At 52.4% G+C, this 57,105-nt stretch carries 60 protein-coding genes and 1 pseudogene (2 of these 61 running past the window's edge); all 61 read right to left on the bottom strand.

Going from position 1 to position 57,105, the window contains the following annotated elements; genetic code table 11:
- Positions 1-1,222 carry the 5' portion of a DNA translocase FtsK gene (locus ACTTK7_RS02075; RefSeq protein WP_462865383.1) on the bottom strand. 1,157 nt of this gene lie to the left of the window's left edge, so the window shows 1,222 of its 2,379 coding nt (coding positions 1-1,222); its start codon is at positions 1,220-1,222; the stop codon falls past the left edge of the window.
- Between the two features lie 109 nt (positions 1,223-1,331).
- Positions 1,332-2,996, bottom strand: a complete 1,665-nt coding sequence (locus ACTTK7_RS02070; protein WP_462865382.1) for a ribonuclease J — start codon at positions 2,994-2,996, stop codon at positions 1,332-1,334.
- A 255-nt stretch (positions 2,997-3,251) separates the two neighbouring features.
- Entirely contained in the window at positions 3,252-4,124 is an 873-nt protein-coding gene (gene dapA / locus ACTTK7_RS02065; protein WP_462865381.1) for a 4-hydroxy-tetrahydrodipicolinate synthase, read from the bottom strand.
- Between the two features lie 64 nt (positions 4,125-4,188).
- Positions 4,189-5,433 carry an aspartate kinase gene (gene dapG, locus ACTTK7_RS02060; RefSeq protein ID WP_462865380.1) on the bottom strand — a complete coding sequence of 415 codons (1,245 nt, stop codon included), beginning with the start codon at positions 5,431-5,433 and terminating at the stop codon, positions 4,189-4,191.
- A gap of 20 nt (positions 5,434-5,453) precedes the next feature.
- A complete protein-coding gene (asd, locus tag ACTTK7_RS02055) occupies positions 5,454-6,500 on the bottom strand; it encodes an aspartate-semialdehyde dehydrogenase (protein WP_462865378.1) in 1,047 nt (348 codons plus the stop codon).
- A gap of 98 nt (positions 6,501-6,598) precedes the next feature.
- On the bottom strand, positions 6,599-7,876 hold the full coding sequence (locus ACTTK7_RS02050; protein ID WP_462865377.1) for a M16 family metallopeptidase: 1,278 nt from the start codon (positions 7,874-7,876) through the stop codon (positions 6,599-6,601).
- A gap of 85 nt (positions 7,877-7,961) precedes the next feature.
- Positions 7,962-10,064 (bottom strand): polyribonucleotide nucleotidyltransferase, encoded by a 2,103-nt coding sequence (locus ACTTK7_RS02045; protein ID WP_462865376.1) that lies wholly within the window; start codon positions 10,062-10,064, stop codon positions 7,962-7,964.
- A 261-nt stretch (positions 10,065-10,325) separates the two neighbouring features.
- Complete coding sequence (gene rpsO, locus ACTTK7_RS02040) at positions 10,326-10,595, bottom strand: 30S ribosomal protein S15 (protein WP_022792814.1); 270 nt, start codon at positions 10,593-10,595, stop codon at positions 10,326-10,328.
- 136 nt (positions 10,596-10,731) lie between these two features.
- On the bottom strand, positions 10,732-11,688 hold the full coding sequence (ribF, locus tag ACTTK7_RS02035) for a riboflavin biosynthesis protein RibF (protein ID WP_462865374.1): 957 nt from the start codon (positions 11,686-11,688) through the stop codon (positions 10,732-10,734).
- A gap of 35 nt (positions 11,689-11,723) precedes the next feature.
- On the bottom strand, positions 11,724-12,626 hold the full coding sequence (truB, locus tag ACTTK7_RS02030; RefSeq protein ID WP_462865373.1) for a tRNA pseudouridine(55) synthase TruB: 903 nt from the start codon (positions 12,624-12,626) through the stop codon (positions 11,724-11,726).
- A gap of 100 nt (positions 12,627-12,726) precedes the next feature.
- A complete protein-coding gene (rbfA, locus tag ACTTK7_RS02025; RefSeq protein WP_079476203.1) occupies positions 12,727-13,077 on the bottom strand; it encodes a 30S ribosome-binding factor RbfA in 351 nt (116 codons plus the stop codon).
- 11 nt (positions 13,078-13,088) lie between these two features.
- Positions 13,089-13,364: a DUF503 domain-containing protein gene (locus tag ACTTK7_RS02020; protein WP_462865371.1), complete on the bottom strand. Its 276-nt coding sequence runs from the start codon at positions 13,362-13,364 to the stop codon at positions 13,089-13,091.
- A pseudogene (gene infB, locus ACTTK7_RS02015) lies at positions 13,361-15,118 on the bottom strand (translation initiation factor IF-2); the annotation flags it as partial. The pseudogene infB and the gene ACTTK7_RS02020, both read right to left, overlap by 4 nt.
- A gap of 180 nt (positions 15,119-15,298) precedes the next feature.
- Positions 15,299-15,610, bottom strand: a complete 312-nt coding sequence (locus tag ACTTK7_RS02010; RefSeq protein ID WP_462865370.1) for a L7Ae/L30e/S12e/Gadd45 family ribosomal protein — start codon at positions 15,608-15,610, stop codon at positions 15,299-15,301.
- Positions 15,607-15,876, bottom strand: coding sequence for an RNase P modulator RnpM (gene rnpM / locus ACTTK7_RS02005; protein WP_462865368.1), 270 nt, complete (start codon positions 15,874-15,876; stop codon positions 15,607-15,609). The genes ACTTK7_RS02010 and rnpM overlap by 4 nt, the downstream gene beginning before the upstream one ends.
- A gap of 18 nt (positions 15,877-15,894) precedes the next feature.
- Positions 15,895-17,010 (bottom strand): transcription termination factor NusA, encoded by a 1,116-nt coding sequence (gene nusA / locus ACTTK7_RS02000; protein WP_462865367.1) that lies wholly within the window; start codon positions 17,008-17,010, stop codon positions 15,895-15,897.
- A 40-nt stretch (positions 17,011-17,050) separates the two neighbouring features.
- Complete coding sequence (gene rimP, locus ACTTK7_RS01995; RefSeq protein WP_462865365.1) at positions 17,051-17,521, bottom strand: ribosome maturation factor RimP; 471 nt, start codon at positions 17,519-17,521, stop codon at positions 17,051-17,053.
- Positions 17,522-17,710: 189 nt separating this feature from the next.
- Positions 17,711-22,006, bottom strand: a complete 4,296-nt coding sequence (locus ACTTK7_RS01990) for a PolC-type DNA polymerase III (protein WP_462865364.1) — start codon at positions 22,004-22,006, stop codon at positions 17,711-17,713.
- 107 nt (positions 22,007-22,113) lie between these two features.
- Positions 22,114-23,826: a proline--tRNA ligase gene (locus ACTTK7_RS01985; protein WP_462865363.1), complete on the bottom strand. Its 1,713-nt coding sequence runs from the start codon at positions 23,824-23,826 to the stop codon at positions 22,114-22,116.
- Between the two features lie 102 nt (positions 23,827-23,928).
- The gene (gene rseP, locus ACTTK7_RS01980) at positions 23,929-25,197 is read right to left on the bottom strand and encodes an RIP metalloprotease RseP (RefSeq protein ID WP_462865361.1); all 1,269 of its coding nucleotides are present in this window, start codon (positions 25,195-25,197) and stop codon (positions 23,929-23,931) included.
- Positions 25,198-25,257: 60 nt separating this feature from the next.
- Positions 25,258-26,403 carry a 1-deoxy-D-xylulose-5-phosphate reductoisomerase gene (locus ACTTK7_RS01975; protein ID WP_462865360.1) on the bottom strand — a complete coding sequence of 382 codons (1,146 nt, stop codon included), beginning with the start codon at positions 26,401-26,403 and terminating at the stop codon, positions 25,258-25,260.
- Between the two features lie 40 nt (positions 26,404-26,443).
- Positions 26,444-27,244 (bottom strand): phosphatidate cytidylyltransferase, encoded by an 801-nt coding sequence (locus ACTTK7_RS01970; RefSeq protein ID WP_462865358.1) that lies wholly within the window; start codon positions 27,242-27,244, stop codon positions 26,444-26,446.
- A gap of 21 nt (positions 27,245-27,265) precedes the next feature.
- The gene (locus ACTTK7_RS01965; protein ID WP_051143836.1) at positions 27,266-28,027 is read right to left on the bottom strand and encodes an isoprenyl transferase; all 762 of its coding nucleotides are present in this window, start codon (positions 28,025-28,027) and stop codon (positions 27,266-27,268) included.
- 227 nt (positions 28,028-28,254) lie between these two features.
- Positions 28,255-28,812 (bottom strand): ribosome recycling factor, encoded by a 558-nt coding sequence (gene frr, locus ACTTK7_RS01960; RefSeq protein WP_322524692.1) that lies wholly within the window; start codon positions 28,810-28,812, stop codon positions 28,255-28,257.
- The gene (gene pyrH / locus ACTTK7_RS01955) at positions 28,799-29,533 is read right to left on the bottom strand and encodes a UMP kinase (RefSeq protein WP_091610312.1); all 735 of its coding nucleotides are present in this window, start codon (positions 29,531-29,533) and stop codon (positions 28,799-28,801) included. Before pyrH ends, frr begins: the two co-directional genes overlap by 14 nt.
- A 123-nt stretch (positions 29,534-29,656) precedes the next feature.
- Positions 29,657-30,538: a translation elongation factor Ts gene (gene tsf / locus ACTTK7_RS01950; RefSeq protein ID WP_462865356.1), complete on the bottom strand. Its 882-nt coding sequence runs from the start codon at positions 30,536-30,538 to the stop codon at positions 29,657-29,659.
- A gap of 132 nt (positions 30,539-30,670) precedes the next feature.
- Entirely contained in the window at positions 30,671-31,459 is a 789-nt protein-coding gene (gene rpsB, locus ACTTK7_RS01945; protein ID WP_462865354.1) for a 30S ribosomal protein S2, read from the bottom strand.
- 155 nt (positions 31,460-31,614) lie between these two features.
- Positions 31,615-31,989, bottom strand: coding sequence for a DUF6115 domain-containing protein (locus tag ACTTK7_RS01940; RefSeq protein WP_462865353.1), 375 nt, complete (start codon positions 31,987-31,989; stop codon positions 31,615-31,617).
- Between the two features lie 15 nt (positions 31,990-32,004).
- Positions 32,005-32,778: a FliA/WhiG family RNA polymerase sigma factor gene (locus tag ACTTK7_RS01935; protein WP_462865351.1), complete on the bottom strand. Its 774-nt coding sequence runs from the start codon at positions 32,776-32,778 to the stop codon at positions 32,005-32,007.
- A gap of 15 nt (positions 32,779-32,793) precedes the next feature.
- The gene (locus tag ACTTK7_RS01930; RefSeq protein ID WP_462865350.1) at positions 32,794-33,297 is read right to left on the bottom strand and encodes a chemotaxis protein CheD; all 504 of its coding nucleotides are present in this window, start codon (positions 33,295-33,297) and stop codon (positions 32,794-32,796) included.
- Positions 33,294-33,794, bottom strand: coding sequence for a chemotaxis protein CheC (locus ACTTK7_RS01925; protein ID WP_462865416.1), 501 nt, complete (start codon positions 33,792-33,794; stop codon positions 33,294-33,296). The genes ACTTK7_RS01930 and ACTTK7_RS01925 overlap by 4 nt, the downstream gene beginning before the upstream one ends.
- A 21-nt stretch (positions 33,795-33,815) precedes the next feature.
- Complete coding sequence (locus tag ACTTK7_RS01920; RefSeq protein WP_462865348.1) at positions 33,816-33,923, bottom strand: chemotaxis protein CheC; 108 nt, start codon at positions 33,921-33,923, stop codon at positions 33,816-33,818.
- Positions 33,920-34,549: a CheB methylesterase domain-containing protein gene (locus tag ACTTK7_RS01915; protein WP_462865347.1), complete on the bottom strand. Its 630-nt coding sequence runs from the start codon at positions 34,547-34,549 to the stop codon at positions 33,920-33,922. Before ACTTK7_RS01915 ends, ACTTK7_RS01920 begins: the two co-directional genes overlap by 4 nt.
- Before the next feature lie 16 nt (positions 34,550-34,565).
- Complete coding sequence (locus tag ACTTK7_RS01910) at positions 34,566-35,444, bottom strand: MinD/ParA family protein (protein WP_462865345.1); 879 nt, start codon at positions 35,442-35,444, stop codon at positions 34,566-34,568.
- Positions 35,434-36,510 carry a flagellar biosynthesis protein FlhF gene (locus tag ACTTK7_RS01905; RefSeq protein WP_462865344.1) on the bottom strand — a complete coding sequence of 359 codons (1,077 nt, stop codon included), beginning with the start codon at positions 36,508-36,510 and terminating at the stop codon, positions 35,434-35,436. Before ACTTK7_RS01905 ends, ACTTK7_RS01910 begins: the two co-directional genes overlap by 11 nt.
- Entirely contained in the window at positions 36,507-38,540 is a 2,034-nt protein-coding gene (gene flhA, locus ACTTK7_RS01900; protein WP_462865342.1) for a flagellar biosynthesis protein FlhA, read from the bottom strand. Before flhA ends, ACTTK7_RS01905 begins: the two co-directional genes overlap by 4 nt.
- A 15-nt stretch (positions 38,541-38,555) precedes the next feature.
- Positions 38,556-39,638, bottom strand: a complete 1,083-nt coding sequence (gene flhB / locus ACTTK7_RS01895; protein ID WP_462865340.1) for a flagellar biosynthesis protein FlhB — start codon at positions 39,636-39,638, stop codon at positions 38,556-38,558.
- Positions 39,635-40,417 (bottom strand): flagellar biosynthetic protein FliR, encoded by a 783-nt coding sequence (gene fliR / locus ACTTK7_RS01890; protein ID WP_462865338.1) that lies wholly within the window; start codon positions 40,415-40,417, stop codon positions 39,635-39,637. Before fliR ends, flhB begins: the two co-directional genes overlap by 4 nt.
- A gap of 7 nt (positions 40,418-40,424) precedes the next feature.
- Positions 40,425-40,694 carry a flagellar biosynthesis protein FliQ gene (gene fliQ / locus ACTTK7_RS01885; RefSeq protein ID WP_022792784.1) on the bottom strand — a complete coding sequence of 90 codons (270 nt, stop codon included), beginning with the start codon at positions 40,692-40,694 and terminating at the stop codon, positions 40,425-40,427.
- Positions 40,695-40,719: 25 nt separating this feature from the next.
- Positions 40,720-41,406, bottom strand: a complete 687-nt coding sequence (fliP, locus tag ACTTK7_RS01880; protein ID WP_462865337.1) for a flagellar type III secretion system pore protein FliP — start codon at positions 41,404-41,406, stop codon at positions 40,720-40,722.
- A complete protein-coding gene (locus ACTTK7_RS01875) occupies positions 41,406-42,026 on the bottom strand; it encodes a flagellar biosynthetic protein FliO (protein ID WP_462865335.1) in 621 nt (206 codons plus the stop codon). The genes fliP and ACTTK7_RS01875 overlap by 1 nt, the downstream gene beginning before the upstream one ends.
- Positions 42,027-42,048: 22 nt before the next feature.
- Positions 42,049-42,411 (bottom strand): response regulator, encoded by a 363-nt coding sequence (locus tag ACTTK7_RS01870; RefSeq protein ID WP_462865333.1) that lies wholly within the window; start codon positions 42,409-42,411, stop codon positions 42,049-42,051.
- 22 nt (positions 42,412-42,433) lie between these two features.
- Positions 42,434-43,600: a flagellar motor switch phosphatase FliY gene (gene fliY, locus ACTTK7_RS01865; RefSeq protein WP_462865332.1), complete on the bottom strand. Its 1,167-nt coding sequence runs from the start codon at positions 43,598-43,600 to the stop codon at positions 42,434-42,436.
- Positions 43,593-44,588 (bottom strand): flagellar motor switch protein FliM, encoded by a 996-nt coding sequence (fliM, locus tag ACTTK7_RS01860; protein ID WP_462865330.1) that lies wholly within the window; start codon positions 44,586-44,588, stop codon positions 43,593-43,595. The genes fliY and fliM overlap by 8 nt, the downstream gene beginning before the upstream one ends.
- A gap of 43 nt (positions 44,589-44,631) precedes the next feature.
- A complete protein-coding gene (locus ACTTK7_RS01855) occupies positions 44,632-45,060 on the bottom strand; it encodes a flagellar basal body-associated FliL family protein (protein ID WP_462865328.1) in 429 nt (142 codons plus the stop codon).
- A gap of 30 nt (positions 45,061-45,090) precedes the next feature.
- Positions 45,091-45,300, bottom strand: coding sequence for a flagellar FlbD family protein (locus tag ACTTK7_RS01850; protein ID WP_322524674.1), 210 nt, complete (start codon positions 45,298-45,300; stop codon positions 45,091-45,093).
- Positions 45,301-45,353: 53 nt separating this feature from the next.
- Positions 45,354-46,151, bottom strand: a complete 798-nt coding sequence (flgG, locus tag ACTTK7_RS01845) for a flagellar basal body rod protein FlgG (protein WP_462865326.1) — start codon at positions 46,149-46,151, stop codon at positions 45,354-45,356.
- 73 nt (positions 46,152-46,224) lie between these two features.
- Positions 46,225-46,605 (bottom strand): TIGR02530 family flagellar biosynthesis protein, encoded by a 381-nt coding sequence (locus ACTTK7_RS01840; RefSeq protein WP_462865324.1) that lies wholly within the window; start codon positions 46,603-46,605, stop codon positions 46,225-46,227.
- A gap of 18 nt (positions 46,606-46,623) precedes the next feature.
- On the bottom strand, positions 46,624-47,100 hold the full coding sequence (locus tag ACTTK7_RS01835) for a flagellar hook capping FlgD N-terminal domain-containing protein (RefSeq protein ID WP_462865415.1): 477 nt from the start codon (positions 47,098-47,100) through the stop codon (positions 46,624-46,626).
- 22 nt (positions 47,101-47,122) lie between these two features.
- Positions 47,123-48,919: a flagellar hook-length control protein FliK gene (locus tag ACTTK7_RS01830; RefSeq protein WP_462865322.1), complete on the bottom strand. Its 1,797-nt coding sequence runs from the start codon at positions 48,917-48,919 to the stop codon at positions 47,123-47,125.
- Positions 48,920-48,935: 16 nt separating this feature from the next.
- The gene (locus tag ACTTK7_RS01825) at positions 48,936-49,490 is read right to left on the bottom strand and encodes a MotE family protein (RefSeq protein WP_462865320.1); all 555 of its coding nucleotides are present in this window, start codon (positions 49,488-49,490) and stop codon (positions 48,936-48,938) included.
- Complete coding sequence (fliJ, locus tag ACTTK7_RS01820) at positions 49,483-49,941, bottom strand: flagellar export protein FliJ (protein ID WP_462865319.1); 459 nt, start codon at positions 49,939-49,941, stop codon at positions 49,483-49,485. Before fliJ ends, ACTTK7_RS01825 begins: the two co-directional genes overlap by 8 nt.
- Positions 49,941-51,257 (bottom strand): flagellar protein export ATPase FliI, encoded by a 1,317-nt coding sequence (fliI, locus tag ACTTK7_RS01815; protein ID WP_462865317.1) that lies wholly within the window; start codon positions 51,255-51,257, stop codon positions 49,941-49,943. The genes fliJ and fliI overlap by 1 nt, the downstream gene beginning before the upstream one ends.
- On the bottom strand, positions 51,254-51,997 hold the full coding sequence (fliH, locus tag ACTTK7_RS01810; RefSeq protein ID WP_462865316.1) for a flagellar assembly protein FliH: 744 nt from the start codon (positions 51,995-51,997) through the stop codon (positions 51,254-51,256). The genes fliI and fliH overlap by 4 nt, the downstream gene beginning before the upstream one ends.
- Positions 51,990-53,003, bottom strand: a complete 1,014-nt coding sequence (fliG, locus tag ACTTK7_RS01805; RefSeq protein ID WP_322524665.1) for a flagellar motor switch protein FliG — start codon at positions 53,001-53,003, stop codon at positions 51,990-51,992. The genes fliH and fliG overlap by 8 nt, the downstream gene beginning before the upstream one ends.
- A gap of 15 nt (positions 53,004-53,018) precedes the next feature.
- Positions 53,019-54,611 (bottom strand): flagellar basal-body MS-ring/collar protein FliF, encoded by a 1,593-nt coding sequence (fliF, locus tag ACTTK7_RS01800; protein ID WP_462865314.1) that lies wholly within the window; start codon positions 54,609-54,611, stop codon positions 53,019-53,021.
- 29 nt (positions 54,612-54,640) lie between these two features.
- The gene (gene fliE, locus ACTTK7_RS01795) at positions 54,641-54,925 is read right to left on the bottom strand and encodes a flagellar hook-basal body complex protein FliE (protein WP_462865312.1); all 285 of its coding nucleotides are present in this window, start codon (positions 54,923-54,925) and stop codon (positions 54,641-54,643) included.
- Between the two features lie 20 nt (positions 54,926-54,945).
- On the bottom strand, positions 54,946-55,392 hold the full coding sequence (gene flgC / locus ACTTK7_RS01790; RefSeq protein ID WP_298784326.1) for a flagellar basal body rod protein FlgC: 447 nt from the start codon (positions 55,390-55,392) through the stop codon (positions 54,946-54,948).
- Between the two features lie 2 nt (positions 55,393-55,394).
- On the bottom strand, positions 55,395-55,790 hold the full coding sequence (flgB, locus tag ACTTK7_RS01785) for a flagellar basal body rod protein FlgB (protein WP_462865310.1): 396 nt from the start codon (positions 55,788-55,790) through the stop codon (positions 55,395-55,397).
- A 296-nt stretch (positions 55,791-56,086) separates the two neighbouring features.
- Positions 56,087-56,869 carry a GTP-sensing pleiotropic transcriptional regulator CodY gene (gene codY / locus ACTTK7_RS01780; protein ID WP_322524660.1) on the bottom strand — a complete coding sequence of 261 codons (783 nt, stop codon included), beginning with the start codon at positions 56,867-56,869 and terminating at the stop codon, positions 56,087-56,089.
- Between the two features lie 23 nt (positions 56,870-56,892).
- A protein-coding gene (gene hslU / locus ACTTK7_RS01775) for an ATP-dependent protease ATPase subunit HslU (protein WP_462865309.1) crosses the window boundary here: on the bottom strand, positions 56,893-57,105 show its end. 1,200 nt of this gene lie beyond the right edge of the window; the window shows 213 of its 1,413 coding nt (coding positions 1,201-1,413); the start codon falls outside the window, past its right edge; it ends in the stop codon at positions 56,893-56,895.

The following is a 57,105-nucleotide window of genomic DNA, read 5'->3' as shown; positions in this document are numbered from 1 at the left end:
CGACGGCGGACTTGCCGGGAATCGGCGCTTCAATCCGGATGTCCCGGGCCGCGAGGGCGAGCGCGATATCATCGGAGAGGTTCACAATTTTGCTGACCTTCACCCCGACGGCCGGCTGGATTTCATATTTGGTTACCGCAGGCCCTAAATGCACCTCCGAGACGTTCGCCTTCACCCCGAAGCTCTGCAGCGTTTCTTCCAGTTTTTTGGCATTGGCCGAAATCTGCGAGCGTTCCTGCTGCTGGTTCTGATTTTTCGGAGCCGACAGCATCGTAAGCGCCGGCAGCTGATAATTTTTGTTTTCCGTCTCCCCCTCGGTCACGCTCAGCATATCCGAGCGGTCCACGTCAGGCTCCGGTTCGGGCGGCTCCACTGTTTCCGGCGCCGCCGTTTCTTTTTTGCGGGCAGGCTCCTCCGGCGCCGGCGTTTCCTTGGCCGCCGGCGGCTCCTGGTACGCCTGTTCGGTAAACGAGAAGATTTTCGGCTTTTCTGCGCCTTCCTTCGACTTTTCCACAGGTGCTTCAGGCGTCTCCTTCTGCTTTGGCGCCGCCTGGGCAGGTGTTTCTTTTTCCCGGGCTTCTTTTTGCTTTTTCCGTTCCGCCCGGCGCTGTTTCCCTTTTTCGACCGCCTGAGCCGCTCCCTGTCTGGAGGTACGGGCCACCCATGCCCCGCCTGTCTGCATTGTATGTTGGAAAGACCACTGCATAAGTAAAAACAGTCCTGCGATCATGAGAAGCACGGATACAATATAAGCTCCGGCTGTTCCAATCAGAAAATGAACAGCATCGTAGATAAGAGCGCCGATCGTGCCGCCTCCAATAGAGGCCGCTCCGGACCGGTCGAGCCATCCGTCACGGCCGAACGTTTCCATAAAAACAGAAATTGCCGGATCATTGAGACCCGAAGCCCAGCGAACCTCCGTAAAGAGAATCACCCCAAGGAAAAGAAGGGCGCCGCCTGTCCACCGCAGCGGAAACTGCTTCACGATGTTCCGGTTGATCATCCAGACCGTGGAAAAAGCGAGTATAAACAGGTTCAATATCCACCAGAGGTCTCCGGTGAGCCACTGGGAACCGGAGCGAAGCAGCTGTCCGGCCCACCCCCAGCCGCCGAGAGATATGAGGGCGAGCAGCGCTGCCGCAAGCGCCGGCCATGAAAACGCCGGCTGCCTGTTTCTGTTCGACGAGGTTCGTTTTTTCTTCCGCTTCGCCGTTTTTGCCATGGTTTGGTTTGGCTCCTTTCTCCCCGAAAAAACTCTATTCAATAAAACACCCCCTGCCCGCCAAACTGGCTAATGCAGGGGTGTGTCATGGCAAGCTTTTCGCGTGCTTTTAAATTTCCATAATAATCGGCAGAATCATCGGGCGCCGTTTGGTTTTTTCAAACAGAAAACGGCTCATGGAGTCCCGGATGCTGCTTTTAAGCGTCGACCATTCGCTCACATTTTCGCTGATCGATTTCTCCAGCGTTTCGGAGACTTTTTTATGCGCTTTTTCCATCAGTTCTTCGGATTCGCGCACGTAAACGAAGCCGCGGGAAATAATATCCGGGCCGCTCACGATGGTGCCGGACTTTTTGTTGAGCGTCACCACGACGACGAGAATACCGTCTTCGGACAGGAGGCGGCGGTCGCGGAGCACAATGTTGCCCACATCGCCGATACCGAGTCCGTCAATTAAGACGTTGCCGGCCGGTACTTTGCCGGTTTTTACGGCTTTGCCTTTGCTGAATTCCACAACCTCCCCTTTATCAAGCAGGAAGACGTTGTTTGGATCCATGCCGGTTTCTTCCGCGAGTTCCCCGTGCACAAACTGCATCCGGTACTCGCCGTGCACTGGAATAAAGTACTGCGGCTTCACCAGGTTCAGCATCATTTTGAGCTCTTCCTGGCGGGCGTGGCCGGAGGAGTGCACATTTTCGCCCATAACGACCTCTGCGCCGATCTGGTAGAGAAAATCGATCGTCTGCGACACCGTTTTTTCGTTCCCGGCTACCGGGTTGGCGGCGATAATAACCATATCGCCTTCTTCGATGGTTAAATTGTCGTCCTCGCCCTTCGCCATATTCATCAGCGCAGAGACCGGCTCGCCCTGGCTGCCCGTGCATAGTATAGCCACTTTCTTCGGATCCATATCCTCAACCTGGTCGGTCGTAATGAAAATATCGTCTTCGGCATCCAGGTACCCGAGCCGGCGCGAAATTTCAATCGTTTTTTCCATTGCCTGGCCGTTCACGGCAATTTTGCGGCCGCTTTCCTCCGCTGCACGGATCACCTGCTGAATGCGGTGGATGTTAGTCGCAAAGGTGGTGATCACGATGCGCCCTTCGGTTTCCAGGAAAATATCCATAATACCGTTTCCGGCAATCGCTTCCGACGGGCTCACGCCCGGCACTTCTGCGTTAATGCTGTCAGAAAGCAGGCAGAGCACGCCCTTCTTGCCGATTTCGGTCAGTTTATCAAGGCTTGTGTACTGCCCGTCGACCGGCGTCTGGTCAAATTTGAAGTCCCCGGTGTGCACAATAATGCCCTCCGGCGTCTGTACGACCATGCCGACCGAATCCGGAATGCTGTGGTTGGTCCGGAAGAAGCTTGTTTTCAGCTGACCGGTCTGGATGACACTGTTGTCGTGCACCACCCGGAAATCCGGTTTCTTGCGCAGGCCTTTTTCTTTTACGTATGACTCCACAATGCCAAGCGTCAGCTTGGTGCCGTAGATCGGCACGTGCACCTGGCGGAGAATGTAGGTTAAGGCGCCGATATGGTCTTCGTGTCCGTGGGTCAAAAAGATCCCGCGGAGCTTTTCCTTGTTCTGCGTTAAGTATGAAATATCCGGAATGACAATATCAATTCCGAGCATGTCATCTTCTGGAAACATTAGTCCTGCGTCTATGACGATCATGTCCTGTTCTGATTCTATAACGTACATATTTTTTCCGATTTCCCCGATACCGCCAAGGGAAAAAACACGAACGTTACCATTCGCTTGTGTGGCCAAAGTATATTTCCTCCTAAATTAAAAAATGAATAATTACTGACGTCGATTTACGGCCCCAAAAAGAAACATTTTTCCCTTTGAGTGAATGGTTTCCGCACAAATCACTTACACTCAGTATAACCCAGGCGGTTTTTGAAATACAAGGGAAACTATTGTGCCCAAATATTTTGAACGCCCCGGCGCCGGCGCTTTCTTCTATGTACATAAAATCAGGCACCGGCAGCAGGGCTGTCGGTGCCTGGATAAAATGAACCGTCAGGAAGCGGCGGTAAACCACTGCTCAAGCTGGCGGATTTCAGCATCCGTCAGCGGCACGAGCGGCAGCCGGGTGTAGCGTCCGGTAACGCCCATCTGCTCAAGCATCGCCTTTACCGGGGACGGATTCGGCGCCATAAAGCAGGCCCTCATCTTCGGCAGAAGCGTCCGGTGCGCTTCTGCCGCCTGCTGCACACGGCCGGAAAAGAAGTCCGTTATCATCCGCTGCAGATCCTCCCCGGCAATGTGCGCTGCCACAGACACTACGCCGTGGCCTCCGACCGAAAGGGTTGGGAGCGTCAGCGAATCATCGCCGCTGAACAGCTGGAAATCCTTCGGAGCGGAAGACAGGAAGTGCGAAATCTGATCCAGGTTTCCGCACGCCTCTTTCACCGACGTAATATTGGAAATCTCTGCAAGCCTGAGAAGCGTTTCCGGCAGCAGATTGACGATGCAGCGCCCCGGAATATTATAAATCATCAGGGGCAGCGTTGTGGCTGCAGCAATCCGCTGAAAATGCTGGTACATGCCTTCCTGGTTCGGCTTGTTGTAATACGGTGTCACTGCCATTAAGCCGTCAATCCCGATCTTTGTCGCTTCGTTCGCCAGGTCGGCGGAGTACGCCGTGTTGTTCGTTCCGACGCCGCCGATCACATCCATCCGGGTGCCGGCAATGTCTTTTACCCGCCGGAACAGCTGCAGCTTTTCTTCACTGCTGAGCGTCGGGGATTCTCCGGTGGTGCCGGCTACCACAACGCCGTCGCTTTTTGCCGCAATCAAATGCTCAGTCAGCTGCTCGACTTGCTCCCAGTGGATGTCGCCGTTTTCATGAAAAGGTGTAACCATTGCTGTGAGTAACTGTCCAAAAGCCATAGGTCGGCTCCTTTCTCTCATCTGCAGGGAATCGGTGCGGGTTATGATGAGCCTCTGCAGCTTACTAGGAAACAGATGGGGGACGTACGCCGGCACGTCCGAGATCAAATACGCGGTGAAGGGCAGACACGGCTTTATCTGTGTCCTGTTCATGCACAAGTGCCCAGATGGTCGTATGCGAATCCGCCGACTGTAAAATCGGCACCCCGGCTTCTGACAGCGCGGTAACAATTTTAGATGCAACACCCGGCACTCCGGTCATGCCGGCGCCGACGACGCTGACTTTGGCACAGTGCGGCACCGCCGAAATCTGCCAGCCGTCTTCCTCCAGGGCATCGACCGCTGTTTTTGCGTGCGGGTCCGGCACCGTAAACACGGCGCTTTCCGGTCCGATGTTAATAAAATCCACGCTCAGGCCGAGACCTTCCATACGCTGAAACACGCGCGCATGCATATTTCCGGCTTGCTCTGCCCCCGCCGCGACGCTGATCTGGGTGAGCGACGGAATATGGGCGATGCCGGTGATCAGGCGTTCGGCCACCTCGCGGCCCGGGGCGCCTCCGAGCATGGACGTAATCAGCGTCCCCGGTTCCTTGGTCGATGTCGACCGGATACGGATGGGCACCTTGCCCTGCATCGCAATTTCAACCGCCCGGGGATGGATAACCTTTGCTCCCTGGTAGGCCATGTTGCAGATTTCCTGATAGGTGACGGTGGAAAGCAGCCTCGCATCTTCAACCACGCGGGGGTCTGCGGTCATCATGCCTTCAACGTCGGTGAAAATATCCACCCATTCTGCCTTTAAGGCCGTGCCGAGCGCAGTGGCCGACGTATCGCTGCCGCCGCGTCCGAGCGTGGTTATCATCCCGTCCTCGCTGACGCCCTGAAAGCCTGTAACGACCACAGCGTCGTGGGTGGCAAGCAGCTCCTCCACTTTGTCCGTGCGCATATCAATGATCTTGGCATTGCCGTGATTGCTGTCGGTAATAAACCCGGCCTGAGCCCCGTTTAAGGCAGCAGCCTTCAGCTGCTTTGAGCGCAGAAGCTCCGTAAACACTACAGCGGAAATGGTTTCGCCGCACGATACCAGCAGATCGCGTTCGGCGCCGCCTTCCCCCGGCCTGCTTTCATCAATCAGGCCGAGAAGGGTGTCGGTGGCGTAGGGGTCGCCGCTTCGTCCCATGGCAGAAACAACGACCACCACCTTGTAGCCTTCATGCACCGCGTCTTCAATATGACCGGCGGCCTGCTCGCGCAGCTCCTTCGTTTTTACAGACGTACCGCCAAATTTTTGAACAATTATATTCATCGGTCCGGCTCCCTCACAGGTTATTTAATCAGATTAAGGCGGATCAGGCTTTCGGCAATCTGTACTGAATTATAGGCGGCACCTTTCAGGAGATTATCCGATACGACCCAGAAATGATACGCGTTTTCGCGGTCCAGGTCGCGGCGGATACGGCCAACGAATACATCCGGCAGGCCGACGCTGTTAACAGCCATCGGGTACACCTGGTTGGCCGGGTCGTCCTGAAGGGTGATGCCTTCGCCTTCAGACAGCGTCTGCTGCAGCTCTTTGACATCCGGATTTCCGGTTTCTGTTTCAATATAGACCGACTCCGAATGACCGGTATCCACCGGAAGACGCACGCACGTGGCCGCCACCGGAAGATCATCCATATGAAGAATTTTTTTCGTTTCGTTGATCATTTTCATCTCTTCAAACGTATAGCCGTTGTCCTGGAATTTGTCGATCTGCGGAATCGCGTTAAAAGCGATCTGGTAATGCTTTTTATCACCGCTGACCGGCATAAGGTTTGCTTCTGCTTTTTCACCGTTCAGCACCGCCGTCGACTGGGTATTCATTTCCTCGACCGCGTCAAGCCCGGCACCGGATACGGCCTGATACGTGGAAACGATCACTTTTTTCAGCCCGTATTTCTGGCGGATCGGCTCAAGCGCCACCGCCATCTGGATGGTCGAGCAGTTCGGGTTGGCGATAATGCCATTATGGCTGTGCAGATCTTCTTCATTTACTTCCGGCACAACAAGCGGCGTGTCCGGGTCCATCCGGTAGGCGCTCGTATTGTCGACGACAACCGCACCGCGTTTAACCGCTTCCGGGGCGAGCGCTTTGGATATGGATCCGCCGGCGGAAAACAGGGCAATCTGCACGCCTTCAAACGATTCCGGTACTGCTTCCTCAATCGTATATTCCTGGCCCTTGAACGTCATTTTTTTACCGGCGGAGCGGCTGGACGATAAAAGCTTCAGCTCTCCAACGGGGAAATTTTTATTTTCTAAAGTTTTCAGCATCTGCTGGCCTACGGCGCCGGTTGCGCCTACGACCGCTACAGTATATGTTTCGTTGGACATATTCATTCTCCCTTTCTGGTTCATCCATTTCACATTTATTAAAACAAACTTTGCTTTATTTTACCACACTTGTCAGCGCTGAAAAGGTCAATTCTGGCTTATTCTTCGATGCTTACGCTGAAATTGGAGCTGTTTTTCTTCAATAGCTCCGGCACAGGCCCATTTGGCTGAATGAGCGAGGCGCTTGGCGGTGTCTGTATCATCGCAAGACCCCGCTCCAGGACATCACCGAGCTGCACCCTGCTGAGCCTGTCCAGCGTTTCATCGATGCCCGGATGCCGCCCAAACAGCATTTCGTTTCTTGCGTTCCTGGCCATGCGGGCCGCAGACGACTCCAGGCCCAGCACAAAAGCGGATTTCAGCTGCAACCGTTGGTTTTCGCTTTCAGCTTCTGTAATATTTCCAGCGGATAAGCGTTCAAACAGCCCATCGATGGTCTCGAGCAGCTCCTCCACCCGCTCCGGTGCCGCTGCGCTGTAGATCGTATGAAAACCAGTGCGTTCAAAGGCTTCAAACGAAGAAAAAATCGTATACGCCAGGCCCCGCTCCTCCCGGACTTCCTGAAACAGGCGGCTGCTCATCGAACCGCCGAGCAGGTTATTCCAGAGCACTTCGGCAAAATAATGCTCATGAAAGCGCGAAACGCCCGGGAAGCCAAGACACAGGTGGGCCTGTTCAGTCTCCCGGTGCTTCACCTCTCTGCCCGGCACGAACACGGCCCGCTCCTCCTGGTTTACTGCACGGTGCCCGTCTCCCCAGCCGGCAAACAATCGTTCAAGACAGGCAAGCAGCTCCCCGCTTACATTCCCGGCGGCTGAGATCACAAGCCGCTCCGGCGTGTAATGATCACGGAAAAAATCGAGCAGGCGCTCCCTGGTTATCTCCTGGAGCACCGCTTTCGTGCCGAGAATCGGGCGGGCCAGCGGATGCCTGCCGTAGGAAGCCTGCCAGAGCATATCATGAATGATGTCGTCCGGCGTATCCTCCACCATGCTGATTTCCTCGAGAATCACATTCCGTTCCTTATCCACGTCCCCGGGCTCAAAACGGGAATGAAAAAACATATCAGCAAACACTTCGGCCGTCTGCTCCGCATGTTCATCAAGCACGGTGGCCTGCAGGCAGGTGGCGTCCTTCGCTGTAAAAGCTTCCATTTCCCCGCCGATGCGGTCAAAATAGCCGGCAATATCGGCCGCACTCCGTTTGGAGGTGCCTTTAAACAGCATATGTTCAATAAAATGAGCCATGCCGTTTTCCTCTGCCCTCTCCTGTCTTGAGCCTGCGTCTATCCACAGGCCGAGCGACACCGAGCGCATGTGCGGAATCTGCTCTGAGACCAGCCGTACCCCGTTCGGAAGATATTTTGTTTCCGGCATCTGCTTGGTCCTCCTTTGTTTATTCTCTCTATATTTATAAAAAAAAGGACCTGGAAATCCAAGTCCCTGCTGCTCTATAGCTGGATTACTGTGAAGAAGTGTCGGAGCTTTCTTTTGCAAGCAGCGCTTTTCTCGACAGGTTAATCCGTCCCTGATTGTCTATTTCTGTTACCTTCACCATTACTTCGTCCCCGATAGAGACGACGTCTTCCACTTTGTTTACGCGCTCGTGATTCAGCTGGGAAATGTGGACAAGGCCTTCTTTTCCTTTAAACAGCTCCACGAAGGCGCCAAACTTCTCGACGCGTTTGACCTTTCCTAAATACGTCTCCCCCGGCTCCACTTCACGAATTAAATCTTCAATGATTTTTTTCGCTTCCTCGTTTTTATCCTGCTCGGTGGAGGAAATAAAGACGGTGCCGTCCTGCTCGATATCAATTTTCACGCCGGTATCCTCAATAATCTGGTTGATCGTTTTCCCGCTCGGTCCGATCACATCACGGATTTTATCCGGCTTAATGTGCATGGACATAATTTTTGGTGCGTACGGGGAAAGCTCACCGCGCGTTTCGCTGATGGTAGCGAGCATGTTTTCGAGTACCTTCATGCGTGCCACCTTCGCCCGTTTGAGGGCAAATTCGAGCACCTCGCGGTCAATCCCCGCCAGTTTAATATCCATCTGCAGCGCCGTGACACCGTCTGCGGTCCCGGCTACTTTAAAGTCCATGTCTCCAAGAGCGTCCTCCATCCCCTGAATGTCGGTTAACACAGCCAGGTCGTCGCCTTCTTTTACGAGTCCCATGGCGATGCCGGCAACCGGCGATTTGATCGGAACACCGGCATCCATCATGGCAAGCGTGCTCGCGCAGATACTCGCCTGCGAGGTGGAGCCGTTGGATTCAAGCACTTCGGAAACCAGGCGGATCGTATACGGGAATTCCTCCTCGGACGGCACGACCTTTTCCAGGGCGCGTTCGCCCAGGGCGCCGTGACCGATTTCCCGCCGGCCCGGTCCGCGGATGGGACCGGTTTCCCCGACACTGAAGTTCGGGAAGTTGTAGTGGTGCAAAAACCGTTTCGATGTTTCGGTGCCGAGGCCGTCAATAATCTGCACCTCTCCGAGAGCGCCGAGCGTGCAGATGCTGAGCGCCTGCGTCTGGCCGCGGGTGAACAGACCGGAGCCGTGCGTGCGCGGCAGAATGTCCACCTCGGACGTCAGCTGGCGGATGTCGTCCGGCCCGCGCCCGTCCGGGCGGATGTGCTCTTCTGTGATCAGGCGGCGGAATTCCGCTTTGACGAGTTTTTCAAAAATCTCTTTGACTTCGCTATGCTGCTCTTCTTCCTCGTACGGCTCGGAGATCTGTGTTTTCAGCTCCTGGATAGCCACATCGCGTTCTTTTTTATCTTTAACCATTACCGCTTCCTTCACGGAGTCCTGGAACTGGCTGCGGATCGTCTCTTCAAGGTCTTTGTCCGTCTGGGACAGCTGTACCTCCATTTTTTCCCGGCCGAGTTCACTGATGATGCCTTCCTGGAATTCCACCAGGCGCTTGATTTCTTCGTGGCCGAACATAATGCCTTCAAGCATCGTTTCCTCCGGTACTTCGTCCGCCCCGGCCTCCACCATGTTGATGGCGTCCTTCGTGCCGGCAACCGTCAGTTCAATGTCGCTTCTCGCTGCTTCGGATTCCGAAGGGTTAACGACAAATTCGCCGTCGACCCGCCCGATAACAGCACCCGAAACCGGGCCGTAAAACGGAATGTCCGACAGGGAGAGCGCGAGCGACGAGCCTACCATGGCCGCAATTTCCGGAGAAGCGGACTGGTCCACGCTCATCACCATGTTAATGACCTGCACGTCGTTACGAAAGCCGTCCGGGAAAAGCGGGCGGATCGGGCGGTCAATCAGACGGCTTGTTAAAACCGCCGTTTCGCTCGGCCGCCCTTCGCGTTTAATAAAGCCGCCGGGAATTTTACCTGCCGCGTACAGCCGCTCTTCATAATTTACCGTAAGCGGGAAGAACGGAAGATCCTTGGGTTCCTTTGAGGCTGTAACGGTGGAGAGCACTACGGTGTCTCCGTAGCGGATCATAACCGCTCCATTTGCCTGCTTTGCGATATGGCCTGTTTCGACGGTCAGCGTCTGCCCCGCCCATTCAATTGAGTAGGTTTTCTTTTCTTGTTCCAAATTTCAGGACCTCCTATACGTTTTTTCACGTATACGCCTGACTGTCCGGGTATAAATGCTCCACCCCGCCGGCACTGCCTGCTGGCGGCAGGAGCCCCTTTCGTGCACACAAGCTTAGCGCGGAAGCCCCGCTGCTTACGCGCTAAGCTTGTGAGATGTGCGTAAGGGATCATTTCATACCGCACAGCCGCATACGTTATGCACATGGTTGTTTTTAGGTAAGAGAAAAAGCGGGAGATACCTCCCGCTTCCCAGTAATTCTTAACGGCGCAAGCCGAGTTTATTAATGATGTCGCGGTAACGCGTGATGTCCTGATTACGAACGTACGTTAACAGGTTACGGCGCTTACCAACCATTTTTAACAGCCCGCGGCGGGAATGGTGGTCCTTTTTATGCTCACGCAGGTGTTCGTTCAACGAAACGATCTGCTCCGTCAAAATAGCGATCTGTACTTCCGGAGAACCGGTGTCGCCTTCATGTGTTTTGTACTCTTCGATCAACTCTGATTTACGCTCTGGTGTTAAAGCCATCCAGTCGACCTCCTTTTGTTATTTTGTTTCAACCATTTCCTCGCAAGCCGCAGGAGGCGCGTGCAAGCCAAGAAGTGGTTTCCATACATCAACCATCTTACCTTTTGCACGGGAAAAACGCAAGGGAAAACAGGTTTTAGTCCCTGATTTCCTGCCCGAACACCCGCTCGGCGGACCGCTTGTCCTCATGAAGCTGGGAAACAAGCGCATCAAGGGACGGAAATTTCACTTCTCCGCGAAGGCGGTCCCGCCACTCAATACGGACGGTTTTACCATAAATGTCTCCACTGAACTCAAACAGATGAACTTCAATTTCCGGCGGGCCGTCCCGTTCGTCGTGAAACGTCGGCTTGTAGCCGATATTGCACATTCCGCGGTGCCATTGGCCGTCGATCAGCGCACGCACGGCGTACACCCCGTCGTCTGGCAGCAGGTACGGCTCTTCGGACTGGATGTTGGCTGTTGGAAAGCCAATTGTCCGTCCGCGTTTCTCTCCTTCGACAACAGTGCCTTCAAATGTATACCAGCGCCCGAGCAGGCGGGCGGCTCCAGCCATGTCCCCGTCCTCCACCATCCGGCGGATCCAGGTGGAGCTTACCTTTTCTCCGTCCTCGGTATGCGGCGATACGATGGAAAACGTAAAGGCGTCCCTTGAATGATACGGGAGCGTCTCCATCGTGCCGCGCCCGAATTTCCCGTATGAAAAATCGAACCCGGCCACCGCGTGCTTTACGCCGAGGTCAATAATGTAGGCATCCACAAAAGCCTGTGGGTCCAGAGACGCAAAGTCCTGGTCAAACCGTACAATATACAGCTCTTCCACTCCAAGCGATTCAAGCAGGCGCTGCTTTTCCTTCAGCGGAGTTAAATAAAACATATCTTCCTCTGTCTGCTTCGAGAGTACTACCTTCGGATGCGGATGGAAGGTCATAACAGCGAGCGGGAGCCCCGTGTCCTCTGCTTTCTGCCGGGCCTTTTCAATCACTTCTGCGTGGCCGCGGTGCACCCCGTCGAAGTAGCCCAGCGCCATCACTTTCGGTTTTGAAAGCGACGCCGTTAACGTATGCGGATGTACAAGATGATGAACTTCCATTATTTTCACCTGCCGATATTCTTTCATTCAAGCTATCAAAGAAGCATTGTTTTTGGTTTAAAAATGCCGGGCTTATCCGGGTGTGCCGTATAAACGGCGAGCGGCTTTCCGCTCTCTGCCTTCACCGCCATCGTCTGCTCTTCAAACCATTCCGACGGCAGCACGCGCCCGTGACTGATCTGCTCTGCCGTTTTCTCCGACACGGTGATGGACGGAAGGTGAGCCACGGCCCAGTCCACCGGATACACGGCGTCCCTGAGGCGGTCGCATGCAAGGAGGGATTCAAGCTCCTCCCATGTGGAGCTGTGCTCCGGCCCAAAGCCGCCCGACGCTGTCCGGACCAGCTGCTGCAGGTGCGCCGGATAACCGAGCTTCTCCCCGGCGTCCACGGCCAGGGTGCGCACGTAGGTTCCTTTGCTGCACTCCACATGCACTTTAAAGGAAAATTCCCCGCCCTGCGGCGCCTCCTCCATTTCAAGCAGCCGGAAATCATAAATGCGGGCTTCGCGCACGGGACGTTCGACCTCTATGCCTTCCCGGGCGTACTCATACAGCTTGCGTCCCCGGACTTTAACGGCTGAATACATGGGAGGCACCTGGCTCACCGTCCCGGTCAGCGACTTAAGCGCTTCTTCAATGCTATGCCTTGCCGGAGCCGTTTCCACCGGAAGGGCTGTCACTGTTTCCCCATCGGCGTCTTCGGTCGTCGTTGCTTTTCCGAGAGTGATGATTCCTTCATACGCTTTTGGGGCTTCGTGCAGATAATCCACCGCTTTAGTGGCTTTACCGACACAAAGCGGGAGCACACCGGTCACCGACGGATCAAGCGTACCGGAGTGACCGACTTTTTTGGTTTTCAGCAGCCGGCGTGCACGCACTACGCAATCATGGGACGTCACCCCTGCTTCTTTCCACAAAGGGATAATTCCATCAATCATAGGGCTGTTTCGCTCACTTCCGTTTCAGAATTCATATGCATAGGAAAAGCTGTTTTAAAGTCAGCAACAGCTTTTCCAACTTTAAAACAGCTTCTTTCTTCTATTTCTCCCGCTCATTTAAATCGCGCAGAAGCGATTCAATACGGTTGCCGTATTCAATCGATTCATCAAAGGAAAAGAAGATTTCCGGCGTTTTGCGAAGCTGGATTCGTTTTCCGATTTCACTGCGGATGAATCCCCGGGCTTTTTCGAGGCCCTGAAAGGCTTCTTCCTTGTCTTTTTCTTCCCCGAGAACCGTCACAAAGATCGTTGCCTGCTGCAGATCACCGGTCACCTCTACGTCAGTCACCGTCACAAACTGCACCCGCGGATCTTTAATACCGCGCGCAAAAATATCCGATACTTCTTTTTTAATCTGCTCTCCTACACGCTGAGCACGTATATTAGCCATAACTGTTCCTCCTATAACCATTCATAGTGTACGGAGGTTATTTCCCATTCCGTATAATTTTCAATCATATGAATGGCACGCTGCAGCTCTTTTTCTGCTCCGGCCTTTTCGTTATGCACGGTAACAATCGAAAGAGCTGCCCGCTGCCAAAGCTCCTGGTAATCTGTTTCCGCCACGGAGAGATTGCGCTGCTTCAGCTTTGTTTTCACGCTCTGAAGCACCGCCCGTTTCTGCTTTAAGTGACTCGCTTCATAAAGCATGCACTCTACATGGACCACGCCGATCATGTGCGTTTAACTTCCTCCATAATGTACGGCTCCATAATGTCGCCTTCCTTGAGGTCGTTAAAGTTTTCGAGGGTCACCCCGCACTCATAGCCGGAAGCAACTTCCTTCGCATCGTCTTTATAACGCTTCAGATCCTTAATGCCGCCGTCGAAAATCACGACGCCGTCGCGAACGACGCGGACCTTGGAATCCCTGGTAATTTTTCCTTCAAGCACATAGCTTCCGGCAATTGTACCAACGCGGGAAACTTTAAACAGCTGACGCACTTCAACCTGTCCGAGCACGCGCTCTTCATAGACCGGGTCGAGCATGCCTTTCATGGCTGTTTCAATTTCTTCAATTGCATTATAGATAACCTGATGGAGACGAAGATCCACGTTTTCGGCATCGGCCGTACGCTTGGCATTTACGTCCGGGCGGACATTAAAGCCGATAATAATGGCGTTGGAGGCCGAAGCAAGGATAACGTCTGATTCTGCAATCGCGCCGGCGCCGGCGTGTACGATATTGATTTTGCAGCCTTCTACTTCTATTTTCTCGAGCGATCCGCGAAGCGCTTCGACCGAGCCCTGGACGTCCGCTTTCACGATTACGTTGATTTCTTTCATGTCGTTTTCCTGAATCTGGCTGAACAGATCGTCAAGGTTGATCTTCGAGGTCTGGGCGCGCTCGGCGTCCTTTGCCCGGCTCTTGCGCGCATCGGCAATCTGGCGGGCTTTTTTCTCTTCTTCAAAGACAACAAACGGATCACCCGCCTGCGGCACATCGTTCAGACCGATAATTTCCACCGGCTTGGATGGACCAGCGCTTTTCACCTGGCGGCCAAGATCATCCACCATTGCACGTACGCGGCCAAAGGCATTGCCGACAACAATCGGCTCGCCCACATGCAGCGTACCGTTTTGAACGAGCAGCGTCGCAACCGGCCCGCGCCCTTTATCAAGCTCTGCCTCTACGACGCTTCCGCGGGCCCGCTTGTCCGGATTCGCTTTAAAGTCTTCCACTTCAGCGACGAGCAGAATCATTTCAAGCAGTTCATCAATGCCTTCCCCGTTAATTGCAGAAAGGTTCACAAAGATCGTGTCCCCGCCGTATGCTTCCGGCACCAATTGAAACTCCATCAGCTCCTGCATTACCCGGTCTGGATTTGCGCCTTCCTTATCCATTTTGTTTACCGCGACAATAATTGGCACCTCGGCCGCCTTGGCGTGGTTGATAGCCTCGCGTGTCTGCGGCATGACGCCGTCGTCAGCCGCGACAACCAGCACCGTAATATCGGTGACTTCGGCACCGCGCGCACGCATGGTCGTAAACGCTGCGTGTCCGGGGGTATCAAGGAAGGTAATCAGCTTGTTGTTTTCTTCCACCTGGTAAGCGCCGATGTGCTGGGTAATGCCGCCGGCTTCTCCGGAGGTTACCTTCGTATGGCGGATAGAATCGAGAAGCGTCGTTTTTCCGTGGTCGACGTGCCCCATGATCGTTACTACCGGAGGACGCTCCTGAAGCTTTGCAGGATCATCCTGCTCGACATAGTTATCAATATCGAGTTCATCCACCACTTCTTCCTGCTCGACCGCCACGCCGTAGTCCGTGGCGATCAGTTCAATGGTTTCTGCCTCGAGCGTTTCGTTGATGGTCGCCATCACGCCGAGATTCATTAATTTTTTAATGATCTCAGAGCTTTCCTTATTCAGCTTTTCTGCCAGCTCCCCGACGGAAAGACTGCCGGCAAACGTGATTTTTTCCGGCGTGGCCTGCTGTTCTTTACGGGCCCCTCCCGGACGTTTCCGGGTGGTTTTTTTCTTGCCCGGGCCTCTGTTTCCCTGGGTGTTTTTTGTTTTATTGCTTCTCACTTTACTCATAGTGACATCACTTTCCTTCCAAAGATATCGTTCCTGAATACTGTTCGTTTTTCGTTCATCTACACGTCCTTCTTAATTTATTTCTTCATCTATCAGTTTTATCAGCTTTTTGGCAAAGCCGCTTTCGGTGACGGATAAAATGGTTCTTGATTCTTTTCCGATCGCCGCGCCGAGACCTGCTTTCGTGCCGGCAACCCGAAAAGGACATGAATAAAAACTTGTTTTATCCGTGAACTTTTTAATCGTATTGGCAGAAGCATCCCCGGCGACGATGACGAGCTGTGCCTGTTTGGTCTGCACGGTTTTAAGAACGGTATCATCACCGCTTTTCAGCTCACCTGCCCGCGCAGCAAGGCCTAGAAAGGATAATGCTTTATCGTTCATGACCCGGCGCCTCTGCGCTCTTCTATAAGACGGTCATAATCTTCGCTTGAGACCTTCACCTTCAGATGACGGCTCAGCGAATCCTTTGCTTTCGCCTGTAAAAATACATCCTCACTGTCGGTTAAATACGCGCCCCGGCCGTTCTTTTTGCCGGAGCGGTCGACAAAAACGGTGTTATCCGGGTCCCGAACGACTCGCACCAACTCTTTCTTGGGCTTTTCTTCTCCAGTAATAATGCATTTTCGCATGGGAATTTTTTTAACCATAGCCGTTCACCCTCATTTTTACAAATCTTCTGTATCTAAATCAATGCTTGTGCTTGTTACCGGGATCTCTTCTGCATCCTCCGGCGAGAAGATACCGAGTTCTTCGGCTTCGGTTTCACTTTTAATGTCGATTTTCCAGCCGGTAAGCTTGGCGGCCAGACGTGCGTTCTGTCCGCGCTTGCCGATAGCAAGGGAAAGCTGGTAGTCCGGCACCACGACGAGCGTGCTTTTTTCCTCTTCGTTCACCTGAACATCGAGGGCTTTTGCCGGGCTCAATGAGTTGGCTACGTACTCCACTGGATTATCAGACCACTGCACAATATCGATTTTTTCGCCCTTCAGCTCTTTCACGATCGTCTGCACGCGCTGGCCGTTCGGGCCGACGCAGGAGCCAACCGGGTCCACTTCCGGATCATCGGCGTACACCGAAATTTTCGAGCGGTCCCCCGCTTCCCGTGCCACTGAAATAATTTCCACCGTGCCATCATAAATCTCCGGCACCTCAAGCTCAAACAGCCGCTTCAAAAGACCCGGGTGGGTGCGGGAAATAACAATCTGCGGGCCCTTGGTCGTTTTTTCCACCTTGGTGATATACGCCTTCAGGCGGTCGTTGTGGTTGTACGTCTCATTTTGCATCTGTTCGCTCTGCGGCAGCAGCGCCTCTACCTTCCCAAGGTCCACATAGATAAAGCGGTGGTCCTGGCGCTGCACAATGCCGGTCATAATATCCTCTTCGCGGTCGATAAAATCGGAATAGATAATGCCGCGCTCCGCTTCCCGCACGCGCTGGGTCACGACCTGCTTTGCTGTCTGCGCAGCGATGCGCCCGAAGTTTTTCGGCGTCACTTCCATTTCCACCACGTCGTCAAGCTCGTACGACGGACTGATGGCCTGTGCTTCCTCCTGAGAGATTTCAAGCCGCGGATCAAATACCTCTTCGACCACTTCTTTGCGGGCGAATACGTGAATCGAGCCGGTATCGCGGTTCACGTCCACCCGGACGTTCTGCGCCTGGTTGAAGTTTCGCTTGTAGGCGGAAATCAATGCGGCTTCGATCGCTTCAAGCACTATTTCCTTATCAATTCCCTTATCGTGTTCCAGTACGTCCAATGCTTCCATAAAGTCTGCATTCATGGAATTCAGATCCTCCTTTTTCTCGATGCCCGCCGCACCGTTAAAAAATGATGGCGAGCCTTGCTTTAGCTACTTTGCTGTACGGTATATGCACCGTGCGCTCCCTCTGCTTCTGAGCCGTGCTGATCAAAAGCTCCCCGTCCTTGAAGTCACTCAGCTTTCCTTCGAACGCTTTTTCTCCTTCAACGGGTTCATACGTGGTCACGTACACGTTTTTTCCGACTGAACGGCGGATATCCGCTTCGTTGTTCAGCGGACGCTCCGCGCCGGGCGAAGAAACTTCCAGGTAATAGGCCTCCTGGACCGGGTCGAGGTCGTCGAGCTGTTCACTCAGACGTTCACTTACGCGCCCACAGTCTTCCAGATGCACACCGGAGGGGCTGTCCACAAACACTCTCAAATACCAGTTTTTTCCTTCTTTTTTATATTCCGTATCCACAAGCTCCAGATCCAGTTCTTCAGCAATCGGCTGCGCCAGACGTGCTGCGATGTCTTTAATACTTTCTTTCATTACGTACCTCCCTGCTGCTTTGTCATCATCTTCATTTCTTCCAATGATAGTATATAGTTTATTTTATGCAGAAAGCTTCAACCATAAATGAAAGAGTGGGTATTCACCCACTCTTTCGCCGTCTCGATATACCTCTCACTGCCCATTATCATAGCACGATTTGTGCATTTTCGCAAGCCTGGCTGGTGGTTAGAACAGAGAAAGTTGGTTCGTATCCGGCAGGCCGTCGAGGCAGCCGTGCAGGTCAAGGTGCTCAATCACTGTTTTGGTTGCCTTACTGCGCTGCTGCAGGTCTTCCTTGGATAAAAATTCCCCGTCAGCGCGGGCTTTCACAATGTTAACCGCTGCGTTCGTTCCTACGCCCTCCAGAGCGTTGAACGGCGGAATCAGCTGGTCGCCGTCGACGACAAATTCGCTCGCCTCCGAGCGGTACAGGTCCACCTTCTGGAAACGGTAGCCCCGCTCGGTCATTTCAAGCGCAAGCTCAAGCACGGTCACCAGGCTTTTTTCCTTCGGAGAGGCGTCAAAGCCCTTCGCCTGAATCTCCTCCAGCTTTGCACGGATCGAGGTGCTTCCGTTGATCATCGTCGGCAGATCAAAGTCGTCTGCACGGACCGTAAAGTACGCTGCATAAAACAGGATCGGATGGTGCACTTTAAAGTAGGCAATCCGGACTGCCATCAGCACGTAAGCGGTGGCGTGCGCTTTCGGGAACATGTATTTAATTTTCAGGCACGACTGGATGTACCATTCCGGCACCCCGTGATTTTTCATTTCCTCAATCCATTCCGGATCGAGGCCGCGTCCCTTGCGGACAAACTCCATGATTTTAAAGGCGAGCGAATGCTCAATGCCTTTGTAGATCAAATACACCATAATGTCGTCCCGGCAGCCGATAACGTCCTTCAGCTCGCACGTTCCGTTCTGGATCAGCTCCTGGGCGTTTCCGACCCAGACATCCGCGCCGTGGGAAAGCCCGGAAATCTGAACAAGCTCGGAAAAGGTCGACGGCTTCGTGTCCTCAAGCATCTGGCGCACAAACCGGGTACCAAACTCTGGAATGCCGTAGGTCCCCGTTTTACAGTTAATCTGCTCCGGTGTCACACCGAGCACTTCCGGGCCGCCGAAGATTTTCATTACTTCCTCATCGTCGGTCGGAATGGTCTGCGGATCAATGCCGCTTAAATCCTGCAGCATCCGTATGACCGTCGGATCATCGTGGCCGAGAATATCAAGCTTCAGCAGGTTGTCGTGAATGGAATGAAAATCAAAGTGCGTCGTTTTCCATTCCGACGTTTTATCGTCTGCGGGAAACTGAATCGGACAGAAGTCGTGAATGTCGTATTCATCAGGTACAACGATGATTCCGCCCGGATGCTGGCCGGTGGTCCGTTTAACGCCCGTGCATCCGCTGACGAGCCGGTCGATTTCTGCTCCGCGCAGATGCAGCTCGTGGTCGCTTTGATAGCCCTTTACGAACCCATACGCCGTTTTATCCGCCACGGTACCGATCGTTCCTGCCCGGTATACTTTCTCCTCACCGAACAGTTCCTTCGTGTAATTGTGGGCCCGCGGCTGGTAGTCGCCGGAAAAGTTCAGATCAATATCGGGCACCTTGTCACCTTTAAACCCGAGGAACGTTTCAAACGGAATATCGTGGCCGTCTTTAATCATGTCCACGCCGCAGCTATCGCACAGCTTGTCCGGAAGGTCGAAGCCGGAGCCGACCGAGCCGTCGTCAAAAAATGTCGACTGCTTGCATTCCGGGCAGACGTAATGCGGAGGCAGAGGATTCACTTCGGTAATTTCTGTCATCGTGGCAACAAACGACGATCCGACCGAGCCCCGGGAGCCGACAAGGTAGCCGTCTTCGAGGGATTTTTTCACGAGCTTCTGCGAAATCAGGTAGATGACGTCAAAGCCGTTGCCGATAATGCTGTCGAGCTCTTTATCGAGCCTGGTTTTCACGAGCTCCGGTATCGGCGAGCCGTAGATGCTCTCCGCCCGGCGGTAGCACATTTCCCTTATTTCTTTATCCGATCCTTCGATGTTTGGGGTATACAGGTCGCTTGGTACCGGATGGATCGTTTCCACCTGGTCTGCGATCGCCCGGGTATTTTCAACCACAATCTTTTCTGCCGTACGGTCATCCAGAAAATCGAAGCAGGAGAGCATTTCCCCGGTGGTGCGGAAGTGCACCTGCGGGAGCGTCTGGTTGTTCAGCGGGTTCGCCCCGCCCTGCGACGCAATCAGAATCTGCCGGTAGCTGTAGTCGTGTTCATCCATATAGTGGGCGTTACCGGTGGCAACGACCGGAAGATTCAGTTCCTCCCCGGTGCGGATGATTTTCTGAATCACATCCTTGACGTCGTCGTAGCTTTTCAGAAGCTCCTTTTCCACCAGGTGCGCATAGTTTTCCGGCGGCTGCACCTCGAGATAGTCGTAAAATTCAGCTGCTTTTTTCGCTTCGTCCTCCGACTTCTGCATCATCGTTTCAAACACTTCGCCTTTGTCACACGCCGAGCCAACGAGTATGCCCTCGCGGTACTTCTGCAGCTTCGAGCGCGGAATTCTCGGTGTTCGGAAAAAATATTCCAAGTGAGACAGCGTGACAAGATGGTACAGGTTTTTCAGCCCCTCCTGCGTCTGGGCAATCAGCGTGCAGTGCGACGGGCGCAGGCGGTGAAAGCCGGACTGGCCCATGTTGTCATTCAGCTGTTTATGGTTCGTGATGTCCTGGGCAAGCGCATCCTTCATCATTTTCCAAAGCAGGTACCCGGTCGCTTCCGCGTCGTAAATCGCCCGGTGGTGGCTTACGAGTTCGATATCAAACGTTTTACAGAGCGTATTCAGCCGGTGGTTTTTTAAATTCGGATACAAAAAGCGGCCGAATTCGAGCGTGTCGATCACCGGCATGTCTGCCGTTTTACCGATTTTTTTGTATCCCTCCCGGAGAAAGCCCATGTCAAAGCTTGCGTTATGGGCGACAAGCACCGAATCTTTGGAAAAAGCGTAGAAGTCTTCAAGCACCGGCTCAATTTCCGGTGCGTCGACGAGCATGTCGTCCGTGATGCCGGTCAGGTTAATAATGGTGTCGGTCAGCTTTTCATGCGGGTTCGAGAAGCGTTCAAACCGGTCGATAATCTCTCCGCCTTTTACCTTCACCGCTGCGAGCTCGATGATCGAGTCGTACACGACCGACAGGCCGGTCGTTTCCACGTCAAAAACGACATAGGTTCCCGTTTCAAGATCCACGTCCGCCTCGTTGTAGGCGATCGGGACGCCGTCATCCACGAGGTTCGCCTCCATGCCGTACAGCACTTTAATGTCGTGCTTTTTGCCGGCATTATATGCTTCCGGAAACGACTGTACGACGCCGTGGTCCGTAATGGCGACCGCCGGATGGCCCCACTCGGCTGCCCGGGCCACGTATTCCCCGGCAGAGACGGTCGCATCCATCTGACTCATATTCGTGTGGGCGTGCAGCTCGACGCGCTTCTCTTCGGCGTCATCGGTTTTGGACGCTCCCTGCACCTGGATCACGTCGTTTGCAATCATCACCAGGTCCCGGACGAATGTATCGTCCTGCACGCCGCCGCGGGCCTTTACCCAGATGCCCTTCTGCACGGCTTCAAGCAGCGGCACCTGTTCTTTATCCTTGGAGAACATTTTGATCATAATCGAATCGGTGTAGTCGGTAATTTTAAACGTCAGCAGCGTCCGGCCGCTGCGGAGCTCCTTCGTTTCCGCTTCGAAAATGTAGCCCTCCACCGTGATGCGGCGCTCTTCTTCGCGGATTTCCTTAAGCGGCACGGCTTCGTCCTTGATCGGATAGCCGATCTGAATCGACTGGGTGGCACGCTTGGAATCAGCGTCCGATTCCTTTTTCTTGCGCTCCATCATCGCTTCAATGACTTTGGAGTGCTCTTCCTGCTTTTTCTTTTCCTCGAACTGTTCCTTCTCTTCATCGCTCGTTTTGGCTTCCATCGTAAACGTGGCAGCCGGCAGCCCGAACAATGGCAGAACGTCGTTCATCGCCTGCTGCAGCTTCGGTCCGAGCGAATTCATTTCGATATCGCTTTTACACGGGAAAATCAGCTCGCCCTCCCGAAGAAACGGCGCTCCTCCGTTCAGCCTCATGCGCAGATGGGGATCGTAATTTTCGAGCTTCTGCATGATCAGCGGCCAGTAGTCCGGGATGGCGTCCGCCGGCACCGTGGTGCCTTCTTCGTAATGAAGCGTAAAGTCAATATCAGCAATCCTTTCAAATGCAGCCTGCAGTTTTTCCTTCAGCAGCGCGTAAACCGTAAACGGCAGCGGAGCTGCCAGCGTCAGATGAAAATGCCACTGCTTCTGTTCTTTATGAATAACAAGCTTTTCGAGGCGGCCTTCGGTAAAATAACGATTGGTTTCTTCTTCCGGCATGCCAATCTGCTCAAGCAGCAACTCAAAACGTTCCTGCTGAATGTGACGGTCGGTCTGCACGTTTCTCGCCTCACTTCTTCGTTCTTTTATAATTCATTTTATCAAAAAAATTCATTTCCGGCAGTTGCATGGTAGAGGGAAACCCCTCCTGGAGACACCAGAAAGGGTTAATGGATTTCAGCCCACAGCTTCTCGAGATACTGCGGAAGCTCGCTGATGGCGACTTCCACGTTTTCATCGGCTGTGCGGGATTTTACTTCCACGATCTGCTCCCCTGCTTTTTTTCCGCAGGCGATACGCACAGGAAGCCCGTAAAGGTCCGCATCCTTAAACTTCACTCCCGGCCGCTCCTTCCGGTCATCGAGCAGTACGGACCACCCGCTTCTCTGCAGGCTTTCGTACAGCTCGTCGCCAAGCTGCTGCTGCTCGTCCTGCTTCGGATTGAGCACCAGCAGATGCAGATCAAAGGGCGCAGCTGCCTTAGGCCAGCAGATGCCGCTTTCGTCATGGTTCTGCTCAATGACGGCCGCTATCGTCCGGCTCACGCCGACGCCGTAGCTCCCCATAATGATCGGGCGGGCTTTGCCGTTTTCATCCAAAAATGTAGCCCCGAGCGCTTCGCTGTACTTCGTGCCAAGCTTAAACACGTGCCCGACCTCAATACCCTTGGCGAAACGGACCGTGCCTCGGCCGTCCGGAGACGGTTCACCTTCCTGAATGAAACGCAGATCGGCGTACTGTCCCACCGGGAAGTCTCTTTCCGGGACCGCGTTCTGGTAGTGCCGACCGTTTTCGTTAGCCCCGCATATGGCGCCTGCCATGCCGCGGACCGCATAATCGGCAAGAACCTCCACATCTCCAGACAGACCGGCCGGGCCTATAAAGCCGGGCTCTGCTCCAAACGCCTCTTCAATCCGCTCAGCGGACGCGGGTTCAAGCACTTCAGCGCCCACCGCGTTTGCCACTTTTACTTCGTTAACATCATGATCGCCGCGCATAAGCACAGCCACCAGGCGGCCGTCTACGTCAAAGGCGACAGTTTTCAGGCATTCCTCAGCCCTGACCCCAAGTTTAGCAGCCACTTCTTCAATCGTTCGCTCCTCCGGTGTATCGACCATGGACATTTCTTCCGCAGCAGGCTCCGGTTTTGACACGTTGTCCGGGATGGCGGCTATTTCAATATTTGCAGCAAAATCGCTTTCGTCGGAGTACACGATCGTGTCCTCCCCGACGTCGGAAAGCACGGTGAATTCGTGGGTTTCGCCCTGACCGCCCATCGCACCGGCATCGGCCTGCACCGCCCGATAGTCCAGTCCCAGACGAGTAAAAATCCGTTCATAGGCGCGGTACATCGCCCAGTAGCTTTCGTTCTGCGCTTCGTAGGACGTATCAAACGAATACGCATCCTTCATGATAAATTCGCGGGCGCGAAGCACCCCGAAACGCGGACGCGCTTCATCGCGGTATTTGGTCTGAATCTGGTACAAAATCGCAGGCATGCGTTTGTATGTATTCATTTCATCCTTTACAAGGGCGGCAATGTTTTCTTCATGCGTAGGACCGAGCACAAAATCACGCTGGTGGCGGTCTTTAAAGCGCATCAGTGCCGGTCCATAATTGTCATAGCGGCCCGATGCCTGCCACACCTCTGCCGGCTGCATGGCGGGAAGCAGTACTTCCTGGCCGCTTGCAGCATCCATTTCCTCGCGGACGATGCTTTCGATTTTACGGAGCACCTTGTGGCCTAGCGGAAGATAGGAATAGACTCCGGCTGCACTCTGGCGGATCAGACCGGCCCGGAGCATCAGCTGGTGGCTCGCAATATCCGCTCCCTGCGGCACATCCCGGAGGGTGGGACTGAATAAAAATTGTTGTCGCATACTATATCAACCTCTTTCTCTTATACATCTGCGTCTGTAAGCTCTTTGGTTATTTTAACATAAGAACGGTGACGGGGCTTTGGCTCCGTCACCGTTTTTTTATTACGTGAATAAGCGGTTAATATCGTTCCACGTCACTGCAATCATGAGCAGCAGCAGCAGCGCGAAGCCGAGCAGGTGGATCATGCCTTCCTTCTGCGGTTCGATCGGCTTGCCGCGGACTGCCTCAGCAATGATAAACAACAGCCGCCCTCCGTCAAGCGCCGGCAGCGGAAGAAGGTTGACGATCCCAAGGTTGACGCTGATCATGGCGGACCACGCAATAAGGGTAAGAAGCCCTGTCGCGATCACCTGATCCGTCGCATCATAAATACCTACCGGACCGGCCAGGTCATCCAAAGAAAATTCCCCGGTTACAATCGTGCCGAGCGTCTGGAAAATCAGCGTGGCAACCTCAATGGGCTGGGTTACGCCGTACTGCAGCGCTTCCGTGAAGGACCGTTCAAGTTCAGCATAGACGCCGATCTGGCCGAATTCCTCGCTTGAGCCCTCCTGCACCGGAACGCCGTCGATGGTGACCGTGTCTTCCACTGTCTCCCCGCCACGTTCAGCGGTGACCGTGACTTCTTCTCCCGGACGCTCCTGGACAACACCGGTCATTTCATCCCACGAGTTCACGGGCTCGCCGTCCACGGAGGTGATAACGTCGCCTTCTTCAAACGCGGATTCTTCCAGCGGCGAGCCACCGGCAATGCCGCCGATGGCCGGCGTTTCCTGCGGCAGTCCGTGGGCAAGAGCGTAAATACCAAACAGCACGAACGCGAGCACAAAGTTCATGAACGGGCCGGCAAAGATGGCCACTGCTTTTTTCCATGGCCGCTTGGAGCCGAACTGCCGGTCCCACGGTGCAATCTGTTCCCGCTTCTCGTCGACAATCAGATCGCACGCCCGGTCGATGTCATACCGCTTCACTCCGGATGCTTTTTCATCCTCCACCGCTTCAATATAAAGCTCGCGCTCCATATCGATCGATTCCACGGATACAACCTTTGCTTCCGGGTGCTTGGATTTATTGTTTACGATGATTTCCTTTACTTTTCCTGCATCGTTAAACGTCAGGCCGATTTCATAGCCTGGTTTAATATTGACCGGATCCGGATCATCCCCGGCCATCCGAACGTAACCGCCAAGCGGCAACAGCCGGATGGTATAAACCGTTTCATTGCGCTTCGTCGAAAATATCTTCGGCCCGAAGCCAATAGCAAACTCCCGGCACAAAATGCCGACTTTTTTGGCAAAATACAAATGGCCCCACTCGTGTATGGCCACCAATAAGCCGAACATGACAATTACCGCTATCAGCGTATCCAAAGCTTATTCACCTTCTTCTTTTGCTCTTTCTTCCCATTATAGAGTGTTTGTGAAAGAACGTCACGTTAAAAGCGTCTGTACGTGTTCTCTTGTTTCCCGGTCCACGCGTAAAATCGTGTCGAGGTCCGGATGTTCAATGCGCTCATGGCGCGTAAGTGCCTCTTCCACAGCGGTTTCAATTTCAAGGAAGGCACACTGGCTGTTTAAAAACATTGCCACCGCCTGTTCATTGGCTGCGTTCAGCACCGTTCCCATGGAGCCGCCGGCTCTGCCGGCATCGTAGGCCAGCCGGAGGCTGCGGTAGCGTTCAAAATCAGGCGGCTGAAAATGCAGAGTGCCTATTTCCCAAAGGTTCAGCGATTCCTTGGCCGGGTAGTCAAGCCGCTCCGGGTAGGTCATGGCGTACTGAATCGGCACGCGCATGTCCGGCAGTCCGAGTTGGGCAATCACACTTGTATCCTGATACTCGACGAGCGAATGAATAATGCTTTCTTTATGCAGCAGCACGTCAATACGGTCGTAGGGAATACCAAACAGCCAGTGGGCTTCGATCACCTCAAACCCTTTGTTCATCATAGTAGCCGAGTCGATCGTAATTTTGGCCCCCATGCTCCAGTTCGGGTGGTTTAAGGCATCCTGCACCGTGACTCTGTCAAGGTCGCTGCGTGAATAGTCACGGAAGCTGCCTCCCGAGGCAGTCAAAATCAGGCGGCTCACTTCCTTTAGCTCGTTTCCTTCAAGGCACTGGGCGATCGCCGAATGCTCGCTGTCAACCGGCAGCAGGCGCACGCCGTGCTCCTTTGCCTTTTCCATTACGAGATGGCCGGCGGTGACGAGCGTTTCTTTATTGGCAATCCCGATATCCACCCGGTTTTCGATTGCCCGGAGCGTCGGCTCAAGTCCCATGCTGCCGCTGACCGCGTTCATCAGAAAGTCACAGGAGCTGCCCGCAATTTCCATGAGGCCATCGTGGCCCCAGACGATGCGCATGCGCCCGCCGTATTCCGCCTGAAGCGTTTCGGCATCTTCCTTTGTATGGACCGCCGCAATTTCAGGTGAAAATTCTTCAATCTGCTTTCGTACGAGATCCACGTTTCTGCCGGCAGCAATAGCCGTTATCCGGAACCGTTCCGGATGCAGACGAACAACGTCGAGCGTCTGTGTACCGATGGATCCGGTGGACCCAAGCAATGCTATTCGTTTCATGGTTTAAACTCCTTTAGGTTGGCAGCCTGCGTCTGAGGCATTAACCGAAAAAATAGAAAAAATGAAGCAGGGGCATAACGAAAATCAGGCTGTCGAACCGGTCCAAAATACCGCCGTGACCGGGAAGAATATTACCGGAATCCTTGACAGCGTAGTGCCGTTTCAGCGCTGATTCCACCAGGTCCCCGAGTTGGCCGAAGATGGATGTCACTACGATAAAAGCGCTCATTATCAGGTAGGACTCAAATACCGGGTACACTGCCTCGAAGATGAAGCCGACAATAAATGCCGCGACAAGCCCCCCGACAAATCCCTCGATCGTTTTTTTCGGACTGATCTCCGGCCAGGGCCGGTGACGCCCGAAATTCTTTCCAATAAAGTATGCTCCGGAATCGGTTGCCCAGATTAAAAATAAAATCAGAATGACAACGGCAAGGCCGATGTCCGGCAGCTGGCGGATCATAATTAAACTGTGAAACCCGTATCCTATGTACACAGAGGATAAAATGACGAATCCTGCTTCATCAAAGGTGAAGGAGTTTTTAGTAACTACTGTTAATGCAAGCAGTCCCAGAATCATCGTTAAAAAAATCTCTGTTTTCGTTATATGCTGCAAAAACGGAAAGTTCAGCCATTCTGTGGGCACGAGCAGTATCCACATAAAGCCCATGCTGATTAAACCCCGGAAGGACAGCAGCGGGATCCGTTTCATGCGCATTATTTCAAACATGGCGACAGAAGCAAGCAAAGCAATCAAAAGAGTAAACCATTCGCGGCCCACAAATACAATCGCCAAGACGAGTACTGCCCCGATAAGACCGGTCATCGCCCGCAATCCCATACAAGACCTCCCCTTCAGTCGTTAAACGCCCCCGTACCTGCGTTTTCTCTGCTGATATTCTATGACAGCCTCGGCCAGGCCGTCTTCATTAAAGTCCGGCCAGAGCGTTTCGGTGAACCAAAACTCCGCATAAGCTAACTGCCACAGCATAAAATTACTCAGCCGGATTTCGCCGCTTGTACGAATCAGCAGGTCAGGGTCCGGGATCTGGTTCGTATACAGCCGGTTGGTGATTAATTCTTCATCGATGGCCTCTGCCTTCATCCGCCCCTCTTCCACGTCCCGGGCGAGCTCCTGCACGACATGGACGAGCTCGTGCCGCCCGCCGTAGTTAAGGGCAAAGTTTAAAACAATGCCGGTGTTTTCAGCTGTGGCATCCACAGCCTCCTGTACAGCCTGCAGCGTATGGTCCGGCAGCTTGTCCGCATCCCCCATCATCCGCACCTGTACATTGTTTTTCATCAGCTTGGGCAGTTCCTTGGCCAAAAACCGCTCCGGCAGCTGCATTAGAAAATTCACCTCTGATTTCGGCCGCTTCCAGTTTTCGGTGGAAAAAGCGTAGAGCGTTAAATACTTTATCCCGAGCTCGTGCGCTTTTTCCACGACCTTCGTGATCGCCTTCATACCTTCGCGGTGGCCGGCTACACGGGGCAGGCCCCTTTTTTTTGCCCACCGGCCGTTACCATCCATAATAATAGCCACATGGGCAGGCGTATTCACCTTCACTGCCGTGGCGTTCGCCTCCGCCCATGGATTTATTTGATTAAATAGTCGATCGTTCATAACGAGGGCACCAGCCTTTTCCCCTTTGTCTGTTTTATATGGCGCGTGTTCAATCAATTCCATATAAAAACCGTTCCTGCCTCAGCATTGTTGAAGAACGGAAAGCAGTATATCTGTTTATGTTTTCTCCCCGGCAGTGCATATGACTCCTGCCGGTTTTGTTCTTACAAAAAAACCCTCTTGAGTGCAGAGGGTTCCAGTCTGTTCCTATTGTAACTCGATTCGCATCAAACTTCCATAACTTCTTTTTCTTTTTGCTCCGCTGCCTGGTCCACCTGGCCGATGTATTTGTCAGTTGCTTTTTGCACCTGCTCCTGCTCACGCTTCAAATCATCTTCGGTGATTTCATTATTTTTTTCATCTTTTTTCAGCGTATCGTTGGCATCGCGGCGAATGTTGCGGATAGCCACCCGTGCTTCTTCCGCGTACTTGTTAATCAGCTTGGTCATTTCCTTGCGGCGGTCCTCTGTCATCGCCGGAATCGGAATGCGGATTACTTCGCCGTCGTTACTCGGATTCAGGCCGAGCTCTGCCTTCTGGATCCCTTTTTCCACGTCCTTGATGGAGCTTTTGTCAAACGGTGTCACAACAAGCAGACGCCCTTCTGGCACTGTAATTGTTGCAAGCTGCTGAAGCGGCACCTCGGCACCGTAGTAATCAACTACGACCCGGTCGAGCATGGAAGCGTTCGCTCTTCCTGTACGCAGTGTGGCAAGCTCGCGGCTTAAAGACTCCACTGATTTTTTCATCTTTTCTTCTGTTGCTTTTATATCATGAGCCATCATTGTTCCTCCTTATAATTGTTCCAATGTCTTCTCCCATTACTGCTTTCTTGATGTTTCCTTCTTCCATAATCGAAAATACGAGAAGCGGGATGTTGTTGTCCATACAAAGCGTCGATGCCGTCGAATCCATCACTTTCAGGTCATGATTTAAAATGTCCAGATAAGTGAGCGACTGGTACTTTTTAGCGTCCGCATTTGCGGATGGGTCTGAGTCATATACCCCGTCCACTTTGTTTTTAGCCATTAAGATGATGTCTGCTTCGATCTCTGCAGCCCGAAGTGCGGCAGTCGTATCGGTCGAAAAGTACGGATTCCCGGTCCCAGCCGCGAAAATGACTACCCGTTTTTTCTCTAAATGGCGGATGGCCTTGCGGCGGATGTACGGCTCGGCCACCTGTCTCATTTCTATAGATGTCTGCACTCTTGTAGGGATCTCAATGTCTTCAAGGCTGTCCTGGAGCGCAAGCGAATTCATGACTGTGGCGAGCATGCCCATATAGTCAGCAGTAGCCCGGTCCATCCCTTTCGAGCTTCCGGCCATGCCTCTCCATATGTTTCCCCCACCGACGACAATCACTACCTCTGTTCCCAATTCTACTATCTCACCAATTTGAGAAGCAATAGACTGAATGACTTCCGGATCAATACCGTAGCCCTGCTGGCCTGCTAATGCTTCTCCGCTCAACTTCAACACAACGCGATTGTATCTCTCCATCGTCATGAACCCCGCCTTTATATTATGTATCGCAGAAGCGCTGCGGCTTCTGCCCTGATTTTGCTTTCAGAAAAAAGGAGAGCCTACGGACCCTAGAGGATTCGATATGGACTCTCCCATACTGCCGATTTATTTCTTCACCTGGTTCATCACTTCGTCTGCAAAGTTTTCGTCGCGTTTTTCCATGCCTTCGCCTACTTCATAGCGGACAAATGTGCGCACGGAAGCGCCCTTGCTTTTCAGGTAGTCGCCTACTTTTTGGTCAGTATCCTTTACAAATTCCTGATCGAGCAGGCAGATTTGTTCAAAGTACTTGCCAATACGGCCTTCCACCATTTTCTCAACGATGTTTTCCGGCTTGCCTTCGTTCAGCGCCTGCTGCTTCAACAGTTCACGCTCACTGTCCGCTTCTTCCTTCGGAACGTCTTCGCGGGAAACGTATTTCGGGCTGATAGCCGCTACGTGCATCGCAACGTCTTTGGCAAGATCGCTGTCTTCTGTGTTTTCAAGAACCGTCAGCACGCCGATGCGTCCGCCCATGTGAAGATAAGCGCCGAATGCGTCACCGTCGTTTTTCTCTGCAAGCAGAAAACGGCGCAGGGAAATTTTCTCCCCGATACGTGCGATCTGGTCGTTAATATAACGCTCGAGCGTTACTCCGCTTTCGATTTCTCCGGCAAGTGCCGCGTCAACGTCAGCCGGCTGTTCATTCAGCAGGTACGTGGAAACGTCCGCGACGAGCTGCTTAAACAATTCGTTTTTCGCAACGAAATCTGTTTCAGCGTTCACTTCCACGATCACTGCTTTGTTTCCTTCGTACGTTGCGTACGTAAGGCCTTCTGCTGCTACACGGTCAGATTTTTTCGCTGCTTTGGAAATACCTTTTTCGCGCAGGTAGTTGACCGCTTCTTCCATGTTACCGTCTGTTTCGTTGAGTGCTTTTTTGCAGTCCATCATACCTGCACCTGTTTTTTCACGCAGTTCTTTTACCATGCTTGCTGTTACAGCCATTTAAATTCCTCCTTCGATTTTTCCATGCATAAACGCTTAAGCGCTATTTTTCAAGAAAAAGGGTGATAAAGGGTTTTTCCCTTTTACCACCCTTCGCGTCAGGCCTGGGCCCGTTATATTTATGCAGAGAGCTTACTGGTTTGAAACGCTCTCTTCTTCTGTGTTTCCTTCTTCTTCCGCTGCGGCTGCTTCCTGTTCTTTTTCCTGGGCAGCTGCCTGCTCACGTGCTTTTTCTTCTGCGCCCTGGGTTGCTTCGATAACAGCATCGGCCATTTTTCCTGTAAGGAGACGAACGGCACGGATAGCGTCGTCGTTACCCGGGATCAGCTTGTCGATCTCGTCCGGATCACAGTTAGTGTCCACAATCGAGATGATCGGAATGTTCAATTTGTGAGCTTCTGCCACTGCGATGCGCTCTTTGCGCGGATCGATGATAAACAGGGCATCCGGAAGCTTGTTCATATCTTTAATGCCGCCAAGTACTTTTTCGAGACGGTCTTTTTCTTTGTTTAACAGCATAACTTCTTTTTTCGGAAGAATGTCAAAGGTACCGTCTTCTTCCATTTTTTCAAGGTCTTTCAAGCGGGCAATCCGTTTGCGGATCGTTGCGAAGTTCGTTAACGTACCGCCTAACCAACGCTGGTTAATGTAGTACATGTTCGAACGGATCGCTTCATCGCGAACAGAGTCCTGCGCCTGTTTTTTCGTTCCGACGAAAAGGATTTTGCCTCCCTCTTCTGCAATGCTGCGTACGTATTTGTACGCTTCTTCCACTTTACGTACCGTTTTTTGAAGGTCAATGATATAAATACCATTACGCTCCGTGAAAATATAACGGCTCATTTTAGGGTTCCAGCGACGAGTCTGGTGACCGAAGTGCACCCCTGCTTCAAGCAACTGTTTCATAGAAATAACAGCCATAAAATAATTCCTCCTTAGGTTTTTTCCACCGCAAGCGTCATATCTGTACAAAACTTTCCAAACGGAAAGCACCTCTGTACAAATCAGCTGTTGCGTGTGTTTTTAACACCAACACGTAATATACCATACGTGTCTGCAGGACGCAATGTTAAAGCTTATTTTTCCTGCATCTGCAAAAACAGATGAACCTCGCGCTGGCCGATCGACAGCGTCTTCGCGATATCCTTTTCCTTCCAGCCATCTTTGTATAACATTGTAACACGGTTCATCATCGATTCCTTCGGCGCCGCTTCCTCCATCTCCGGTACCGGTTCAGCTGTTTCCGCTTCTTCAGCTGGACGCTCCCCGCCCTCCCACTCGGCGCGGAGACGTTCGTTGTCGCGTTTCATTTCATCAGTGTAGTAGATTAAAAGCTGCTCGATTTCCTTCTTATCGTTTTTTACCGCCTGCAGCTCACGCACAATGAATTGGTGCTTTATCCATAAAGCTCCAACGGCCATCAGGGCGAGCAGACTGAATATCAGAGACATGGGCCTTCTCCTTTCTTACGTTCTTTCCTCCGCCTGTTTCAAATACTGGCGCAGCCGGAAGAGTGCTTTGGAATGAATTTGTGAAATTCTTGATGTGGACAGGGACAAAATATGACCGATTTCGGTTAACGTCATTTCCTCCAGGTAAAAAAGAGAAACAACCTTCTGCTCCTTCTCCGGCAGATTAGCTATTGCTTCGCCGAGCTCGTGCAGGGAGGCCTGATCGGTAAGCATTTCCTCCGGGGACGGGGCGTTGTGATCTACAATGGCCCCGCGGTACGTTTCATCACGCTCGCCGCCCGGCGTCGCCTCATCCATGGAAAGCATATGCACGAAATAGTTTTCGGCAATCACCTTTGATACTTCCGAGGACTTCATATCCAGCTCTTCGCCAATCTCCTGGTCCGAGACAAACCGTCCCTTTTTCTGTTCGAGCCATTCAGCTGTTTCTTCAATTTTCTTCGTTTTTTCCCGGAGGGAACGCGGCATCCAGTCTTCCTGCCGGAGGCCGTCAATAATCGCTCCGCGGATCCGGAACGAGGCGTATGTATCAAATTTCAAATCCCTCGACAGGTCGAATTTTTTCATCGCATCGTACAGGCCCATCAGCCCGTGACTCACAAGATCCTCCCGGTTCACATTTTTCGGAAGCGTCGCTGCGATGCGCTGAACGTGATAATGAACAAGGGGCATATAAATGTCGACTAGTTGGTCGGCCGCCGTGTTGTCATAATTATCCAGCCATTTCTCCCAAATCTCCTGATGAGCATGCGCTGTCGATCTACTCATGTCATTTCCCCCTGTTCATATTATTATTGGTTCTCCTCCGGTCGGCTTGATCCGGAGATCTCCTGTGGCCACGTCAAACTCTATCGTTCTGCCAATGTGACCGCCTGTTTCCTCTGCTTTAAGCGGCACAGACCGCCCGGCAAGCATTTCTTTTGCTGCTTCGACATTTCGTTTTCCAATATGCAGATGATCGGTCTGAAACTGAAACATTCTTGCTCCCCCGGCAAGCTTTGCTTCGAGCGAAGCAATTGGAATACGCCGTCCCTCAAAGACGGCAAATGCTTTTTGTAAAGCCGCATCGGTGTACTTCGCTTCGTTAATATGCTGGCCTTCTCTTGCCATGGAGGATGACGGAAGCATTGCATGGATCAGGCAGGCATACTGGTGGCGGAGCGAATAAATGACTATACCTACACAGGAGCCAAGTCCGCTCGTAGTGAGAGTATCGCCGCCCTCTCCCCACTGCATATCCGCCATTGCCACTTTTATCTTCGCTTGTTTAATTTCCGTGTTTTTCATTCCCCGTCCTCCTGTACTCCGAGAGAGGCAAAAATTTTCGGAAGCGAGTGGGCATCCGGGATCATAAAAAACCGGCCGGCCATCTGCGAGTGATTTTCTCCTTTTGTCATGTTCGTATCGATCATGATCGCTTCGTCCCCTTCAAGGCCCGCTTCGATAAGCCCCTCGCTCAAAAGCGCTCCAATCATATCCACCGCAGACGAGGGGACTGTCGGCATCATATAAAGTCCGGTGAAATCGGAGAGTGCCGATAGATAAGAGCCTGCCAGAATATTTGTTAATTCGCACACTGCCGACTCAAGCAGCTCCTGCTCATTTTCCGGCGTGTACGGAAGATTCCAGCTTTGCACAAGCGACCTTCCCACTGCCTGCATCTCCTCCGGTTCGAGCACAAAAAATATGCTGCCGCTGATGTGGCCCGCGATACGGAGAAATGTAACCGCCGCTACTTTTTCTTCCCCTCCCGCTGCTTCAAGCAGCTCCGGAAACGGTACCATCTGCACTGAAGGGACGCTGATCTAGACTGTCGTTTTCAGGAGGGAGGACAGTGCCGTAGCAGCATTACCGCCCCCGATGGTTCCAACTTCTTTTAATATATCGAGATCTACGTCTCGTGCGCCCATCATTTCATCTCTCCTTCATATGCAGTAGTTTGTACCAGCCGCCCGATCCGCTCTCCAATCGCATGAAGCGGGAGGATTTCATCAATGAGGCCGGCCTGGGCCGCTGCCCGGGGCATCCCGTAGACAACGGCTGTTTCTTCTGATTCGGCAACAGCATATAGTGCCGTCGCCGCTTTTAGCTTTTGTAACCCGTATGTACCATCATTACCCATTCCGGTTAAAATAACAGCGAGCACACGCAGACCTCCTAATTCGGCAATAGAAGCAAACAGGATGTCCACCGACGGATGATAACGGTCGCCCGTTTTGCTTTCACTAACTGCTGTTACCAGCCGGCCTCCTTTTTGCCGGACTTCAAGCTGCCGGCCTCCGGGAGCAATATAAACGGTTCCTTTCTGCAGTGCTTCGCTGTCTTCGGCTTCTTTTACACTCCAGCTGTAGTCGCGGTTCAGCCTGTCGGCAAGCGACCTGGTGAACCCGGGCGGCATATGCTGCACAATCAGAATCGGCAGTTCGACCGTCTCCGGCATCGAACGGAAAAGCTCATGCAAGGCTGCGGGCCCGCCTGTGGACGTTCCGATTACCAGCAGATCCCAGCGTCCCGGTTTCCCGGGGGATTGAATGTTCATATACTCAGGCTCCGTTCTACGTGCGGGCGGAAGCGAACAACCGCTGCTTCATCCCTGTAATAAAATGCCGGAACGGCGCACCGTCCGTTTCTGCAGGCTGTTCTTTTTTCCACAGTCCTGCTGCAATCTGCTTCATGCTCTGGGCCGCACGGCTGTTAGGATACGCAATGACAAGCGGTGTCTGCTCCATGACTGCCCTGCTTACTTTAGGATCATTTGGCACCATGGGCAGCAGTGCGAGCTGCATGCCGAGAAAACGTTCACTCACAGTTATTAATTTCTGTGCGGCTGCCCGGCCGTCTTTTTTCTGCTCCACCCGGTTAATGACAGCCGCAAATGGAAAATCGCTTTTGTGGGAGCGGATGTATTTCATCATGGCGTAGCCATCCATGAGCGCCGTCGGCTCCGGGGTTGTCACAAGAATTCCGCGTTCGGTCGTCGTAATCAGGTGCATATGGTTTTCGTTCAGCCCTGCCCCCATATCAAAAATAATAAAATCAAATTCGCCTTCCAGCAGCTGCAGCTGTTCGTAAAAACGCTGCTTATGCTCCTCCTCCATATGAAAGACACCGGAAAGGCCCGAGCCTCCCGCAATCCACTGAACACCGGAGGGGCCGGACTGAATCAATTCAAAAATACTTTTATTTTCCGTAAACATTTCCTGAAACGGTAGAAGAGGCGTATACCCGAGCAGAATATCAAGGTTGGCCATGCCGGTGTCCATATCAATCAACAGCACCTCTGCGCCGGCTTCTGCCAGGGAAATGGCCACGTTCAGGGAGACATTGGATTTACCGACGCCCCCTTTTCCGCTTACGACCGACAACACTCTCGTCTGCCTGCGGCCCCGTTTCTGCATCTGAGCGCGCAGGCTTTCAGCCTGATCATTTTTCACCGAGTGTCCCCCCTGCTATTTTTGCTGCGAGCCATTTGTTGTCCGCAGGCTCAATGTCCTCCGGCACTTCCTGACCCGTAGTGACAAATGCCACGCGGAGCGAAAATTCATCAATAATATTCAGAAGCGCTCCAAACGATGTGGTTTCGTCTGTTTTCGTGATAATAACTTCGTTTGATATATAGGGAAGAAATTTTTCAGCGACTTCCTTCATGTCCTTGTATTTAGCCGTCAGGGACAGCACGAGCACGGTTTTAATCGGCTCCCCCTCCGGCAGCAGCCGCTGCGCGTCTTCCACCGTCTGTTCATGCAGAAAATTTCTTCCTGCTGAATCAATGAACACATAATCATGCTCCCCGGACCGTGCTACTGCTTCCCTGTAATCTGCCTGGTCGTAAATAACATGCACCGGCGCTTCCATGATGGAGGCGTACGTATTCAGCTGTTCGACTGCTCCCATGCGGAAGGTGTCTGTCGTAAAAAAGGCAATGGACTTTTTTCTGCGGAGCATTTCCCGGGCGCCGAGCTTAGCAAGCGTCGTCGTTTTTCCGACGCCGGTCTGGCCGACCAGCTGGATCATCCGGAACGGCTTTGCTTCCACGCGGGGGTGCCTGTCCTCCAGCCACTCTTCTATGCAGGCTTCGAGCACGGTCGCTTTCGGCCTGCTGGCCTTTTCTGCGTACCATTTCTCCATAAACCGGTTCATCAGCTCTTCTTCCACCCGTTCGTTTACCTCCTGTGCCTTTAGGGCGGCGGATACGGCCTGAAAAGGAGCCGGCGCTGAAGCCGGAAGCACTCCCGGCGCTTGTTCCGGCGCCTGCACAGCCTTAGCCTCTTTCGGCGCGGCCGGCTTTACGGCGTCTGCCGGAGGCGTGCGCTCTTTTTTTCGGGGCGGGGCGTCATCGATACCTGCGTAAACTTCGAGCTTGTTCACGGATTTAAGTCCAAACCACCTTCTGATTTTCACCGGTCTCGAATGCAGAATGACCGCTTCATCCCCAAAGTCCTTCCGCACTTTCGCTACCGCTTCCGGCATCGAATCCGCTGTAATTTTTTTCATTCTCATTCATTATTCACCACCCCGACGCTTTGGATTTCTATGGAAGGCTCCAGTTCGTTATAGGATAATACCGGCATCTGCGGGAAGAATCTCTCAATCAGCTGGCGCACATGCATGCGCACAGCAGGGGAACAGAGAATGACCGGTGTTTTCCCGATATTCATCAGCTGCTCGGCTTCTGCGCCGATACGCTGAACCACCCGCTGGGACTCGTTTGGATCCATCGCCAGATAATTACCGCTTTCGGTCTGCTGCAGGGCATCGGCAATTTTCTTTTCAATGCCGCCGCTGAGTGTGACAACCTGCAGCAGCTCTTCTCCGTCCGCATACTGCTTCGATATCTGTCTCGACAGGGCCTGCCGTACATACTCCGTCACAATCTCCATGTCCCTGGTCATCGTGCCGTATTCCGCCAGTGCTTCAAAAATAGTCGGCATATTCCGGATGGATACCCCTTCCCGGAGCAGCTTGGCCAGTACCTTCTGCACATCCCCAATCGTAAGCGTTGAAGGCGTTACTTCTTCGACAAGCGTCGGATACGTTTCCTTCAGATGATCGATCAGCTGCTTTGTTTCCTCGCGGCCGAGCAGTTCATGGGCGTGCGTTTTAATGACTTCGGTTAGATGCGTGCTTACGACCGACGGCGGATCCACCACCGTGTAGCCTGCGTCTTCAGCAATATCGCGCTCTTCCTCCGGAATCCAGAGGGCGGGAAGTCCGAATGCCGGCTCTGTCGTTTCGATGCCGTCGATCGGTTCTTCAGCTCCGGTGCCCATCGCCATGTAATGATCCATATACAGCTCGCCCCGGGCGATTTCGCTGCCGCGCATGCGTACAACGTACTCTCCCGGCTGCAGCTGGATATTGTCACGAATCCGTATGACCGGCACGATCATCCCAAGCTCAAGCGCCAGCTGGCGCCGGATCATCACGACCCGGTCAAGCAGGTCGCCTCCCTGCTTGGCATCTGCAAGAGGAATGAGGTTATAGCCGAATTCAAACTCAATCGGGTCTACGTCCAGCAGCTGCATGACGCTGTCCTGCGAACGCAGATCCTCCTCCTGCGCTTCTTCGGTTTCATGCACCGCTGCCTGCTCCTCCTGCAGCACCGTCTGCCTGATGGTAAACCCAATGGCAGCCATTGCTCCGGCAATGCAGGTGGTTAAGAAGAAGTTAATCGGCGTGAATACGCCCAGTAAAAAGATGGCGCCTGCTGCCACAAACAGCATCGGCGGAAAAGCAAACAGCTGCTTCGTAATATCATGGCCGAGGTTACCCTCCGACGCTGCCCGCGTCACGACAATACCGGTTGCTGTAGAAATAAGCAGCGCAGGGATCTGACTGACCAGACCGTCCCCGACGGTAAGGAGCGTAAAGGTGTTCGCAGCGGTGCCGATATCCATACCGTGTTCGGTCATGCCGATCACAAGGCCAAAAATAACGTTAATAATGACAATAACAATCCCTGCGATGGCGTCCCCTTTTACAAACTTGCTCGCCCCGTCCATCGAACCGTAAAAGTCCGCTTCCTGTTCGATTTTCTCCCGGCGCGCTTTGGCCTGCTGTTCGGAAATAACTCCCGCATTCAGATCGGCATCGATGCTCATCTGCTTCCCCGGCATCGCGTCGAGGGTAAAGCGGGCCCCGACCTCTGACACCCGTTCCGCCCCTTTAACGATAACGACAAATTGAATCACTACAAGAATCACAAAAACCACCAGGCCGACAAAGGCACTGCCCTGTACCACAAAGCTTCCGAACGTTTCGATAACGTTGCCTGCTTCGGCGTTGCTTAAGATGGAACGGGTCGTCGAAACGTTCAGCCCGAGCCGGAACAACGTCACAAGCAGCAGCAATGTGGGAAAGATACTGAATTCAAGCGGCTCCTTTGTGTTCATTGCCACGAGAATAACCAGAAGCGCCAGTGAAATATTGGCCATAATTAAAACGTCTAAAATAAATGTCGGCAGCGGGATGATCAGCATAATGACAATCAATATAACGCCCAGCAGCACTGATAGTTCTCTAAATCCCATAACGTTGCTCCTTTTCTAGCCGTTTTTCCTTTTGATGCGGTACACGTAGGCAAGCACCTCGGCCACGGCTTTGAATAAATCTTCAGGTATTTCATCATCAATGTCGGACTGGGCGTACAGTGCGCGGGCGAGCGGCTTGTTTTCCACCATCGGGATCGAATGTTCGCCTGCTTTTTCTTTAATTTTCCGGGCCAGATGGTCGGCCCCTTTGGCAATCACCTTCGGCGCACCCATCGCTCCTTCTTCATAGCGGAGTGCCACCGCAAAGTGCGTCGGGTTCGTAATAACAACGTCTGCTTTAGGCACTTCCTCCATCATTCGCCCCATCGCCATTTCCTGCTGCTTCTGCTTTCGTTTACCGCGGATGAGCGGATCGCCCTCCATGTTTTTCATTTCCTGCTTTACGTCGTGCTTGGACATGCGGATCTGCTTTTCATGGTCATGCTTTTGATAAATATAGTCCGGCAGCGAAAGCACGAGCAGCAGCAGGCTCCCGATCAGTCCCATGAGCCCGGTCAGGCGGGCAATTTCCATAAAGCCGTCCCCGACATCCTTTTGTGATAAAAACAGCAGCCGGTCGAGCGCCAGCCAGAGAATCGCAAAAACGACACCGCCGACGAGCGTAATTTTCAAGAGTGCCTTGGCGAGCTCCACGAGCGCCCGGGCCGAAAAAATCCGCTTGATGCCACTGAGCGGGTTGATCTTTTCCAGCTTCATTTTGATCGGCTCGCCTGTAAACAAAAACCCTACCTGCGTGAGAGATGCGGCAACACCCGCCACCATGGCCACGAGCATCACCGGCAGAATAATGATTACGGACTGGATCGTAATTTCCTGCAGCATTGCCGGTACACTCGCTTTTGTAATTTCCCACTGCATGTATTCTATGTATGTATGCGTCATTAACGCCTGTAAGTGATTGAAAATGGTGCCGCCGTACATGTAGAAGAGCGCAAAAACTAAAAACAGGATGACTGCCGTATTTACATCGTTGCTTTTGGGCACCTGGCCCTTCTGTCTCGTGTCCCGGCGCTTTTTAGGAGTGGCCTCCTCTGTTTTTTCCTGTGAAAAAAACTGCAGATCAAGTGTCCACTTCATTCCTGTCCCTCCCCTAAAAGCTCAAGCAGTCCGCGCGAGACGTGAAACATATCTTCATACAAGTACTGGATGGCCAGAAACATCCCCGGGATTGCCACCACAAGCAGCGGCAAACCTGCTGCAATTTTCAGCGGCAGCCCGACGACGAACACGTTCATCTGCGGAACTGCTCTTGCCATAATCCCTAAAGCAAGATCAACGAGAAAGAGCGAACCGACGATCGGAAATGCCAGCTGAAAAGCAAGAATAAACATCTGGTTAAACGCTTCCGCCACGTGCGTGACGACCGCTTCATCGCCGAACGCAAGTCCCGTCTGGTCAATCGGCACAAAGCTGTAGCTGTAGTAAATGCCATCCAGCAGCAGATGGTGGCCGTTCACTGCCAAAAGCAACAACAGCGCAAAGGCGTAAAAGTATCCGCCGAACAGCGGGCTCTGCGCGCCCGTCTGCGGATCCACCACATTCGCCATCAAAAAACCGAGGGAGATATCGAGAAACATCCCGGCGGTCTGCACCGCGTACAGCATAATCGTTGCGATAAGCCCGATCGCAAGCCCGAGCATAACCTCCTTTAGCAGAAGCAGTATATACTCGCCGTCCACCGTCATCAGCGGGGCATCCAGTGCCGGGAAAATAGCCAGGGCGAGAAAAAATGCCAAACCTACTTTAAATTGATTCGGAATAGTCCGATAAGAGAAAAGAGGCATCGTCGTAAAGAAAGCGAGCACTCGCACAAGCACCAGGGAAAAAGCCGGGAGCTGCTCTATTATTGCTTCCATCGTCTGTTCATCCGATGAACTGCTGCGCGTGATACCACAGGTTTCTCGTGTACTCCACCAGCTGTGTCAGCATCCACGGGCCGAGCACGAGCATGGCGGCCAAAACGCCAAGAATCTTTGGTATAAATGCGAGCGTCTGCTCCTGAATCTGGGTTGTCGCCTGAAATATGGCGACCCCAAAGCCGAGTACGAGCGCAATAACAAGCAGCGGCCCCGCGATTAAAAACACCATCCATATTCCCTGTTGTGCGATCTGCATTACCTGTTCTGCTGACATACATTTCTTCCTTTCTTCATTCCGGCTAGGTGTAGCTGAGGAGCAGCGACTCTACGATCAGATACCAGCCGTCCACGAGCACAAACAGTAAAATTTTAAACGGCAGACTAATCATGACAGGCGGAAGCATCATCATCCCCATGCTCATCAGTACGCTTGCCACAATCATGTCAATAACAAGAAAAGGTACAAAAATGAGAAAACCCATCTGGAAAGCTGTTTTCAGCTCGCTGATGGCAAACGCCGGCACGAGCGATGTAAGCGGAATGTCTTCGACCGACTCCGGACGCTCTTCGCCTGCATAATCCATAAATAGCGCCAGGTCTTTTTCCCGTGTGTAGCGGGACATAAATTCCTTCATCGGGCCAACAGCTTCTGTCAGCGCTTCATTTTGATCAATTTCTCCTGCCATCAGGGGGCTGAACGCCTGCTCGTTCACTTCCGAAAGCGTTGGTGCCATGATAAAGAAGGTTAAAAATAAGACGAGGCCGATAAGCACCTGATTTGGCGGTGTCTGCTGCGTGGCAAGACCCATCCGCACAAAGCTCAGTACGATCACGATTCTGGTAAAGCAGGTCATCAGCACTAGTATACCGGGAGCTAGAGACAAAACAGTAAGCAGCAGCACAAGTTGTACCGATGTCGCAGCTCCTTCTCCGCCGCCCTCGAGCAGCCCGCTGAAATCAAGTGCAGGAAGAGCACTAATAATCATCACCGTTCCTCCTTCACTTCCGTCCGGTTATCTGGCGCCTCCGGATGCTTTGCCCCGCGTGCTGTTTTCAGCCGTTCTTCGAGCACCGACTGAAAGGACTGGCCGCTTTTTTCCTCTGTTCTCCCGCTTGTTTTCCACTTTTCCAGCAAGGACGGGACACCTGTATATGTATTCTGTTCCTGGGCGGTAATCCGCTCCTGTTCCTCTTTATCCTCAATTTCCTGAAGCAGCGAAATCGTATCCCCCACTCCGACCACAAGCATTTTATCCCCAACTTTAACGACCTGAATCGATTTATTCTGCCCAAGCCCAATACCGCCAATGCTTTGAAGCGAGCGGGTCGACTGGTATTTGCTTGTTTTTTTGTTGATAAATTTCAGCAGCCAGAACAGCAGCCCGAGAACAACCGCAAGCGCTCCAATCATTTTTACAAAGTTCAGCCAAAGATTGCCGTTATCCATCGCTGCCGGTGCTTCTTCACTTCCAGCTGACGGGTCCTCCTGGTTTTCCTTCGGATTCAGGGACTCGTTAACAGTAGTGCTGGCAAGCGCTGTATCAGCGCCCGCCAGAATAATTACTGTCATCATCACAACTATGATTACTGCGTATTTCCAGTTCATTTTCTTCCCCCGCGGCAGGCCATCAGCCTAACGTTTTATTAATTGCTTCAATTACACGATCTGCCTGAAACGGCTTTACGATGAAATCTTTAGCTCCCGCCTGAATCGCATCAATTACCATTGACTGCTGGCCCATGGCTGAACACATGATCACCTTGGCGTTCGGGTCCGCCGCCTTGATTTCCTTCAGTGCTTCAATCCCGTCTTTATCAGGCATCGTAATATCAAGCGTCACCAGATCCGGCGACGTTTCCTGGAATTTTTCCACTGCCTCGTTTCCATCCTTTGCTTCTCCTACTACGTTAAACCCGTTTTTTTCCAGAATATCTTTAATCATCATCCGCATGAACGCGGCATCGTCTACTACTAAAACTGAATATCCCATGTTTTCCACTCCCTGTTTGTCGTTATTTTAATTGCGCAACCCGTTCTCTCGGACTGAGTATTTCCGTAATGCGTACGCCAAAATTTTCATCGATGACAACTACTTCCCCTTTAGCTACCGGCTTTTGGTTCACCAGTACATCGACAGGTTCACCGGCAAGCTTATCAAGCTCGACTACCGAGCCCTGGGACAGCGACAAAATATCCTTGATCGGCTGCCGCGATCTGCCAAGCTCCACCGTTACATCAAGCGATATATCCATCAGCATATCCAGGTTCCCGCCGCCGTCATTATATCTGTGCGCGGGCTCCTCAAGCTCGGAAAAGGCGGCTCCGCTTACTGTCGGAGATGCTTTCGGCTCCTGGTCGCGAGTTGTCTGCGGCTCGGCTTCCTGCCGTCCGGAAGGCTCCGGGGCAGCCTGCTGCTTCGGTTCGGGCTGCGGAGCTTCGTTGCTTGCCCCGAGCAGCTCCTCCACCATTTTCTTCGCAAATCCAAGCGGGATGAGCTGCATAATGTAGGAGTCCATCAGCTCTCCTATCTGGATGCGAAACGCGATCTGTACAACAGTATCTTCGTCGGGGATGTAGCGGGCCGACTCTTCTTCTTCGAGGTTCATAATATTGACGCCCGGTGGAGAAATATCCACCCGTTTGTTAAAAATGGTGCTCATCGATGTAGATGCCGATCCCATCATCTGATTCATCGCTTCCTGGACCGCGCTTTGCTGCATTTCATCAATATCAGCTGCCTCATCAACCTGCCCGTCGCCACCCATCATCAGGTTGGCAATAATGCTTGCGTCCGTCATGCTGATTACAAACAGGTTTGTGCCTTCGAACCCTTCGGTGTATTCCACATTTACCGCTACGTGAGGACGGGGAAAGGACTTTTCCACCATTTCAGTCGACACCACTTTTACGCCTGGTATAGTGATGCTCACTTTTTGGTTCAGCAGGCTCGACAGGGCAGTGGCTGCGCTGCTGAAGCTGATATTGCCGATTTCACCGAGCGTGTCCTTTTCCTCGGTGGAAAGCAGATGATCGAGTTCCTCATCTTCCGTGGAAGAGGCAATTTCTTCGGCCGGCGTCTTCTCCCCGGAGGAAGCGCCGCTGTCGTCATCATCGTCTGCGCCGACATTTTTCAGCAGCTCATTAATTTCGTCCTGCGAAAGCATATCGTCATTACTCATGCTGTTCTTCTCCCTCCTCTATCTTCTCTAATATCTGTACAGCCATATGGCTGCGCTTTTTCCCCGGCTGAGCCGTGAATTTCTTTCTGCTGCCTATATGCACCTCGAGCGGGTCATCGATGTGCTGCTTGAGCGTTAAAACGTCTCCACGCTCTATATGTAAAAGCTCTTCGATGGTGATAGAGGAAGTGCCGAGGATTGCCTGCAGGGAAACATTTCCTTGCAGCAGCCACTCGTTCAGATGCTCCACTTCCTGCTGGTCCCGCTCTTTTACTTTCGTCTGCATCCAGTAGTGGGTGGTAAGCTTGGGCAGTATCTCTTCAAGCACCATGTGCGGCAGGCACAGATTAATCATTCCCGACGTTTCTCCAATCGTTGTGGTTAAAGAAATAACCACCACGGTTTCGTTTGGAGAGACCATCTGGAGAAACTGCGGATTCACCTCAATTTCGGAGCCGATGGTTTCAATACTCAGCACTGATTCCCAGGCACTCTGGAAGGATTCGAGAATCATCTGCATAAAGGAGCTTAAAAGCTTTGTTTCAATTTCCGTCAGCTTTTCAACCTTATTCATGCTCTGCCCCTGGCCGCCAAGCAGCCGGTCGAGCATGGCGTAGCCGACGTGCGGGTTGACCTCCATGAGCATCCGTCCTTCAAGCGGCGGTGCTTCAAACACATTAAGCAGCGTCATCTTGGGAATTGAGCGGATAAATTCGTCGTAGGGCACCTGATCCACAGAGGCTACGCTGATATCCACGAAGGATCGCAGCTGTCCTGAAAGCGCCGTGGTAAGAATCCTGGCAAAGTTTTCATGAATTCTCGACAGGCCCCGGATCTGTTCTTTGGAAAAGCGCAGGGCTCGTTTAAAATCGTAGGAACGGACCTTGCGTTCGTTTTCTTCTTTTTTTAACTGCTCGCCGTCCATTTCTCCGGTGGACAATCCGGACAAAAGGGCATCTATTTCATGCTGGGATAGTACATCTGACAAGAGGTTTTCACCTCCCTTTCTCTTCTCTCGGGCGGCGCCTGGGTTACTGAATGACGCGTTCGGTCGTATAGACCCGCTGTACTTTCCCTTCAGTCATAACCTCATTCACTTTTTCCCTGATTCGTTCTTCCATTTCGGTGGTCCCTTCCGAACCTTCGATGTCTCCGGGTTCGAGCTGAGCCAGTTCATGGATAATTATGTTGTTAATCTGATAGTCGCGCTGCTCGAGTTCTTCCCGGGCTTTTTCATTATCGGCCTGCAGGCTGAACCTCGTTTTAATATAGCGGTCGTTGCCCTTAAGGTTGGTGGTCATTTCGTCCATGTCCCAGGTGAGCTCCCTCAGTTCTTCAGCGCTTAATTCCTCTGCCTTTTCTTCTTCACTGCCCTCTGCCTGTCCAGAGGAGCCGAGAAACTGATACACAGCAGCAGCCGCACCGGCAATAAGTACAAGGGTCAAAAGCATAATCATCATTATTTTTCCTGCTTTGCTTTTTAACATAGCTCAGACGTTCTCCCCTTTTCGACCGGCCGGCATCCATGTCCGCCGGTAAAACCGTTCGGCACGATCCATCACTTCACTGAGACTTTCCCGAACAACAATTTTGTTGCCGTTCAACAGCGTAATCGTCGTGTCCGGCGCTGCTTCGACCTGCTCAATCAATGTAGTGTTCAGCACAAACGGGCGTCCGTTTAATTTTGTCAGTTCCATCATATTTAATTGAGGGGCAGCATTTCGCCCCTGTCTCCCCCGATTTCATTCATTAGTTACCGTTTGATGTTCAGCAGCTCCTGCAGCACTTCATCTGCTGTCGTAATACCCCGCGTGTTCGCCTGGAATCCGCGCTGGGCCGTGATCATTTCTGTAAACTCCTCCGACAGGTCAACGTTGGACATTTCAAGCGCTCCGGAAACAATTTCTCCCGCTCCGCCTTCGCCCGGAACAGCATCAACAGCGGCTCCGGAGTTCAAGGATGCGCTGTACACGTTACCTCCTTCTTTATCTAAACCGCCCGGGTTATTAAACGTTGCAAGGCCAATTTGACCCTCGTTGTTAATTGCCCCGCCTGCGCCTACTACGTTGACATTACCTGCAGCATCGATGCTAAAGCTTTGCGCATCGGGATCAATATTAATTCTTTCATCTCCAGCGTCCAATAAATAATGACCGTCTGGATTCACGATGTTTCCTCCGTTATCCAAATAAAAGTTCCCTGATCTTGTGTATAAATTCTCGCCGCCCTGCGGATTTTCCAGTTTAAAATATCCTGAACCCGAAATAGCCAGATCGAGTTCACGGCCGGTGTTTTGCAGACTGCCCTGCGTGTCCACCGTATCGATGCTCCCAAGCTCACTTCCAAGACCGATTTGTTTCGCGTTGATACCGCCCCGGCCACCATCAGCTCCGGCTGCTGCCCCGGTCTGCTGGCTCATCATATCCTGAAATGTCGGGCGTCCTTTTTTGAACCCCTGGGTATTAACGTTTGCGATGTTGTTGCTGATAACGTCCAATTTCTGCTGAAAGTTCTTCATTCCTGCAATTCCAGAATACATAGAGCGTAGCATCGTATTCCTCCTTTGGTTTAAGCGGGCCCCGTCTGTCTGTCGGGAGCCCAGGCCTCCTTGCGGTCAAGCCTTTTTACATGAATATAACGCCGTCAATATTTGTAAACGTGTGGTTTGCTGCTTCCTGCTTTGACATTGCTGTAATAACGGTCCGGTTCTCTGCGTTCACGACCAGTGCCGCTTCCGGGAACACCACAACAGATTCCTTGACACCCTTTTCTGCTGCCTTATCCAGCTTCACCTGCATCTGCTCCCAGTCTGCGCTTCCAATATGAACATTTCTTTCTTCCATTCGTTTGGCAGCGTGCTTGCTGATTTTGACATCAGGAGCTGTAAGCTCGTTTTGCAGCAGCGAGGCAAATGAACCAGCCTGCTGCTTTTCCGGTCGTGGGGTGCTGGCTGTACTGGACGGAACCGGCATTCTGGCATAGTTGTACACCTTTGAATAATCCATGCTGTTCCTTCCTTCGTATCAGCTTCCCTTTGCAGCCGCCTCGTCCTCTCCGATGTTCACCACCTGCCTGCCGTCAATCCAGCGGCCGGAGTCAAGCTCGACCATTATGTTTCCCTGCGTATCTTTTTTCACCGACATAATTTCGTTGCGCCCCGTCTGCACATCCTCATTTGGTGTGTTGGCGTTTACGAGCGACTGCCACGTGACGTCCTGACCGATCAGGCCGCTCAGCTGCATCAGGGCATCCTGCGCCATAAACTGCGTCGACTGCTCCATGGATTTATTCATGTTGTTCATCTGCTCGAGCGTACTGAAGTTGGCAATCTGCGACACGTATTCAGTGTCGTTCATCGGCTCAAGCGGGTTCTGGTTTTGCAGCTGGGTGATAAGCAGTTTTAAAAAATCGTCCTTATCCATGTTGCCGTTGCTGTTTTCAGCGGCAAAGGGCGACTTGCTGTTTGAAGCGTTGTTCAGCTGCATATTATCTGTAATCATACTCACTGTATGTTCACCTCCTTTAAATTCGTTCGTTGACTGAAAGCTGCTGTAAAATATCTTCAAACGAGCGTTCTTCCTCTTCTGAAGACTCTTCCTGCGTATTTACCGCTTCCCGCTCTTCTTCAGGTTCTTCTTTATGCTCTTCTTCTTTATAGAACTCGGGGTGCTCTGCTACTTCGATACGTTCGACCTGCAGATTCTGCTGCAGAAAGGAATGTCTCAGCTGATGCACGCTGCCTTCCACGAGCTCCTGTGCTCCTTTGGAGGTTGTAATCAGCTGGGCGGTCCATTGTCCTTCAATTTTCGTGAGCTTCACATCGATCCGGCCCAGATGCTCAGGGTGGAGACGAATCGTATAGGAAGCCCCGTTTTTTAGCTGGACAGCGTTCATCGTCCCGAGCGTCTGCTGAAACTGCTTTAAAAATTCGGCCTGGCGCTGATTTCCTTCAGACGCCGGCGGGAGCTGAATCACAAGCGGCGCATTCGGCTGAAGCGCTCTAGGCTCTCCCGCACCGGCTGTTGGTGCTGGAGGAGATGAAACCTTTCCTGCTTCGCCTCGGATGACCTGCAGAATCTGCTCAAGCTGCTTAATAAACGCTTCGTTGTTATCCGCCTCTGCTGTTGAAGACGCCGGCGGCTGCTTTTTTACCAGAGCCGAAAGACTTTGGACAAACGCAGTCAGCTGCTTTTCCGGTGCTTCTAGAGCGGACGGCTGAAGAGCTTTCGGCACCCAGGTGTCTGACTGCTGCCGTCCACCAAGGTATTTCTGCCACTGCTGAAGGTCCTGTTTTACCATCTGGGTGCCTGTATCTGCCGCCGCTTCCTTCCCGGCGGCAGGGCTCATCCACCCGGCTGGCGCCTGCGAAAGTAACTGCGGCCGCATCTCGGCGCTGCTTTTGGCGTCGGCCTGCTGATTCAAAAAGGAAATCAGTTGCCGGGACTCCTGCGTTTTTTCCGGAAACAGGATGTCAATCTTTTTCACTGGGGACAATTCCTTCTGCACTAGCGGCCGTGCCGGCTGACCATTGTCCTGCTTTGCCTCGAGTACGTCTTCCTGTACCGGAGCTCCGGCAGCCACTGCCGATGCTGCTAGAGCGGCTTCCGGACGGACTTTCCCTGTTTTATCTGATAAAACCTCTGAAAGAAGCGCAGTCAGTTCATTCAGACGCCTTGTAAATACTTCTTCTGCCTGTTTTTTTCCCTCCCCCTCCAGAGCTTTCGAGAGCAGCGATCCGGCGGCCTCCTGCAGCTTTTCTGCCGCCACCTGTACCACCTGCTGATCGCGGGGAGCAAGATCGTTCAACCGGGCTGCAAGCTGCTCGAGCACCGGCAGCTCTGCTTTCCCATCCGCATCTTTAATCGCGCCAAACGGGAGTTCCAGCCGCTTCTCCCCTTCGGCAGCATCTGTTCCTGCAGCTGCTTCTGTGTCCGGAGAATGAAGAACAACGGCAAGCTTTGTGAAAATATTTTCCGTTTCTATCGGCATTTCTTCGGGCGTCTCTTTCTTCGCTGGTCCTTCACCGCCCTGTTCGTTACGTACGAGCTCAGCGATAAACATCACGGCTTCCTCAAATTCGGGATGCTTTTCCATCAGCGCATTGATTGCTTCCGGATCTGCTTCGATGGCCTTCATTATCTGCTCAGCAGAAGCCCCGGCATTTTCCGTCCCTTTTTCCATAACCGGCTGTTTGCCCGTTAATGCGGCGGCACCGGCAAACAGAGCGGCAAATGCTGACGGACCACCTCCTGTCTGAGCGGGTACGAGCGCAGCGGCCTGGCCCGGCGACGCCGACCGGCCGGTAATTGCTGTCTCCATAGCGGCCTCCTTTCTTTTACTGTTCCAGGTCGAGGCCTTCAATCCCCGAAACAACGGAAGCAGCAAGCTCCTCATCCATCTCTTCGAGTATGGCGGCCTGTTCCTCCGGCTGCAGCGTGTACAAATGCTGGACAATAACTTCTGTTTCCTGCTGCCCGAGCACCGCTGCCGCAGTGGCCGGCTTCATTTCCTTGTAAATTTTCTGAGCTGAACCAGTATTCCCGCCGCTTTCTTCCTCTTCATTATTATCTTCTGTTTCTGATTCGAGCGTCAGTTCCTCAAGCTCTTCTTCCACGCTTTCAAGCTCCTGCTCCCGTTCATCAAGCCGCTGCTGCAGTTCGACGATTTCCTCTTCCTTGGCTTCGAGCTCTTCACTGGAAGCACCGGCGTCATCGGCACTTTCCTCGCTGCCGGTGACCGATTTCACTACGTCCTGGCCGAGCTGAGTGACATTTATCCCCATAAAGGACATAACAGCCACTGAGAGAACAATGGCGAAAACAAGCGGGATAAGAAACAGCATGAAAAACCATTGAAAAAAACTGCCTTTTTTCTTTTCTTTTTCAGCCATAATGCTGCACCGTCTGCTTTTGGAGATACATTTGTACTGCTGTGTCATCCATGGCCATACGCTCGTTACGCTTTAATTTTTCCATATGTTTGGCTTCTTCTTTTTCTTTTATCAGCTCAAGCTTCCGGTTTTCACGCCATGCTTCCTGCATCGCTTTTTCTTCGCGCTGCATCATCCAGCGCGCCTTGCTCACCGCTTCTTCAAGAACGGCTGCTTCCCGTTCATACATATGCAGCATTTTTTCCTGCTGACGAAGCTCCAGCACCGTCACCCCCCGGGTCATTTTCTCCCGGTTTATTTCTTCGGCGTGCTCTTTGGAACGGAGCATTTCATAGAGGGTGCCTGCTTTCTGCTCAAACTGGTCCACTGCCTCATTGTAGGATTTTACCTTCTGGTCTTTTTCGCGGTCTCTCAGCTGCAGCAGCTGTTCTAAAGAAAATTGATAGGACATTAGGATGCTCCTTTCTCCATAACGTTTTGCAGCTTTTGCAGCGTTTGTTCCATCGTCGATGCTTCCATCGACCGCTGCTGAATAAGTGCTTCAACGGCAGGTAATTTTTCCAGCGCCTCGTCGGTTTCGGGGGAGCTGCCTTTGCGGTAGGCCCCGATTCGTATAAGGTCTTCTGCTTCCCGGTAAGCCGCAAGCCAGCTTTTTACTTTCGAGGCTGCCTCCTGATGAGCTTTATCCGTAATTTCTGACATTACCCGGCTGACGCTTTGAAGCACGTCGATGGCCGGAAAATGATTTTTGTTGGCAAGCGACCGTTCGAGCACAAAGTGACCGTCGAGAATACCGCGTACGGCATCGGCAATTGGCTCGTTCATGTCGTCCCCGTCCACGAGCACCGTATAAAACGCGGTGATCGAGCCTTCGTTACTTGTGCCGGTCCGCTCAAGCAGTCCCGGCAGGAGGGCAAATACTGACGGCGGGTATCCTTTTGTCGTAGGAGGCTCGCCAATCGCAAGGCCAATTTCTCTTCGTGCCATCGCAAACCGGGTGATGGAGTCCATCATGAAATTGACCTTTTTTCCTTTGGAACGAAAATATTCGGCAATGGCTGTCGCCGTGTAGGCTCCCTGGATCCGCATCGAAGCGGGCTGGTCCGAGGTCGCTACGATCAGCACTGATCTGGCCATGCCCTCTTCTCCCAGGTCACGTTCAATAAAATCCCGGACCTCGCGCCCGCGTTCTCCGATAAGCGCGATTACGTTAACGTCGGCTTCCGTGTAGCGCGTGATCATCGAAAGCAGTTTGCTTTTCCCGACACCGCTTCCGGCAAAGATGCCTATCCGCTGGCCTTCCCCCATCGTGAGCAGGCTGTCAATCACTCTTACACCGGTCGGCATGACGTTTTTAATCCTCGGCCGGTCAAGCGGAGCAGGCGGTGCTGCCTCCGAAGAAACGCTGACCAGCCCTTCCGGAAGCTCCTGATGATCCATCGGCTCTCCCATGCCATTTAGCACGCGTCCGATCAGCCCTGCTCCTGCCTTGATTTTCAGTGGCTTACCGGTGGCCTCGACCGTGCAGCCCGGGCTGATGTTTTTTAACGACTCCAGCGGCATCAGCAGCACGTATTCCTGCCGGAAGCCAACTACCTCCGCGGCCGTGGCACTGTCGCTTCCGACACCGTATATGCAGCAGATGTCACCGACGTTTGTTTTCGGTCCGCGCGACTCCACCATTAATCCAATCACCCGTTCCACACTTCCATAGGAACGGTACAGAGACATGTGTTTCACCTGTTTCGCTGCATGCTCCGCTCTCATACCGGCATGCCCTCTTTAACAACAGCCTGGAGCTGTTTTTTTAATTCCACGAGCTGAGTGTCAAGGGAAACGTCGAGTTTTCCGAAGTTCGTTTCGAGCAAGCACTGCCGCTCTTTCATCTGCGCATCCGGATAAATGGTCACCTTCTGGTCGCTTCCGGCCGCACTCTGCAGCTCCTCTTTATACATTCGCACTTCTTCATAATCCTCCGCGCTGACGAGCACCCGGATGTTTCCCTGCTCACGCAGAGAGCTGACCGCAGTCGAGAGCTGCATCCGCCAGTGTTCATCCGGCAGCCATTCCGGGCCGAGCATTCTTTCAAGCGCCTGCACCGCAATATCGATCACCGTCGGTTCGGCCTCGTTCAGACGTTCATGAAAGGCCTGCTCCGCAGATTCTATGATCCGTCCGGCATGGCTAATCTGTTCCTGCCAAGCTTCGAAGCCTTTCTCCTCCCCGCTCTTAAAGCCCTCGGCATATCCTTGCTGCTTGGCCTCTTCGGCCCATGCCGCAATACGATCCCCGGCGTCTTTTTCTTCCTGTCTGATTTTTTCCTGGGTTTCCTTCCAGACCTGTTCGGCCTGCTCATGCAGCCGCCCGGCCTGCTCTTTTAACTGTTCGGCCTGATGCTGCTGGAGAAAATGCTCGTCGATCTGCGGGGCCGTTTCTTCATACACGATTTTTCTCGGGGCAATGGTTCGGTGCTCTGCGCTGACGTGTGTGCGAAATACGTTAGACAATCACATCATCTCCTCCGCCGCGGGCGATTACAATTTCACCCGTTTCTTCAAGTCTGCGGATAATACCGACAATTCTCGACTGTGCTTCTTCTACATCACGCAGTCTTACCGGCCCCATAAATTCCATTTCCTCCTGGAACGTTTCGGCCATCCGCTGGGACATGTTCTGGAAAACGACTTCTTTCACCTGCTCGCTTGCCACCTTCAGGGCAAGCTGCAGATCATCATTATTGACGTCGCGTACCACCCGCTGAATCGAGCGGTTATCAAGCGCCACCACGTCTTCAAATACAAACATCCGCTTTTTGATTTCTTCGGCCAGCTCCGGATCTTCCTGTTCCAGGGATTCAAGAATAATCTTTTCCGTGCTGCGGTCCACCCCGTTCAGCACCTCCACGACGGATTCAATGCCCCCCGCTTCGGTGAAGTCCTGGGTGACGGACGTGGAAAGCTTTTGTTCAAGCACTGCCTCCACTTCGCTTACGATCTCCGGTGAAGTCCGGTCCATTTTTGCAATGCGGCGGGCCACATCGGTCTGCTGCGTCTCAGGCAGCTCCGACAAAATCTGGCCGGCCTGCCCCGGCTCTAAGTAGGAAAGCACAAGAGCGATTGTCTGCGGATGCTCATTTTGAATGAAGTTCAGCACCTGGGAAGGCTCAGCTTTGCGGGCAAAATCAAACGGCTTTACCTGCAGCGATGACGTGAGGCGGTTAATCATATGCATCGCTTCCTCTTCTCCGAGCGCTTTTTCAAGTACGCTTTTGGCGTAGCCGATGCCTCCCTGGGAAATGTAGTCCTGAGCAATGGCTATTTGATGGAATTCATTCATCACTTCTTCTTTTTTCGAGCTCTCCACTTTTCGTACGTTCGCAATTTCAAGCGTCAGCTTTTCAATCTCGTCTTCACGTAAATGCTTATATACTTCGGCTGAAACGTCCGGGCCCAATGAAATAAGCAGCACAGCTGCCTTTTGTTTTCCAGTCAGCGTTTCTTTTCTTTTCTGCAATTGCTGCTCCCCCTTTTAATCATCGGACAGCCAGGAACGAAGCAGCTTTGAAAATTCCTCCGGCTTTTCCTTTGCTAGCTTCTCGAGCTGATTTCGTTTCTTTTCTTCCTCGGTCATTTCCCTGCCGCTCTCGAGATCAGGGACCTCGCGCTGTTCAAATTCCGCAGCCTGGAAGGTTTCTTCTTTGGCTTCGGCTGGTTTTTTCCGACGGACGAGCCATACCACTAAAATGATGAGGCCCAAAGCGCCGACAGCCATTAATGCATAAGCCCACCACGGCAGGCCGCCTGCTTCCTGATCGTTCTCTTCTGCGCCGAGGAAGGTCTGGGAGGAAATAGAGACTTTTTCTTCTACATCCATTTCCTCGCCTTCCACCTCGAGATATTCTTTGTCGATGCTCGTACTGATGACGGTCTCAAGCATCGCCTGCATGTTATCCATCGTTTCCGGCTCTAAAGAATTCGGGTCTTCCGGATCCGGCGGCTCCACCATGACCTGAATACCGAGGTCGCGCAGCTTGTACGGACTCTCCTGAATCTCTTTATGTATACGGTTCACTTCGTAGTTGATTCGTTCTTCGGTCCGCTCTGAGTCACCGGCTGCTTCTGCACCGGCTGGATAGTTGGCTACGTCTTCCTCCCCGGCGCCTGCTTCACCTTCTTCGAGAGGATCAACACCTTCATAGGCTTCAGCAATTTCTTCGGCGCTGACTGCAATGCCTTCCATCGTTTCTTCATCCACCGGCTCCACCAGGTCTTCCTCCCGGTTTTCTTTTGTAAAGTCGATGTCTGTCGTTACTGATACCATCACTTTGTTCTGGCCGGCTACCGTACCGAGCATCTGCTGGACTTCACGGCGGATGTCTTTTTCGATATCCTGCTGTACCGCGCGCTGGTCCTCGTATTGATCCATCGCAGAGCCGGACGCCCCGTTTTCTTCATATGTATAATAATTCATGCTTGTATCACTGATATCAATGTTTTCCACCGGCAGATCAGGCACACTTTTGGATACCAGGTTATACAGGGTTTTCACCTGCTCCTGATCGAGCTCTCCGGCACCGCCCAAATCAACGTTCACCGACGCCGTGGCTGCTTCGGCTTCTTCAGCCACCCACGTAGACTCCTCCGGCATGTTGATCATTACATCGGCACTTGCCACTGCATCCATATTGGAAATCAGCGCTTCAAGTTCAGTCTGGAGCGCAGCCCGCTCCATGACAGAGAATTCGTTGTCTGTCATTCCAAAGCCGGTCTGATCTTCGATGAAGCTGTAGTCAATCGCCCCGTCCTGCGGAAGCCCCTCAGCCGCCAGGTCCACCTTTAACGCATCCACCTGATCCTTCGGCACGCTGATGGTAGTCCCTTCGTTCGATATTTCATATTTCACTCCGCGGGTGTCGAGCGTTTCTTTGATGCTGCCTGCTGTTTCCGGTGCCAGATCGGTGTAAAGAGGCTCAAAGTTTGTCCGCGAAAACAGCAGTATGCTGATGAGGAGAAAAAGAAAGATCGCCGTCGTGCCAAAAATATATATTCTTTTTTGTTTTTTACTGCGGCTGCTCCAATACGTTTTCGCCTTTTGGCTGTATTCTTTCCATTTTTCTTTCATAACTCCGCTTCATACCTTCCTCTTTACGATTACACCTGCATCCGCATCATTTCTTTGTAAGCTTCCACCGCCTTGTTTCTCACCTCGGTGGCCGTCTGCATGTAGACACTTCCTTTTTCTGCAGCAATCATCACATCATGCAGATTATCCGCTTCACCGGTCACCAGTTTTTCTGTCATCCGGTCCGACTCCAGCTGCGCTTCGTTGACTTTGCTCATCGCTTTTTGAAACGAATCTCCAGTTTCTTTTACTGTTGCCTGGCCCGCCTCATTTGCTGCTTTCATTACCGGTGCCTGAACATTTGTGATTTCCATCCGTACTCCTCCTTCCGTCGTTAGTTTTTACCGATTTCAAGTGCTTTCATCATCATATTTTTATTGGCATTGAGGGCTGTGACGTTTGCCTCATACGAGCGTGAGGCCGAGGTCAAATCCGTCATTTCTTTTAAAGGATCCACATTTGGCATCTGTACGTAGCCTTCTTCATTGGCATCGGGATGCTCCGGCTGGTAAACCTCATCAAAAGGAGCGTCGTCCACGCCTATTTCCGACACGCGCACACCGCCCTGATCATTTAATGCTTTCGTTAAATTTGACTGAAAGGAATTGTCCTGCTTCGGGCTCATGGAAACGGTTTTGCGCTGGTACGGCTGCCATTCCCCGTCGACGAGCCTTCCTCTTGTGGAATCCGCATTCGCAAGGTTGGAGCTTACGACATCCATTCTTAGACGCTGAGCCGTCAAGGCCGAGCCGGAGGCCTGAATCCCATTAAAAATAGACATGCTTATGACCCTCCCCGGATAGCTGATTTAATGCCGCCAAATTTTCCATTAATACGGTCAATAATGGCGTTATAATGCAGCTGGTTTTCCGAAAGCTCAGTCATTTCCTTATCGATGTCTACATTGTTTCCATTATTGTTGTATGTATTGCCCTTCTGCTCATATACTTCTGGAGAATTTTGATTATTCTGAAAAGAAAAGTGCTTTGCGTCTGTCCGCACAGCTTCCATCTGACTGCTGCTTTCTTCTTTTAGCATGTCCTGAAAGGAAACTTCCTTTGCTTTGTAGTTCGGCGTGTCAATATTGGCAATATTATCCGTGATTGCCTTCTGTCTGAGCGATGCCCCTTCGACACCCGCCTGTAATTTCTGCCACGTTCCTGATTGAAACAGTTCCATTTTCTCACCTCTGGGTTTTTAATTAATACTAAAGGTTTAGTTATTTACTTTTATATGAGCATTAATTCCTAAATTGTATAGAAAAAATGTACATTTGTCTAATTAATATCGTGGTTTTTGCATTTCAGTAACTACCGTCTAAGTGGTTAAACCACTTTTTAGTAGTTCTTTTATACTTATTGTGCTTATTTATTGTATAGCATTCCATTTTTCACTAGTATAAATCGCACACCGCTTAATATGTTTTAGCTTAAGAGCCAAAAAAGCGGCCCCTTGAAGGGACCGCGGTGAATTTTTTAATCGTTATTTTTAATTTTCTCGAGTTCATACAAAAACTTGTTGTTTAATACTTTAATATAGGTTCCCTTCATGCCGAGGGATCTTGATTCGATCACGCCGGCGCTTTCAAGCTTACGCAGGGCGTTGACGATCACGGAGCGGGTAATGCCGACACGGTCGGCAATTTTACTCGCTACAAGCAGCCCTTCCTTGCCGTCGAGCTCCTCGAAAATATGCTCTACCGCTTCGAGTTCACTGTAGGAAAGGGAGCTGATAGCCATCTGGACAACGGCTTTACTTCTTGCTTCCTCTTCGATTTCCTGCGTTTTTTCATGAAGGATTTCCATACCGACCACAGTCGCCCCGTATTCGGCGAGGATCAGATCATCATCATCAAACGTTTCGCTTAACCGGGCCAGAACGAGCGTTCCAAGACGCTGGCCGCCGCCGACAATCGGTACAATCGTTGTCAGGCCGGACGCAAATAATTCGGCGCTTTCCTGCGGAAATGCCGTGTATTCGCTTTGTACGTCCAGATTCGGCGAGGTTTCATTGATGCTGAACAAACCGGAGGTGTATTCCTGCGGGAACTGGCGCTCCTCTAAAATCCGCTGCATTTTTTCGTGCTCGATTTCCTGTTCGATCGAGTAGCCGAGCAGCTTTCCACGGCGGCTGACCACAAACACATTGGCTCCAATAATTTCCTGAAGGGTTTCGGCCATGTCTTTAAAATTGACGTGGTCTCCCTGTGTTTTCTGTAACATTTCATTAATTCTTCTGCTTCTCGTTAACAAATCCATGCTGATTCTCCTCCTGATTTATGCTACAAAATGTACCGGCTGACGTCCCGGTCCCTGGCGATCGTTGCCAGTTTATCATTAACGTACTCCGGCGTAATGGTGATAGCGTCCATGGTAATTTCCGGCGCCTCGAAGGACAGATCTTCGAGCAGTCTTTCAAGCAGCGTATGCAGCCGTCGTGCGCCGATGTTTTCTGTCTGCTGATTGACCGCTTCCGCTAATTCCGCAATAGTATC

It is taken from the genome of Marinococcus tarijensis, from assembly GCF_054971385.1.
The sequence above is the reverse complement of the archived record's forward strand: the minus strand, read 5'-3'. Positions and strand labels throughout refer to the sequence as shown.

Bases quoted from the DNA above. Each gene is read 5' to 3' on its own strand.
- dapA (WP_462865381.1), bottom strand. From the start codon at position 4,124: ATGGCTTTTGGACAGTTACTCACAGCAATGGTTACACCTTTTCATGAA.
- dapG (WP_462865380.1), bottom strand. From the start codon at position 5,433: ATGAATATAATTGTTCAAAAATTTGGCGGTACGTCTGTAAAAACGAAG.
- asd (WP_462865378.1), bottom strand. From the start codon at position 6,500: ATGTCCAACGAAACATATACTGTAGCGGTCGTAGGCGCAACCGGCGCC.
- ACTTK7_RS02050 (WP_462865377.1), bottom strand. From the start codon at position 7,876: ATGCCGGAAACAAAATATCTTCCGAACGGGGTACGGCTGGTCTCAGAG.
- rpsO (WP_022792814.1), bottom strand. From the start codon at position 10,595: ATGGCTTTAACACCAGAGCGTAAATCAGAGTTGATCGAAGAGTACAAA.
- ribF (WP_462865374.1), bottom strand. From the start codon at position 11,688: ATGGAAGTTCATCATCTTGTACATCCGCATACGTTAACGGCGTCGCTT.
- truB (WP_462865373.1), bottom strand. From the start codon at position 12,626: ATGATTGATGGAATTATCCCTTTGTGGAAAGAAGCAGGGGTGACGTCC.
- rbfA (WP_079476203.1), bottom strand. From the start codon at position 13,077: ATGGCTAATATACGTGCTCAGCGTGTAGGAGAGCAGATTAAAAAAGAA.
- ACTTK7_RS02020 (WP_462865371.1), bottom strand. From the start codon at position 13,364: ATGATCGGCGTGGTCCATGTAGAGTGCATGCTTTATGAAGCGAGTCAC.
- ACTTK7_RS02010 (WP_462865370.1), bottom strand. From the start codon at position 15,610: ATGAACGATAAAGCATTATCCTTTCTAGGCCTTGCTGCGCGGGCAGGT.
- rnpM (WP_462865368.1), bottom strand. From the start codon at position 15,876: ATGGTTAAAAAAATTCCCATGCGAAAATGCATTATTACTGGAGAAGAA.
- nusA (WP_462865367.1), bottom strand. From the start codon at position 17,010: ATGAATGCAGACTTTATGGAAGCATTGGACGTACTGGAACACGATAAG.
- rimP (WP_462865365.1), bottom strand. From the start codon at position 17,521: ATGAAAGAAAGTATTAAAGACATCGCAGCACGTCTGGCGCAGCCGATT.
- ACTTK7_RS01985 (WP_462865363.1), bottom strand. From the start codon at position 23,826: ATGCGACAACAATTTTTATTCAGTCCCACCCTCCGGGATGTGCCGCAG.
- ACTTK7_RS01975 (WP_462865360.1), bottom strand. From the start codon at position 26,403: ATGAAACGAATAGCATTGCTTGGGTCCACCGGATCCATCGGTACACAG.
- ACTTK7_RS01970 (WP_462865358.1), bottom strand. From the start codon at position 27,244: ATGGGATTGCGGGCGATGACCGGTCTTATCGGGGCAGTACTCGTCTTG.
- ACTTK7_RS01965 (WP_051143836.1), bottom strand. From the start codon at position 28,027: ATGAACGATCGACTATTTAATCAAATAAATCCATGGGCGGAGGCGAAC.
- frr (WP_322524692.1), bottom strand. From the start codon at position 28,812: ATGATGGCTCATGATATAAAAGCAACAGAAGAAAAGATGAAAAAATCA.
- pyrH (WP_091610312.1), bottom strand. From the start codon at position 29,533: ATGACGATGGAGAGATACAATCGCGTTGTGTTGAAGTTGAGCGGAGAA.
- tsf (WP_462865356.1), bottom strand. From the start codon at position 30,538: ATGGCTGTAACAGCAAGCATGGTAAAAGAACTGCGTGAAAAAACAGGT.
- rpsB (WP_462865354.1), bottom strand. From the start codon at position 31,459: ATGGCTGTTATTTCTATGAAACAGTTGCTTGAAGCAGGGGTGCACTTC.
- ACTTK7_RS01940 (WP_462865353.1), bottom strand. From the start codon at position 31,989: ATGTCTCTGATATTCAGTCTGCTCGCCCTGATGGCCGTTGGAGCTTTA.
- ACTTK7_RS01935 (WP_462865351.1), bottom strand. From the start codon at position 32,778: ATGAGTAGATCGACAGCGCATGCTCATCAGGAGATTTGGGAGAAATGG.
- ACTTK7_RS01930 (WP_462865350.1), bottom strand. From the start codon at position 33,297: ATGAAAAACACGGAAATTAAACAAGCGAAGATAAAAGTGGCAATGGCG.
- ACTTK7_RS01925 (WP_462865416.1), bottom strand. From the start codon at position 33,794: ATGGTACCGTTTCCGGAGCTGCTTGAAGCAGCGGGAGGGGAAGAAAAA.
- ACTTK7_RS01920 (WP_462865348.1), bottom strand. From the start codon at position 33,923: ATGATGGGCGCACGAGACGTAGATCTCGATATATTAAAAGAAGTTGGA.
- ACTTK7_RS01915 (WP_462865347.1), bottom strand. From the start codon at position 34,549: ATGAACATTCAATCCCCCGGGAAACCGGGACGCTGGGATCTGCTGGTA.
- ACTTK7_RS01905 (WP_462865344.1), bottom strand. From the start codon at position 36,510: ATGAGAATGAAAAAAATTACAGCGGATTCGATGCCGGAAGCGGTAGCG.
- flhA (WP_462865342.1), bottom strand. From the start codon at position 38,540: ATGGGATTTAGAGAACTATCAGTGCTGCTGGGCGTTATATTGATTGTC.
- flhB (WP_462865340.1), bottom strand. From the start codon at position 39,638: ATGAAGTGGACACTTGATCTGCAGTTTTTTTCACAGGAAAAAACAGAG.
- fliR (WP_462865338.1), bottom strand. From the start codon at position 40,417: ATGGAAGCAATAATAGAGCAGCTCCCGGCTTTTTCCCTGGTGCTTGTG.
- fliQ (WP_022792784.1), bottom strand. From the start codon at position 40,694: ATGTCAGCAGAACAGGTAATGCAGATCGCACAACAGGGAATATGGATG.
- fliP (WP_462865337.1), bottom strand. From the start codon at position 41,406: ATGATTATTAGTGCTCTTCCTGCACTTGATTTCAGCGGGCTGCTCGAG.
- ACTTK7_RS01875 (WP_462865335.1), bottom strand. From the start codon at position 42,026: ATGAACTGGAAATACGCAGTAATCATAGTTGTGATGATGACAGTAATT.
- ACTTK7_RS01870 (WP_462865333.1), bottom strand. From the start codon at position 42,411: ATGGGATATTCAGTTTTAGTAGTAGACGATGCCGCGTTCATGCGGATG.
- fliY (WP_462865332.1), bottom strand. From the start codon at position 43,600: ATGAGTAATGACGATATGCTTTCGCAGGACGAAATTAATGAGCTGCTG.
- ACTTK7_RS01855 (WP_462865328.1), bottom strand. From the start codon at position 45,060: ATGATGATTATGCTTTTGACCCTTGTACTTATTGCCGGTGCGGCTGCT.
- ACTTK7_RS01850 (WP_322524674.1), bottom strand. From the start codon at position 45,300: ATGATGGAACTGACAAAATTAAACGGACGCCCGTTTGTGCTGAACACT.
- flgG (WP_462865326.1), bottom strand. From the start codon at position 46,151: ATGCTACGCTCTATGTATTCTGGAATTGCAGGAATGAAGAACTTTCAG.
- ACTTK7_RS01840 (WP_462865324.1), bottom strand. From the start codon at position 46,605: ATGGATTATTCAAAGGTGTACAACTATGCCAGAATGCCGGTTCCGTCC.
- ACTTK7_RS01835 (WP_462865415.1), bottom strand. From the start codon at position 47,100: ATGATTACAGATAATATGCAGCTGAACAACGCTTCAAACAGCAAGTCG.
- ACTTK7_RS01830 (WP_462865322.1), bottom strand. From the start codon at position 48,919: ATGGAGACAGCAATTACCGGCCGGTCGGCGTCGCCGGGCCAGGCCGCT.
- ACTTK7_RS01825 (WP_462865320.1), bottom strand. From the start codon at position 49,490: ATGGCTGAAAAAGAAAAGAAAAAAGGCAGTTTTTTTCAATGGTTTTTC.
- fliJ (WP_462865319.1), bottom strand. From the start codon at position 49,941: ATGTCCTATCAATTTTCTTTAGAACAGCTGCTGCAGCTGAGAGACCGC.
- fliI (WP_462865317.1), bottom strand. From the start codon at position 51,257: ATGAGAGCGGAGCATGCAGCGAAACAGGTGAAACACATGTCTCTGTAC.
- fliF (WP_462865314.1), bottom strand. From the start codon at position 54,611: ATGAAAGAAAAATGGAAAGAATACAGCCAAAAGGCGAAAACGTATTGG.
- fliE (WP_462865312.1), bottom strand. From the start codon at position 54,925: ATGGAAATCACAAATGTTCAGGCACCGGTAATGAAAGCAGCAAATGAG.
- flgC (WP_298784326.1), bottom strand. From the start codon at position 55,392: ATGTCTATTTTTAATGGGATTCAGGCCTCCGGCTCGGCCTTGACGGCT.
- flgB (WP_462865310.1), bottom strand. From the start codon at position 55,790: ATGGAACTGTTTCAATCAGGAACGTGGCAGAAATTACAGGCGGGTGTC.
- codY (WP_322524660.1), bottom strand. From the start codon at position 56,869: ATGGATTTGTTAACGAGAAGCAGAAGAATTAATGAAATGTTACAGAAA.